This is a genomic window from Clostridium cuniculi, from assembly GCF_004353185.1.
GTDB lineage: Bacteria > Bacillota > Clostridia > Clostridiales > Clostridiaceae > Clostridium > Clostridium cuniculi.
In genome coordinates this window covers 1-52883 of the sequence record NZ_SMUS01000027.1, presented here as the reverse complement: position 1 = coordinate 52883, position 52883 = coordinate 1, and the positions used below count along the sequence as shown (strand labels likewise).

The 52883-nt window shown below is 27.8% G+C and carries 40 protein-coding genes, 1 riboswitch and 1 other annotated feature; of the genes, 3 read left to right on the top strand and 37 right to left on the bottom strand.

Translation table 11 applies throughout. From position 1 onward, the window contains the following. Nucleotides 1-249: 249 nt before the first annotated feature. The 7 genes from EJJ37_RS13465 to EJJ37_RS13435 form a co-directional block, all read right to left on the bottom strand. On the bottom strand, nt 250-1689 hold the full coding sequence (locus EJJ37_RS13465; protein ID WP_133016098.1) for a DEAD/DEAH box helicase: 1440 nt from the start codon (nt 1687-1689) through the stop codon (nt 250-252). A 183-nt stretch (nt 1690-1872) separates the two neighbouring features. After that, nucleotides 1873-2550 (bottom strand): nitrite/sulfite reductase domain-containing protein, encoded by a 678-nt coding sequence (locus EJJ37_RS13460; protein ID WP_133016097.1) that lies wholly within the window; start codon nt 2548-2550, stop codon nt 1873-1875. Between the two features lie 216 nt (nt 2551-2766). Further along, nucleotides 2767-3591: a hypothetical protein gene (locus EJJ37_RS13455; RefSeq protein ID WP_133016096.1), complete on the bottom strand. Its 825-nt coding sequence runs from the start codon at nt 3589-3591 to the stop codon at nt 2767-2769. A 75-nt stretch (nt 3592-3666) separates the two neighbouring features. Then, the gene (locus EJJ37_RS13450) at nt 3667-5328 is read right to left on the bottom strand and encodes a ribonuclease J (protein ID WP_166484766.1); all 1662 of its coding nucleotides are present in this window, start codon (nt 5326-5328) and stop codon (nt 3667-3669) included. 243 nt (nt 5329-5571) lie between these two features. Further along, nucleotides 5572-6891 carry a LysM peptidoglycan-binding domain-containing protein gene (locus tag EJJ37_RS13445; protein ID WP_133016094.1) on the bottom strand — a complete coding sequence of 440 codons (1320 nt, stop codon included), beginning with the start codon at nt 6889-6891 and terminating at the stop codon, nt 5572-5574. Nucleotides 6892-7044: 153 nt separating this feature from the next. Then, nucleotides 7045-8547 (bottom strand): DUF1846 domain-containing protein, encoded by a 1503-nt coding sequence (locus EJJ37_RS13440; RefSeq protein WP_133016093.1) that lies wholly within the window; start codon nt 8545-8547, stop codon nt 7045-7047. 361 nt (nt 8548-8908) lie between these two features. After that, complete coding sequence (locus EJJ37_RS13435; protein WP_133016092.1) at nt 8909-10888, bottom strand: glycosyltransferase; 1980 nt, start codon at nt 10886-10888, stop codon at nt 8909-8911. Nucleotides 10889-11088: 200 nt separating this feature from the next. Between EJJ37_RS13435 and EJJ37_RS13430 the strand changes: the two genes are divergently transcribed. Then, nucleotides 11089-11835 (top strand): hypothetical protein, encoded by a 747-nt coding sequence (locus tag EJJ37_RS13430; protein ID WP_133016091.1) that lies wholly within the window; start codon nt 11089-11091, stop codon nt 11833-11835. Nucleotides 11836-11917: 82 nt separating this feature from the next. Here the strand turns inward: EJJ37_RS13430 and EJJ37_RS13425 are convergent, their stop codons facing one another. From EJJ37_RS13425 to EJJ37_RS13405, 5 genes are all read right to left on the bottom strand, one after another. Continuing rightward, a complete protein-coding gene (locus EJJ37_RS13425; RefSeq protein WP_133016090.1) occupies nt 11918-13252 on the bottom strand; it encodes a CoA-disulfide reductase in 1335 nt (444 codons plus the stop codon). A gap of 256 nt (nt 13253-13508) precedes the next feature. Next, nucleotides 13509-14201: a radical SAM protein gene (locus EJJ37_RS13420; protein WP_133016089.1), complete on the bottom strand. Its 693-nt coding sequence runs from the start codon at nt 14199-14201 to the stop codon at nt 13509-13511. A gap of 55 nt (nt 14202-14256) precedes the next feature. Then, nucleotides 14257-14352, bottom strand: a riboswitch (guanidine-I (ykkC/yxkD leader). Between the two features lie 91 nt (nt 14353-14443). Further along, nucleotides 14444-14854, bottom strand: coding sequence for a hypothetical protein (locus EJJ37_RS13415; protein ID WP_133016088.1), 411 nt, complete (start codon nt 14852-14854; stop codon nt 14444-14446). Beyond that, entirely contained in the window at nt 14814-15152 is a 339-nt protein-coding gene (locus EJJ37_RS13410; protein WP_133016087.1) for a LiaF transmembrane domain-containing protein, read from the bottom strand. The genes EJJ37_RS13415 and EJJ37_RS13410 overlap by 41 nt, the downstream gene beginning before the upstream one ends. A gap of 82 nt (nt 15153-15234) precedes the next feature. Then, the gene (locus EJJ37_RS13405; protein ID WP_133016086.1) at nt 15235-15915 is read right to left on the bottom strand and encodes a DUF554 domain-containing protein; all 681 of its coding nucleotides are present in this window, start codon (nt 15913-15915) and stop codon (nt 15235-15237) included. 120 nt (nt 15916-16035) lie between these two features. On the opposite strand from EJJ37_RS13405, the gene zupT reads away from it, so the two are divergent. After that, nucleotides 16036-16815: a zinc transporter ZupT gene (gene zupT, locus EJJ37_RS13400; RefSeq protein ID WP_133016085.1), complete on the top strand. Its 780-nt coding sequence runs from the start codon at nt 16036-16038 to the stop codon at nt 16813-16815. Nucleotides 16816-17076: 261 nt separating this feature from the next. Here the strand turns inward: zupT and EJJ37_RS13395 are convergent, their stop codons facing one another. The 22 genes from EJJ37_RS13395 to EJJ37_RS13290 all read right to left on the bottom strand — a co-directional run bounded on the left by EJJ37_RS13395 (nt 17077) and on the right by EJJ37_RS13290 (nt 48975). Then, nucleotides 17077-18903, bottom strand: a complete 1827-nt coding sequence (locus EJJ37_RS13395) for a PTS mannitol transporter subunit IICBA (protein WP_133016084.1) — start codon at nt 18901-18903, stop codon at nt 17077-17079. Nucleotides 18904-19120: 217 nt separating this feature from the next. Further along, nucleotides 19121-20281, bottom strand: coding sequence for a mannitol-1-phosphate 5-dehydrogenase (locus EJJ37_RS13390; protein ID WP_133016083.1), 1161 nt, complete (start codon nt 20279-20281; stop codon nt 19121-19123). A gap of 17 nt (nt 20282-20298) precedes the next feature. Further along, nucleotides 20299-22146 (bottom strand): PTS mannitol transporter subunit IICBA, encoded by a 1848-nt coding sequence (locus EJJ37_RS13385; protein ID WP_133016082.1) that lies wholly within the window; start codon nt 22144-22146, stop codon nt 20299-20301. 7 nt (nt 22147-22153) lie between these two features. Continuing rightward, nucleotides 22154-24268 (bottom strand): BglG family transcription antiterminator, encoded by a 2115-nt coding sequence (locus tag EJJ37_RS13380; RefSeq protein WP_133016081.1) that lies wholly within the window; start codon nt 24266-24268, stop codon nt 22154-22156. A 279-nt stretch (nt 24269-24547) separates the two neighbouring features. Next, on the bottom strand, nt 24548-24820 hold the full coding sequence (locus tag EJJ37_RS13375; RefSeq protein WP_243124893.1) for a DUF4176 domain-containing protein: 273 nt from the start codon (nt 24818-24820) through the stop codon (nt 24548-24550). A 181-nt stretch (nt 24821-25001) separates the two neighbouring features. Further along, nucleotides 25002-26828 (bottom strand): glutamine--fructose-6-phosphate transaminase (isomerizing), encoded by a 1827-nt coding sequence (gene glmS, locus EJJ37_RS13370; RefSeq protein WP_133016080.1) that lies wholly within the window; start codon nt 26826-26828, stop codon nt 25002-25004. A gap of 561 nt (nt 26829-27389) precedes the next feature. Next, a complete protein-coding gene (locus tag EJJ37_RS13365; RefSeq protein ID WP_133016099.1) occupies nt 27390-28814 on the bottom strand; it encodes a glycoside hydrolase family 1 protein in 1425 nt (474 codons plus the stop codon). 192 nt (nt 28815-29006) lie between these two features. Next, a complete protein-coding gene (locus EJJ37_RS13360) occupies nt 29007-29867 on the bottom strand; it encodes a Cof-type HAD-IIB family hydrolase (protein WP_133016079.1) in 861 nt (286 codons plus the stop codon). A 228-nt stretch (nt 29868-30095) separates the two neighbouring features. Further along, entirely contained in the window at nt 30096-31535 is a 1440-nt protein-coding gene (locus tag EJJ37_RS13355; RefSeq protein WP_133016078.1) for a 6-phospho-beta-glucosidase, read from the bottom strand. Between the two features lie 112 nt (nt 31536-31647). Then, on the bottom strand, nt 31648-33516 hold the full coding sequence (locus EJJ37_RS13350) for a beta-glucoside-specific PTS transporter subunit IIABC (protein WP_133016077.1): 1869 nt from the start codon (nt 33514-33516) through the stop codon (nt 31648-31650). A 377-nt stretch (nt 33517-33893) separates the two neighbouring features. Next, on the bottom strand, nt 33894-34730 hold the full coding sequence (licT, locus tag EJJ37_RS13345; protein ID WP_133016076.1) for a BglG family transcription antiterminator LicT: 837 nt from the start codon (nt 34728-34730) through the stop codon (nt 33894-33896). 368 nt (nt 34731-35098) lie between these two features. Beyond that, nucleotides 35099-35809, bottom strand: coding sequence for a YczE/YyaS/YitT family protein (locus EJJ37_RS13340; protein WP_133016075.1), 711 nt, complete (start codon nt 35807-35809; stop codon nt 35099-35101). Nucleotides 35810-36036: 227 nt separating this feature from the next. Next, on the bottom strand, nt 36037-37407 hold the full coding sequence (locus tag EJJ37_RS13335; protein WP_166484765.1) for a DUF7948 domain-containing protein: 1371 nt from the start codon (nt 37405-37407) through the stop codon (nt 36037-36039). Between the two features lie 153 nt (nt 37408-37560). After that, the gene (locus EJJ37_RS13330; protein WP_133016073.1) at nt 37561-38010 is read right to left on the bottom strand and encodes a hypothetical protein; all 450 of its coding nucleotides are present in this window, start codon (nt 38008-38010) and stop codon (nt 37561-37563) included. 143 nt (nt 38011-38153) lie between these two features. Continuing rightward, a complete protein-coding gene (locus EJJ37_RS13325) occupies nt 38154-39923 on the bottom strand; it encodes an oleate hydratase (RefSeq protein ID WP_133016072.1) in 1770 nt (589 codons plus the stop codon). 197 nt (nt 39924-40120) lie between these two features. After that, a complete protein-coding gene (locus EJJ37_RS13320; protein WP_133016071.1) occupies nt 40121-40696 on the bottom strand; it encodes a TetR/AcrR family transcriptional regulator in 576 nt (191 codons plus the stop codon). Between the two features lie 206 nt (nt 40697-40902). Continuing rightward, nucleotides 40903-42807, bottom strand: coding sequence for a threonine--tRNA ligase (thrS, locus tag EJJ37_RS13315; protein WP_133016070.1), 1905 nt, complete (start codon nt 42805-42807; stop codon nt 40903-40905). A 56-nt stretch (nt 42808-42863) separates the two neighbouring features. Then, nucleotides 42864-43091: a binding site (T-box leader), on the bottom strand. 77 nt (nt 43092-43168) lie between these two features. Further along, entirely contained in the window at nt 43169-44296 is a 1128-nt protein-coding gene (locus EJJ37_RS13310) for a deaminase domain-containing protein (protein WP_133016069.1), read from the bottom strand. A gap of 235 nt (nt 44297-44531) precedes the next feature. Further along, the gene (glgB, locus tag EJJ37_RS13305; RefSeq protein WP_133016068.1) at nt 44532-46355 is read right to left on the bottom strand and encodes a 1,4-alpha-glucan branching protein GlgB; all 1824 of its coding nucleotides are present in this window, start codon (nt 46353-46355) and stop codon (nt 44532-44534) included. Nucleotides 46356-46540: 185 nt separating this feature from the next. Continuing rightward, nucleotides 46541-47038, bottom strand: coding sequence for a DUF1836 domain-containing protein (locus tag EJJ37_RS13300; RefSeq protein WP_133016067.1), 498 nt, complete (start codon nt 47036-47038; stop codon nt 46541-46543). Nucleotides 47039-47055: 17 nt separating this feature from the next. Further along, nucleotides 47056-47907, bottom strand: a complete 852-nt coding sequence (locus tag EJJ37_RS13295; protein ID WP_133016066.1) for a DegV family protein — start codon at nt 47905-47907, stop codon at nt 47056-47058. Between the two features lie 186 nt (nt 47908-48093). Next, on the bottom strand, nt 48094-48975 hold the full coding sequence (locus tag EJJ37_RS13290; RefSeq protein ID WP_133016065.1) for a LysR family transcriptional regulator: 882 nt from the start codon (nt 48973-48975) through the stop codon (nt 48094-48096). Nucleotides 48976-49082: 107 nt separating this feature from the next. On the opposite strand from EJJ37_RS13290, the gene EJJ37_RS13285 reads away from it, so the two are divergent. Continuing rightward, on the top strand, nt 49083-50273 hold the full coding sequence (locus EJJ37_RS13285; protein WP_133016064.1) for a coenzyme F420-0:L-glutamate ligase: 1191 nt from the start codon (nt 49083-49085) through the stop codon (nt 50271-50273). A gap of 53 nt (nt 50274-50326) precedes the next feature. Here the strand turns inward: EJJ37_RS13285 and EJJ37_RS13280 are convergent, their stop codons facing one another. The 3 genes from EJJ37_RS13280 to EJJ37_RS13270 all read right to left on the bottom strand — a co-directional run bounded on the left by EJJ37_RS13280 (nt 50327) and on the right by EJJ37_RS13270 (nt 52509). Next, on the bottom strand, nt 50327-50707 hold the full coding sequence (locus tag EJJ37_RS13280) for a VOC family protein (protein ID WP_133016063.1): 381 nt from the start codon (nt 50705-50707) through the stop codon (nt 50327-50329). 18 nt (nt 50708-50725) lie between these two features. Continuing rightward, nucleotides 50726-51829: a DEAD/DEAH box helicase gene (locus tag EJJ37_RS13275; RefSeq protein ID WP_133016062.1), complete on the bottom strand. Its 1104-nt coding sequence runs from the start codon at nt 51827-51829 to the stop codon at nt 50726-50728. Between the two features lie 173 nt (nt 51830-52002). Beyond that, a complete protein-coding gene (locus tag EJJ37_RS13270) occupies nt 52003-52509 on the bottom strand; it encodes a GNAT family N-acetyltransferase (RefSeq protein ID WP_133016061.1) in 507 nt (168 codons plus the stop codon). Nucleotides 52510-52883: the final 374 nt, after the last annotated feature.

Sequence of the window (52883 nt, the reverse complement as noted above, 5' to 3'; positions counted from 1 at the left end):
CTAGTGATAGAGAAAAATTAATGATATAACCGGAAGAAAGTATTATATAATAAGCTTTAGAATTTAATTATTATTGTAATAAAATTAGCGTTAAGAAGCTGAGGTAAGCGATAGCGAACTTCGAAGCTTTAGCTAATTTTATGTAAATAATAATATAAATTCTTAGCGAAATTATATGACTTAATGGAGGTTATATCATTAATTTTCGGCATCACGGCATTAACGCTTTAGTTCGCAATATTATTAAATTTATTTTCTAGCTTTTTCAACTCTAAGTTTTTTACCTTTTATAGTTGAGTTTTTAAGTCCTTCAATTACTTTATTACCTTTACCATTTAAAATATCAACATAAGAAACAGTATCCTGTACATCTATTATACCGATATCCTCTGCAGTTATTCCTTCTATTCTAGATATTGCTCCTACGAAGTCTCCTGCTCTTAATTTCTTCTTTTTACCACCATTAAAATATATCTTAGTTATATTTTTATTTATAACTTTAGCTTTTTCTTTTTTAACCTTTGGCTTTGATTTTAAAGCTTTTATTGCTTCATCTCTTTTTTCCTTGCTTACTTCAGCAATTTCTCCTACAACTGAAATTTTAAATCCTATGTACTCTTGTATCATATCTAACAGTCTATCTTCATACTGATTAACAAAAGAAATGGCTTTTCCCTTTGCTCCTGCTCTACCTGTTCTTCCTATACGATGAACATAAGCTTCTTTTTCAACTGGCAAATCATAATTAATTACATGAGTAATTCCTTCTACATCAATTCCTCTTGCTGCAACATCCGTAGCCACTAATATTTTAAAATTACCTTTTTTAAACTTATCCATAACTTCAAGTCTGTCTTTTTGAAGCATTCCACCATGAATTTTGCTTACAGAGTAGCCTTTTTTATTTAAATTTTCAAAAACTTTATCAACATTTTCTTTTGTTTTACAGAAAATAACTGCTGTTTCTGGAATTTCACTTATTAAAAGTTTACTTAAATTATCTAATTTATAAAATTCCTCAAATCTATATAATTCATGATTTATATTATCAGTTATTAATTTTTGTGCTTTAATTTCAACATTAACAGGATTATTCATGTACATTTTACATAACCCCATTATTTCCTCTGGAATAGTTGCTGAAAATAGCATTGTTTGTCTATTCTTATTTAAGGTATTTATTATATCTCTCACTTGATCTATAAATCCCATATTAAGCATTTCATCAGCTTCATCTATTACTAAATATTTTATATTCGAAATATCTAATGTTCCTCTATCAATATGATCAAATACTCTACCTGGAGTTCCAACTACAATATGAGTTTTTTGTTTTAACTCTCTTGCTTGATCAGAAAATGGTTGCTTTCCAAATACTGCAACAGCTCTTATTCTTTTAAATCTTCCTATATTAGTTAATTCCTCTTTAACTTGAATTGCAAGTTCTCTAGTTGGTGTTAAAATTAAAGTTTGTGGTTTACTATCCTCCCAAAGTGTTTTTTCACATAATGGTATTCCAAATGCTGCAGTCTTTCCACTTCCTGTTTGTGATTTAACTACAACATCTTTACCAGTTAATATTTCAGGTATAACCTTACTTTGAACATCAGAAGGTTTACTATAACCTATACCATCTAATGCTTTTATTATCTCATCACATAAATTATATTTCTTAAATGTATTATCCAATATATTTCCCTCATTTTTATTAAATTTATTATTGTTCATTTAATTAGTATAACCTATATTTATTTTAAGTAAATAATTTTTCACTATTAAAACTTTAAAGTTATTCATATAAAATAAAAAAGCAAAAGGATAAAATTAAATTATCATTAATAATTTAACTTGCCTTTTGCTTTTTTTAATTTTTTAAGCTTTTAAGAATTCTTCAATATTTAATAATTTCTTAAACTCATCTAATCCAATTCTATCTATATAGTTTCCTAATCTTTCTCTTCCTTGACCATTTTCAGCATAGATATCTATTACTTTTTCAACTACATCAAAAATTCTTTCATCTGGAATATTCATAGCGATTCTATCCCCTAATCTAGGAATAACTCCACCTCTTCCTCCAAGATAAAGAATCCATCCTTTTGGTCCACCTATTAAACCAATATCTCTAGTATGGCTATCAGCACAGCTATTTGGACATCCACTAACTCCTATTTTTAATTTGTTAGGAAGATTTCTTCCATGGAATGCTCCATCTAATTTTGATCCTATTGCTACTGAATCCTGTAAACCTCTCTTACAGAAAGTAGTTCCTGGACATATCTTTACACTTCTTACACATAGTCCTATAGCAGCTCCTGGCTTCATTCCTAAATCAGCCCATGCCTTATCAATATCTTCTTCCTTTATTCCAACAATAGCAATTCTTTGAGCTCCAGTTACCTTTACAGCTGATGCATTATACTTTTCTGCAACATCTGCAATATCCCTAAGTTGCTTCGGAGTTATAAGTCCCCCTGTTAAATGCGGCGCTATTGCATATGTTTCCATATCTCTTTGTACTACAGCTCCTTTATCTAATAAGTCTTTCATAGAAATTCTCCTCTCAAATAGTATACTTATATTTTTTTACTTTAAAGCTTTAATTATGTATCCTACATAACTATAAGCTTTTTTCTTTCTATTATTTTTATATCACCTATTTCATAATAAAGCTATATAAATTTTTATTATATAGCTATAAAACTTCTTTATATTAATAAAACTACCCATATTTTTTATTATGAGTAGTTTTATTAATTATTGTATTTATTTATATTCAAGCTTTACCATTTCATTTAATATATAAGCTAATTTACTGCTTTTTATTTCAATAATATTTTCTTTTATTTCGAATCTAACTGTTTCAATACTATCAATAATTGAATTAATTGCATTCCTAAATTCAATAATATTAAGTCCTATAGCTTCTTTTCTTCCATATCCAATATCATATTTATGAATATTCGCATCATCTTTTTGGGCAAAAATATTAAGTACACCACTTCTATCTGCTGCTAATATATTTTTACCATTATTATCTTTATCATCACTTTCAATTGCATATACAAGCTTTTTATGGAATTTCATCATGGTAAATAATACCATTAATTCATATTGATTCTTATCTAAAAAGTTTTCTTCTCCATTATTAACTAAATAAGTATTTAATAAATCATATGGTACCATAACCATAGTACATTTACCTTCATCTATAGAAAATTGATAAACTCCATTAAATATTCCAAACTTTATAACTTTGATTAAATCTTCACCTTGAAGTTTTATTATATATTCAGTTCCATCTTTTATAATTCCAAAATGTTTTACAAAATTTTGTGCAAACTCCTTTTCAGAGAAAAACCACATGCATGGTAATTTTTTATGGTTTAATGCACATAATGGTCTAGCTTTATTTTCATTAACTTCTTCAACTGTTGCACTTCTAGAAGCTATTACATAAACCTCATCTAAGTTTAAAAATTCATTTAAAACCTCTTCATATTTTTTTCTAAAACCTTTAACATTACTTCTTGGAGTTTTTAAAAATTCTTGCATCAAATCTTGATATCTTTTAGCTGTTACTGTATTCATATTTTTCCCCTTTTCTCCCCTTTTAAATGTTTACATATAAATTATACAACAACTATCTACTTATTTTCAATGCATTTATGTTTCCATAATAATTGGAATTATTGTAGGACGTCTTTTTGTAGTTTCATAAATATAATTTTCCACAGTCTTCTTAATATTTCCCTTTAATACATACCATTCAATAACTCCCATACTTAAACATCTTTCTAACTCATTTACAGATAATTCTTTTACCTTATTTATAAGGGCCTCTGACTCCTTAACATATACGAAACCTCTTGTTATTACATCAGGTCCAGAAACAATACTTAAAGTATCTCTTTCTATAGCAACAACAATAGTTAACATACCATCTTGAGCTAAATGTCTTCTATCACGTAATACAATATTTCCAACATCACCAACACCTAAACCATCAACAAATATTGCTCCTGTTCTAACTTTACCCTCTTTTTTACATCCATCCTTAGTAAGCTCTAAAACATTTCCTGTCTCTAATATAAATATATTGTTCTTTTTCATTCCTAAATTTTCTGCTAAATCACCATGATGTTTTAAATGTCTATATTCTCCATGAACAGGCATAAAATATTTAGGATGAACCAATGTATGTATAAGTTTTAACTCCTCCTGATAGGCATGACCTGATACATGTACATCCTCTAAATCCTCATATATTACATCTGCTCCTTTTCTAAATAACTGGTTTATAACCCTTGATATCAATTTATCATTTCCAGGTATTGGTGATGCAGAAATTATAAAGGTATCATTAGGCTCTATAGTTATTTTTCTATGATTTGAAAATGCTATTCTTGCCAATGACGCCATAGGCTCACCTTGGCTTCCAGTTGTTATTAATGTTATTTTATCATTTTCATAATTTTTTAAATCATCAATGCTAATAACCTCATTATTTGGTATATGTAGATATCCTAATTCCATAGCTACCTTAGAAATATTCTCCATACTTCTTCCATTAAAAACAACCTTTCTATTATTTTTAAAAGATGCATCAACTATTTGCTGCATTCTATGTATATTAGATGCAAAAGTAGCAACTATAACTCTTCCCTTTGCCTTACTAATAATCCTATCTAATGTGAATCCAATACTTTTTTCTGACAATGAATGACCTTGTCTCTCAACATTGGTACTGTCTGCCATTAATAAGACTACACCCTCTTTTCCTAGATTAGATATTCTTTGTAAGTCCATCTTTTGTCCATCTATAGGAGTATAATCAATTTTAAAGTCACCTGTATGAAGTATTATTCCCACTGGTGTAAATATAGCTAAACTACACGAATCTGCAATACTATGAGTATTTCTTATAAACTCTACTTTAAGCTTCCTAAATGAAACTACATCTCCCGGTTCAACATTATTTAATTTTACATCTGATAAAATATTATGTTCTTCAAGCTTTGTTTTAACAATACCAATAGTTAACTTGGTTCCATAAAGAGGTACATTAATTTCTTTTAATACATATGGCAATGCCCCTATATGATCCTCGTGTCCATGTGTCAAAAAAATACCCTTAATTTTTTCCACATTATTTTTTAAATAAGTAATATCAGGAATTATTAAATCAACACCATACATTTCTTCATCAGGAAATGCTACTCCACAATCAATAACAACAATTTCATCATCACATTCTATAGCAGTAATATTCTTTCCTATTTCCCCTAATCCACCAAGAGGTATTATTTTAACTCTCTCTTCACTCATCAAAACAAATTCCTTTCATAAATATCTACTGTATCTATATTTATTATTCCTAGAGATATTATTAGTTATTCTATAAATTCTAAGTAATACTATTATTAAATAATTGCTTTAACACTATTTATTTTAACTATAATTATTTTAAAAAATTAATTAAGGATAAAATAAGCTTACAACTTATTTTATCCTTCTTAATATTTACTTTATTAAACTTTAATTTCTTAATTTGTTTTTATTTCAGAATAACTAAACTTTTAAAACTTGCCCTGCATATATTAAATTAGGATTTGAAATATCATTTAATGCAACCAAATTAGAAACTGTAGTTCCAAACCTTGCTGCTATTCCACTTAAAGTATCACCAGATTTAACTACATAAGTTGTTGTAGAATTTCCTCTTTGTGCTGATACCCCAGATGCTCTAATTTTTAATATTTGTCCTACATATATTAAGTTCGGATTTACTATTCCGTTTATTCTAGCTAAATATTGTACTGTAGTTCCAAACCTTGCCGCTATTCCACTTAAAGTATCTCCCGATTGTACTACATAAGTTGTTTGATATTGCTTAGATGATGCTCCACTCTTAACTGAGTTAGAAACTGGAAGTTTTAATACTTCTCCAACATATATCAAATTAGGATTTGATATATCATTTAATTGTGTTAACTCTTGTACAGTTGTACCAAATCTTGTTGCTATTCCACTTAAAGTATCTCCTGATTGTACAACATAGGTAGTACTGAAATTATTATTTCCTCTTTGAACTTTGTTATCTCCATATATCTTTAAAACTTCTCCTACATAGATTGAATTAGGATTTGTTATATTATTTAATTGAGATAATGCCTGAACTGTAGTTCCAAACTTTGCTGCTATTCCACTCAATGTATTCCCCGCTTGAACTACATAATATTTTATAGCCCCATTTTCTGACTCTTGATTTCTATTTCCAGAGATAGTCACTTTACTATCTAGTAATACCTCACTATTAAAGGTATCTAAATCTGTATTTCCATTTACACCTGGTGTATATCCAGTATCTGAATATTGCCATCCTGCATAACTACTTCCCCATATTGAATTACTTTCTGGATAACTAGTTCCATACTCTGCTATCCACAAAGGATATTTCTCTAATCCATATCCAGGTTCAATATTATTATTTGCAAAGCTTGCATAAGTGTATAAAGCAACTTTTAATCCACTATTTGCTTCAACCGCTTCCAAAAACTCATTTGCAATACTAGATAATTCTGCAGCTCCATAACCACCTGATTCTTCTAAATCTAATACTAATCTACAGTCACTTGTCATTCCACTTATAGCGTTAGTAAAATATCTTGCTTGTTCTGATGCAGAAACTGATGGACTAAAAAAATGATAAAATCCTATCAATAATCCATTATTAGATGCTCCATCATAAAATTCTTGAAGGTATGGATCTGTATAAAAATTTCCTTCTGTTGCTTTAATATAAACTATTTCTACTCCACTATTCTTTACTTCTGAGAAATTTACGCTTCCTTGCCAATTACTAATATCTATACCTTTATAAGTTGTCATCCATATTTACTCCTTTTCATAATATTTTCATATACTTTATTACTATTCATATATAAAAAGAATAGTGAGTACTTTTTATTAATCATAAAATTACATAAAAATAAGAGATTATTACATTCACTATTGTAATAATCTCTTTACTTTATCTATTTATTAATTATTGTAGAAAAGGCTTTCTGAAGCATATTCTGCATCACATGTTACATCTATTCCAAGCTTTCTTAATGTTTGTTCATCACTTGTTGGTAAGATTGTAGTTGAATGAGCTTGACAATTCTTAAGCATTGATAATTTTTCCATTGCAACTTGAGCTGTTGGGTTAGTTGCAGCTGAAATACTTAATGCAATTAAAACTTCTTCACAATTTAATGATACTTTTTGATTTGCTAATGTTTTAGTTTTTAAATCTAAAATAGGCTCTAAAATCACCGGTAAAATTAAATGCATATCATCAGCTATATTAGCTAAGTATTTTATTGAATTTAGTAATGCTGCCGCTGATGCATCTAAAAGTTCTGAACCTTTTCCTGTAAGTATAGTTCCATCATTTAACTCAATGGCAACAGCTGTACAAATACTACTGTTTTCTTCTTTTAATTTTGCTGCACGCTCTCTTGCTGGAAGCACAACTTTTCTATCTTCCTCTTTTAAATTAACCTGATCCATTATAAGTTTAGAATGTTCAAAAGTATCTTTATCTACATACCCTTTTTTATATTCGCAACCTGTTTTAAAATATCTTCTTATTATTTCTTGTTTTGAAGCTTCTTTAACAACCTCATCATCAACTATACCAAATCCAACTCTATTAACACCCATATCTGTTGGTGACTTATAAACTGATTCTTTTCCTGTAATCTTTTCTATAATTCTCTTAAGTACTGGGAATGTTTCTAAATCTCTATTATAGTTAACAGCAGTTTCTCCATAAGCTTCTAAATGGAAGTAATCTATCATATTAACATCTTTTAAATCAACTGTTGCTGCTTCATAAGCTATATTTAATGGATGTTTTAGTGGAACATTCCATACTGGGAATGTTTCAAACTTAGAATATCCTGCAATATTTCCTCTTTTATTTTCATGATATAATTGACTTAAGCATGTAGCTAACTTACCACTTCCTGGTCCTGGTGCAGTAACAACTACTATTGGTTTACTTGTTTCGATATATGGATTTTTTCCATATCCTTCTTCACTAACTATAGTATCAACATCTGTTGGATATCCTTTAGTAGCTCTATGCTTATAAACTTTTATTCCACGTCTTTCTAATTTATTTATGAAAACAGTCGTTGAAGGTTGATCATCATATCTAGTTATTACAACTGAATTAACTTCTAGATCATAGCTTCTTAAATCATCAATAAGTCTTAAAACGTCCATATCGTAAGTAATTCCGAAGTCGCCTCTTATCTTATTTCTTTCTATATCTCCTGCATAAACACATATAACTACTTCTACATTTTCTTTTAATTTATGTAATAATTTAATTTTTGCATTTTCATCAAATCCTGGTAAAACTCTTTTTGCATGTAAATCAAATAAAAGTTTTCCACCAAATTCTAAATATAATTTATCGTAGTTATTAACTCTTTCTAATATATATTTTGATTGCTCCTCTAAATATTTTTCATGATCAAATCCTATTTTCATATTTCCACTCCTAATTTTATAGTTTTTTTTTAGCATGGACCTTTTCTTCTGTTGAAAATATCCATACTATTGCAACTACTAATAATAAATTTTAAACTTACTATTATTTAGGCACAAAATCTATAATATTATTACACAAAATTTTGATAAAGTAAATCATAAAATACGAAATTAATTTTATTTGACTTACTTATAATTCGTAATTAACATAGTTTGTCTCTTTATTTATAGCATTATTAAAAATATTTCTATAAATAAAGAGACTGCATAATTTTTATTTATCCCTAGCTTAGCTGTATTAAATTCAATTTCAATATTTCGTAATAAATAAAAAGCCTTAGTAGTAAAAGCTACATAGACTTTAATTTTTATCTAATATTTTATATAAAAAATTAATCGCATCATCATAGCTTAATCCATTATGCCCTTTTTCCTTTTCATAATGCAATATAACTTCAATATCATTATATTCTGAAATATTATCGCTTTTTTCCATCCTATCTAAAAATGGGATTAATTGAGTTGAATTATCTGCTAAAGAGCATAAATTTACATGCAGATAAATTTTGGGAACATAATTATTTTTTTCAAATGCATCTACAATACTAAATCTTTCTCTATACTTTAGAGAATCACTAATATTGTCAAAACAAAAGGTTATTACGCTATCTAATGCTTCTTTAAAAATCCACCTTGTAGTATCTAATTGAGCATTATCCGCAACAACTTTTGCCCCTTTTAAATATATTCCCATAATAATTGATAGGTAACCACCTGCTGAAGTACCATAAATAACGGTATTATCAAGACTAATATTCATTTTTTCTATTATTTTTTTTAATATTAAACTACTATTTTCAAGATAATAATTCTCATTCTTTCCAATTCCCCATCCAAGCTGTAAATAATTATTTATATATATGGTAGGATCCATACAAAAAACAGCTGATGTTTTTATCTGCTTAGCCCAACTATGCCTTTGAAATACAGGTACATTTACATTCCCACCAGCAATCGCACCATTGTTAAAAACTATTAATTTATCATTATTACTTTTTCGATTAATCAAATATTCGTAAGGAACATTGTCTTTTAAAACTCTTAGTACATACATAGTATCGCTTTGTATGCTGATATTGTTAAGATCATAATAATTTATTGTATACTCTGGATAAGGAAGCTTCTTAAATTTCAAATCCATACTTGCCTTTCCTAATACTTTTTCAATAATAGCTATAGTTTTATCAATTTCTGTTTTAAGTTCATACTCATCGTCTATATTAAAAGTTTCTTTATATCCATCATATCTATTTAAATATTTAAGCAATACTTGTGCTAATTCCTTTTCATCATAGTCAATAATTGTTCCACAATTATAATTTTCAATCAATTCTCTTGCCACCCCTACATCAGTTGAAATTATAGGTGTATTAAGCATAACACTTTCAACCAGAGCAAGGCTAAACCCCTCACTTAATGAAGTTAAAACAGTTGCAATACTACTTTTGACATAAGGATATGGATTTTCAACAAACCCAATAATTTTAACATTCTCATTGAGTCTGTTATCTTTTATATATTCCTCTAGCTTTGTACGATAATCTCCATCTCCTAAAATATAAATCATAAAGTCATTACGTTGCTTTTTTAATTCTTTAGCTGCCTTTAAAAGTAAAATTTGATTTTTATTATAATCAATCCTTCCCAATGTTGTAAAAATCTTTTTTTCTGGTATGTCAACTGCCTCCTTACTTAAAAGTTTTATCTTATCACTATCAACTGAATTTGAAATTTTAACTACATTTTTTGTTATCCCAAATAGCTTTTTAAGAGTATCTTGTGTTACTTTAGAAATAACTACAATCTCATCAAATGCTTTCAATACATTTGCTTGCATTTCATGTTCTTGCTTTACCAATTTATATTCTTTTGTATTTTTATCAAGTACAGTATAATCAAGTTCACTCATATCTCCCCTAATCCAAATAATTTTTTTGCCTCCAACTATATAAGAAGCAAAATATGAAGGAGCATTATGATTGCAAGCTATAATACAATCATATTTTTCTCGTATCCACTTATTAAAAAGAAGTGGATTTGCAAGCAAACTGTAATAATTTTTTAGTTCTTCAGCTTTATCTAACTCAGAGTTTGTATAATCAATGATTGGGTCTAATATCTTAATATTACAATTAAATATTGAATTATTTGAATACTTAAATAAAGGCAAAATACTTATATCATATTTTGAATCATCAAATTTATTTAAAACTGCTGCTAATGATTTTTCAGTTCCATATCCATAAGATACACTCCAAGTTATGAATAATAATTTTTGCATAATATCACCTCAATCCATAATATGGTTTATGTTGAGTTTTTGTGTAATTTTCTTGAAACTTTTCTCCCTTTTATTTAATATAAGTTAAATAATCTTAAGATATAAAATATGTAGGATTACTTCTACTCCTAAAAGTTTATTGATGAGAAAATCTAAAAATGTTATAATTATCTAATTAGTATTTTTATATAGGGGGAAACATGCAAATTCTTAATAAATTCATAAAGATATTTTGTGGAATACTTATATTAATTTTAGTATGCATTTTAGGATTTTATATAGCTCAAAGAATCAGAGTTTTTGGTACTACCTCTACAGAATTAATAAATCCACAAACTCAAAGTTTTGATGAAATGATTGATAATTCAACTGAAATTACAATAGAAAAAAAGATTTTTTCTTTTAGAAAACATTATTATATCCTTAGTGATGGAGTATTAATAGGTGAAGTTACAGGAAAACTATTTCCTATATTCGGAGATACCTTAAAATTAAAAGATATTCATGGTAATCTTATAAAAAAAGAAAGTCAAATTAAAAGACTAGGTTTAACTCAAGTAAAATTATTTAATATATCTATTAATCGTCTCGCCCTGATTGAGGATTCTGAAGGAAATACTACAGGTTATATTGGCGAACAAAAACTTAAAGATTTCTGGAGATTAAAAAGAGTTCAATATTTTTATGATAAAGATCATAATAATTTAGGAAAGGCCATTCCTAATGCCATACTTTTCTGCAGAGATTATAAAATTTTTGATAATAATGATAATGTAGATTATATTATTGATGGTAATATCTTTAGTCCAACTCACAAATATACAATTACTATTAAAGATAGTAATGATATAGCTGTTGAGGATGCTATTTTTTATACTATAATTGAAAATTCTATAGCAAATAGTAAACTTAAGGAATCTAACTCTACATCAAGTAAGAGTAAATAACAAGCATGCTACTTGTTACTGAAATAAAACACCTCCGGGTCATTCCAAATATTGGATTGACCCCGGAGGTCCTTACATTTTTTTACTTTGATACATTACCTGCAACATTTAATACATCCCAAGTTCTTGAGAATGGTGGTGAATAACAAAGATCTAACATTCCTAATTGATCTGTTGTCATCTTTGCATAAATACATGCTGCTAAAACATTACATCTTTGAACAGCATCCTTATATCCAGCCACTTGTCCACCTAAAATAACTTTAGTGTGTGCATCATAGATAAGTTTAACATAAATTCTTTCTCTACCTGGATAATAGCTAGTTTGATTCATATCAGTTATGAATTTAGTCTTATAATCAAATCCTAACTCCTTAACTTCCTTTTCTGATAATCCAGTTCTAGCTGCTTCCATATTCATAACCTTAATACAACTTGATGCCATAGAGCCTTGGAATGAATTATTTTGTCCTGCTAAATTTTCCCCAACTATTCTTCCAAGCTTATTAGCTCCAGTTGCAAGTGGAACATATGCTTCTTTGCCTGTAATTAAGTTATTTATAGTAGCACAATCTCCAGCTGAGTACACATCCTCTACTGATGTTCTTCCATAGCTGTCAACTACTATTGCTCCATTTCTAAGCATCCTTATTTCATCTGCTTTTAAGAAATCAGTATTTGGTTTTACACCTGTTGCAAGTATAACTATATCTGCATCGATTTCTCTTTTATCAGTTTTAACTTTAGAAACTTTTCCATCTCCTATAAGTTCAACTACAGTTTCTGATAATAAAAGATTAACTCCACTTTCTCTTAACTCTTCTTCTAAAAGATCTGTTATATCCTTATCAAAAACTTCTTGAAGAACTCTATCTTGAAGTTGAATAACAGTAACTTCTTTACCTCTATGCTTAGCAGCTTCAACAGCTTCAAGTCCTATAAAACCAGCACCTATAATAGCAACTTTTTTATACTCATCATTTGCCATTAATTCTCTTAACTTATTACCGTCATCCATTGATTTTAATGTAACTACATTTTCTAAATCAATATTCTTAATTGGTGGGATTATTGCTCTTGCACCACTAGCTATCATTAACTTATCATAGCTTTCTTCTAATATTTCATCTGTAGTAAGATTTTTAACCTTTATTTTTTTACTAGAAAAATCTACATCTGTAACTTCATGTTTAGTATGTATTTCTACTCCAGACTCTCTAAACTGTTCAGGAGTTCTTGCTATCATTTCTCTTGAATCTTCAAAAAACCCTCCAACATAATATGGCAGTCCACAAGCACCAAAAGATACAATATCACCCTTTTCATATACTACAACGTCATCTTTGGGTGAAAGTCTCTTAAACTTAGCTGCAGCACTCATTCCAGCTGCTACACCACCGATGATTATAACTTTCATCTAAAACACCATCCTCTTCTATAATTGAAATATCAATTATTTATACTTTATTACTTATCTTATGTTTATATAAAAATAAAGCATTTGTTAAATAATATTTATTCTTATTATAAATGAAATTTCAAAAAAATAATAATATAATTTTATATCTTTAAATAAATTTATTTTTATAAAATTTAAAAATATAACATTGATAATAATATTACTACATTTAATATTTGTTAAACTACTAAAGAGTTTAGTTATCATTGAAAATTTAATTATAACTTAATAGTTCTTTTGATATTTTTTGTAATTCTTCATCAGATATACCAAGCTTCTTCTTAAATATTTCCTCTTCTATTCTTGAAACAATAACTTTATCAGGATTTATTTTAGTAATAATATCTTTTAATTCATTAATTGACTTTTCATCATCGTTATATCCCTTAATAATAGTAATTTCAAATATAAATTTTCCATTGTACTGTTTATTAAATAAAGCCATATTACTAATATACTTATCTAGGGTATATCCTTCTATTGGTCTTTGAATCTTTTGAAAATGTTCCTCTGTAATAACCTTGATTTCACCAATTACCTCATCACAATCATTAGCAATCTTTTTATATTCATCCTTACCTAATAAATATCCATTAGATAATAACCTTACTATTAATCCCTTATTTTTTATAAATCTAATTATTTTATCAATTTTATTATTAATTAACGCCTCTCCCTTTGAGTTAATAAATATTAAATCTGCTTTTGTTTCTTCCATTTTATTTTCAAGTTCATTTAAATCAACATCAATTTCATTAAATGATATCTGACTATCAACTTTATTTTTTGATCTTCCTATAGGACAAAATATACAATCAAAATTACAGTATTTATCTGGAAGTATATTAACCTCTAAAATCCTTTTACCTTCTTCAATATAAACATTCTTATAACTAAAATTACTCATTATACATCCTCCTATTAATAAAAAAACAAAAAAGCCTAAGAGATATTATAAAAATATCTCCCAGGCTTTTATCCTTCCGTGTCCACAGCAAACTGTGTGTTTCCTCTCGGACCAGCCAGTTTTAAACTGCGGAACCCTAGAAAACTAAACTATATTCTAATTACAAATTTTATTTGCATTAGGATTTTATCATAAGACTAAAATTATATCAATAATATTTTATATTTATCATTATAATAATACTATTTAATTTCTATTCCACCTAATACTGCTGTATACTTAATTCTAACTTTTGGCCCTGAAGTAACGTTTCTATTTATTTTATGTTCAAATCCACCTAATATAGGAACCCCTGATATTATTTCGACTCTTACATTATCAGGAATAAATACATCTATTCCTCCTAGCACTGCAGTAAGCTCTAAAACTATATCTTCAGTTATTTTTGCCTCTCTTAAGTCTATTTCTAATCCACCTAATATAGCTTCTGCAACTAATCCTTTTAAATCCTCAGTACTATTTTTATAATTTCCACCACCTAAAATAGCAGTATATCTAGGATATTGAGTTGAATCATACTTATATGATTTACTTTTACTATACTCATCACATTCAGTGTTTTTTTTTTGTTCCTCTTCTAAAAAATGATGCAATTATAGAAATACCTATAGCAACTAAAAGTAATGGGAATATTAACCTCCATATAGCGCCATCATCTATTATATCTAATTCATCGAATAATAACACCAATCCTATTATTACTAGTATACCAGATCCCCAGTTAAATCCATATCTAACCATTGATATTAGTCCAGGTATAATTAAAAATAAAGTCCACCATCCTGGAAAAAATATATCTATATCCCATATATTAAGCGCATTTCCCCCAAAAATAATTCCTAGAACAACAAATATCAGTCCCCAAATAAGTGACGAATAATCTTTTTTCATTATTTACCTCCTGAAAATATATAATTACAAATACATTATAACATTTTATTTCATTTTTAACTATTTTTTCTATATGATTAAGTTAAAATATTTGAAAAATTATAGGCAAAAATATTGCTGGAAGTAGATTTGCAATTTTTATCTTTGTTATCCCAAGCATATTTAAACCAAGTCCAATTATAAGTAATCCTCCAACAGCACTCATATTTGTAATTACAGAATTACTTAATACTCCAGACAAAAGTCCAGCTCCTAATGTTATACTTCCTTGATATATAAATACAGTTACTGCAGAGAATATTACACCAATTCCCAAAGAAGATGTAAAAATAATAGATGATATTCCATCTAAAATAGACTTGGTAAATAAAGTATCATAACTTCCTTTTAATCCACTTTCTAATGCTCCTACTATAGACATTGCTCCAACACAAAATAAAAGACTAGAAGTTATAAAACCTTCTGCTATAGATATACTACTATCTTTATCACTCTTAAACTTACTTTCTAAATAGTATCCTAATCTATTTAGCCACTTATCAATATCTATAAATTCTCCAATTAATGCACCAATAGCTATTGATATTATCATTATTAACGTATCTCCACCATCTAACGCTCCTGATATTCCTATGTATAAAACACATAATGCAATTCCATTCATTATTGTAGTACTTATTTTTTCTGTTAATCTTCCTTTTACTATAAGTCCAACTAAACATCCAATTATTACTGTTATTGAATTTACTATTGTTCCTAACATATTTCACTCTCCCACCCTATCATTACTTTCCAATTATACCATTTTTCTAAAAATTTATATTCTTTTTATTTACTATTAGTCATAAAATAATTATGTAACAATACTATAGAGAGGTTGAAAATGATTGATAAAGCTTCATTATTTCCTTTATTACTTTCCACAATAGCAGGATTATCAACTGTTTTAGGCGCAGTTATTATTTTCTTTAGTAAAACTAGAAATGAAAAATTTCTTACCTTTTCCTTAGGTTTTTCTGCTGGTGTTATGATTACAGTATCCTTTACAGATTTATTTCCTACAGCTCAAGAAGCAATTTCTAAATATCATGGAAAAGTTAATGGTATCCTATGGTCAATTTTATTTTTGCTAATAGGAGCATTAATGGCTTATTTAATTGATATATTTATTCCTGAAGAGGAAAAAGGAACTGTTCCTAAATGTAACAATAATTTTGATATTTTTAGAGTTGGTTTAGTATCAACTATAGCTCTTATGATACATAACTTCCCTGAAGGTATTGCAACTTTTGTCTCTGGATATCAAGATGCTTCATTAGGAATTGCTGTAACTTTAGCTATAGCTCTTCATAACATTCCTGAAGGTATTGCTATTGCTATGCCAATTTACTTTGCAACAAAAAGCAGATTTAAAGCTATTAAATATTCTTTTCTTTCTGGAATGGCAGAACCCTTAGGTGCATTAATCGCTTTCTTATGTTTAAAGCCATTTATTAATGAACTTATACTAGGAATAATTTTTGCTGTAGTTTGTGGAATAATGATTTATATATCATTAGATGAGCTTATCCCTTCATCTAGAAAATATGGATATACACGACTTTCTGTTGCATCTATATTTTTAGGAATTAGCATAATGCCTATAACTCATTTATTTGTTTAAAATCTTATATTTAACATAAAATTCACGTATATTTTTTTATTTTTTAATTACCATATTAATATATATTATTTTATTGGAGTGATGATATGATCTTATTACCAGCTATAACTTTAATTGGGATTGTATATACCATAATTGAAATTACTTATAATTTTATAAATGACATAACAATTCCCTAAACTCTAAAGAGAGCTAATGCATTAAATGCATTAGCTCTCTTTTAAATTATTGACTTTGTTATTTTTATAAAAATTTAATGATTTAAATATTAAATGCCCTTAATATTTCTTGTGAATCAGTAGTAGTTTTCAATGACTCTAATAGTTCAATATTGCCTAACGAAGAAGCTATATTAGATAATATTTCTAAATGATCATTTCCTTTAGCCGCTACTGCTATTATTAAATATGCAATTTGCCCCTGAAAATTTATTCCATTTGGATATTGAAGAATTACCACACCAGATTCTTTCACTTCATTTTTACCACTCTCTGTTCCATGTGGAATTGCTATTCCCATACCTATATATGTAGATATTCTATTTTCTCTTTCAATCATGGAATCAATATATTCACAATTTACATATCCTTTTTCAAACAATAATTCACCTGCTCGTGCTATTGCTTCTTCTTTAGATTCACTTTCTAATCCTAATATTATATTATTTTCATCTAATATAGGCTTTTTTTCTTTATGATTAAAATCTTCTATTTCTATATCTTTACTTTCCCTCTTAAACTGGTCACATATTTTTTCGTATAGTCCATCTAATTTTTTATCATCTAGAAAATTTTCTATAAATATAAATTGATGCTTATTAAGTTTATCCTTTACACTAGATAATAAACCCTCATGAGTAATTACTATATCTGCATCATCCGGTATTTTTTCTATTGCTGAATTGTCCACATCAATATTTAAGTTTAACTCTTTAATTTTATTTCTAAATTTTGTAGCTCCCATTGCACTTGATCCCATTCCTACATCACATGCAAACACTATCTTTTTAATATTCTCCAAATTTACATCTATATTTACTTCTTTTATATCTTCATTTTTATTATCTTTTTCATTTATTTTTACTCTCTCTCTTTTAAAAAATAATGATGAAACAATAAATGAAACTATTCCCCCAACTAATACCCCCAATAAGTTTCCAATAATATCATCTTTTGAGGATAACATTATTATGGAGAATATACTCCCCGGAGAAGCTGTGGCTACTAATCCTGAATTAAATGTAAGAAACACCATAATAGATGCCATACTCCCAACAATAGGTGCAATTATTAGAATTGGATTTATCAATATATATGGAAAATATATCTCATGTATCCCCCCCAGAAATTGAATAATAGCTGCGCTAGGTGCTGATTCTTTCATAGCCCCCTTACTGTATACCCAATATGCTAATATCACACCTAATCCTGGACCTGGATTTGCTTCTAATAAATATAATATAGACTCTCCAACTTCATTTACTTGATCTAATGCAATAATATCTATTATTCCATGATTTATCACATTATTTAAAAATAATACCTTTGCTGGCTCTATGAAAATTGCTAAAATCGGTAATAATGATTTATTTATAAAAAATTTCACTCCTTCATTTATTGCATGTGAAACTATTACAATAAATGGTCCTACTATAAATAATCCTATAATTGCTAATATTAACCCTATAATTGCAACTGAAAAATTATTCACTAACATTTCAAATCCTACTGGAATCTTATCTTTTACTCTTTTATCAAATCTTTTTATTATATATCCAGAAATTGGTCCTATAAACATCGCTCCTATAAGCATTGGAATATTAGCACCTGCTATTACTCCCATTGTTGCTATTGATGCTACTACTCCACCTCTTAAGCCTCCAACAACCTTTCCACCTGTATAACCTACTAATATAGGTAATAAATATTTTATTATTTGATCTATTAATTCTGCTATTTTTTCATTAGGATACCATCCTGTTGGAATAAATATAGCAGTGGCAAATCCCCAAGCTATAAAAATTCCTATATTAGGTATAATCATACTACTAAAAAATTTTCCTAATGTCTGTAATCTCTCTTTAAGCACTAACCCTTCCCCCACTCTAATATCTTTTGCTACTTATATGATAATTTTATTATTATAATTATACTACATCAATTATTTTGGAATTATATATATTATTTATTCTTATTTTTAAATTATTGCATAATAATAGCACCAAAAGTATTCTTTTTATCAATTTACTTTTGGTGCTATTAATTTAGAGATTAAATTTTAAGTTTTAAATATTTATATAGAAATATTATGCTCCTATTAATTTCTTAACTTCATCATAATATTTTTCTATCTTATCAAGCACATCTGTATCCTCTGATATTTTTGATATCTCTGCTATAGAGCCTCTGATACCTTTTTCTTGAATTAAGCTTTGTAACTCCCTACTTTGAGCGTCTTCTTTATTATCATAATGAAGTGCAGCTCCTACTCCTAATAATAAACTATCTGTTTTTATATTGAAGCCTCTTGCTGTTATTAAAGGTTTAATTAATCTATCATTTTCATTTAATTTTCTTAAAGGCTCTCTACCAACTCTAGCTACATCATCTTTTAAATATGGATTTTTAAATCTACCTATTATCTTATCAATATATTTAAGATGTGCTTCTTCATCAAAGTTATATTTAGCTATTAATCCTTGTCCACTTTCTATCATAGCCTTCTTAACAAAATCATATATAACTTCATCTTTTATACTTTCATCTATTGTGTTATATCCCTTTAAATATCCAAAGTATGCTGTTATCGCATGTCCAGTATTTAATGTAAATAGCTTTCTTTCTATATAAGCCATTAAATTATCAGCTAAATTCATACCTTCAATTTGTGGTATTGAACCCTTAAATGCCTTTTCTTCAACATTCCATTCATAAAATCTTTCAACAACTACATCTAGAATATTTTCACTTTTAACTGGTGGTACAATTCTATCAACTGAACAATTAGGGAAACCTACAAACTCTTCTAAGTATTCCACTTCTTCTTCATTTAAATATTTCTTAACTTCTTCTTCTAACTGTGAACTAGCTTTTATAGCATTTTCACAAGCTATTATATTTAAGAATGATTTTAATCCTGCTTCTTTTCTTAATTGTATTCCTTTTGCTATTGTTGGTGCTATTCTTGGTAATACTACTGGTCCTACTGCTGTTGTTATTATTTCAGCTTCAACAATTTCTTTTAATATATCATCACTAGTTGATATAACTCCACTTATGTTTTCTATTTTTTCTTCTGTACATTCTACATCCATAACATGTATAGTATAGAACTTGTCCTCGTTTATCTTTTCTATTATTTCTTTATTTACATCTGCAAATACTACATGATATCCAGCCTTTGAAAGTAATGCTCCTATAAAACCTCTACCTATGTTTCCAGCTCCAAATTGAATTGCCTTTTTCATATTTAATTCCCCCTATACTATTTATTAAATGTACTTAATATATCAGATTTATTTTTTGTATTTTTAAGTTTTTCAACTAAACTTTCATCTTCTAATGATGTTGCTATGTTAGATAAAATTTCAAGATGATCGTCTCCAACTCCAGCTATACCTATTACTAAGTAAGCTAACTCATCACCAAACATAACTCCATTTGGATATTGAAGAACTACTATTCCTGACTCTTTAACTTCCTTCTTAGCTTCTCCAACTCCATGAGGAATAGCTATTCCCATTCCTATATAAGTAGATACAATTTTTTCTCTTTCAAGCATTGCATCAACATATTTATTATTTACATAACCTTCCTTAGCTAAAAGCTTTCCTGCTTTAGTTATAGCCTCTTCTTTAGTAACACTTTCTAATCCTAAAACTATATTACTTTCTTTTAATATTGAGCTTTCTTTTACTTCTACAGTTTCTGTGGCAGATACTTCTTCAAGTGTTATAGCTTCTTCTTTTGCTTCAACTCCATTAACTCTTTCTTTTAAACTCTTATATAATTCGTCTAGCTTTGGATCTTGTAAGAAGTTTTCTATAAATATATGGTCAGCTTGTGGTGAATTTTTCTTAGCTCTTTCAACTAACTTAACATGGCTAACAACTATATCTGCATCATTTGGAATAGTATCTACTGATGAATTTGCTACAGTTATATTTAATCCTAAATTCTTTATTCTATTTCTAAACTTTGTTGCTCCCATTGCACTTGAGCCCATACCAGCATCACATGCAAATATAATCTTACTTATAGTGTTTCTTTCAACTACTGATAAATTTACTTCAACACTTTCATCATTTTCAGCTTCATCCTTCATTCCTTTAGCAGCTTTTCTAACTAACGGAGCTGCAACTACAAATGAAACTACTGTTGAAACTACAATCCCTAATAATACTGGTAATAATCCACCCTTTGGTGCTAATGCTAAAATTGCAAATACACTTCCTGGTGATGGTGTTGCTACTAATCCTGCCTTAAATATTGAGAATACTAATATTCCTGCTGCACTACCAACGATTGGTGCTAATATTAATACTGGATTCATTAGTATATATGGGAAGTAAATTTCATGAATACCACCTAATGCATGGATTATAGCTGCACCTGGAGCTGATTGTTTCATTGCTCCTTTACTATACATACAATATGCTAATAATACCCCTAGTCCTGGTCCTGGGTTAGCTTCTAATAAATACATTATAGATTTACCCATTTCTTGAGTTTGTTCTATTCCTATTGGCCCTATTATTCCATGATTAATTGCATTATTTAAGAATAATACTTTTGCTGGTTCTATAAATATTGATACTAAAGGAAGTAATCCTTTACTTATAATTATTTCAACACCTGATTTAAGAGTTAAAGTTACAACAACAACTACTGGTCCAATTGCATAAAATCCAAAAATCGCAAGTAACATTCCTAAAATTCCTACTGAGAAATTGTTAACTAACATCTCAAATCCAGCTGGAATTTTTCCTTCAATTGCTTGGTCAAACTTTTTAATAACATATCCAGCTAGTGGACCCATTATCATAGCACCAATGAACATTGGAATATCTGCTCCAACTATAACCCCTGTTGTAGCAACTGCAGCTATAACACCACCTCTTGCTCCACCAACAACTCTACCTCCAGTAAAACCTACTAATAAAGGTAATAAATATTTAAGCATTGGGTCTACCATTGATCCTAACTGTTCATTAGGGAACCAGCCTGCTGGTATAAATAATGCTGTTATAAAGCCCCATGCTATAAATGCTCCTATATTTGGCATTACCATTCCACTTAAGAATTTACCAAACTTTTGTATTTTCTCCTTCATAATATATCTATCCCTCCATTATTTGTTTTAATTGCCTTCTATAAAATTCACTTAAAACACTTTCTAAACTCTTTTTTAAATTACTTTCATTATCTTCTTTAATTATCTTTCTAAAGCTTTCTTTTTCTATTATTTCACTACTAATATGTCCCATAATATCTATTTGCATTTGAGTATTATTTTCTGGAATTAACGACACTATTGCATAATCTATATTCTTTTCTTCCTCTATAAAAGTATTATTTAATCTTAATACCCCAAATTTACAATCGAAAACATTTTCATTCTTACAATGTAAAAACATCATATTAAAAGAACTTATATAAGTACTTGAAATAGCTTCTCTTGCTATTAAAGACTTTTCAATACTTTCTGCTTGCTCATGATTTTCAGCGAAAATCTTACTAGCTTCTTTTATAATAGACTTAGTAGAATCTATTGATTCTAATTCTTTTACCTTAACATTTTCTAATATTTTTATAATATCTGCTCCTAAGCTAGTAATTGATTCTATCTTTTCTTTATCGCATCTTGACTCTTTATTTTTCAACGCCTTATATACTCTATCCTTTGATAATCTATGTATAAAATCTTTAAGTATAATCTTATCTCTATCTAAAAATATTGGGTTTACACATACATATTTATAATCTACTTCTAAATCAATAGTTGTTATTATGAAATCAATTCCTTGTCTTTTTAAATTATCAATATCTATGTTTATAGCAGATATAGTTCCTTTTATATCTAGATTATCAAATTCTTTTTTTACATTTGCAGCTAAAAGTCTTGATGTTCCTATTCCAGTTGGACACGCTATTACTACTGAAAATCTTTCATTTTTTATATTTTCTTCTAAAGCAGCTGCAATATGAATTGCAACATATGCCACCTCTGATTCAGGAATCTTATCTACATTAGTTATTTTCTTTAAAATCTCACAAGCTTTTTCACAAGATTTATATACATCGCTATATTGTTCCTTTATCTTATCTAATAACGGATTTCTTATATTAAGCTTCATAGTAAGTCTACTTACTGCTGGTACTAAATGATTTAATAAATCTGTACTTAATTTTTTACGATTTTTTATTTGAATATCGAAATCTTTTTCAACCTCTGATATTATATAGTTAACAATTTGTTTAATATCTAAGTTATCTAAATCAATATCATTTTCAACTTTACTTAATCTAAGTTTTGCTCCCTTTAAATGCATTGTTATATAACCTATTTCATCTTTTGGAATTTGTATATCAAAACTCTTCTCTAAATCTCTTGATATTTTTTCTCCTAAAGAAAATTCTGGTAAAAACTGCAATTCATTAAGTGAATCCTTATCCATTACTATTTTTTCATTATTTTTTATTCTTTGAACTGCTAAAGATAGATGTACAACTAGTCCTATATAAGCACTATCTGACATTTTAAATTCATATTTATTTTCTAAGTCAGAAAGTATATTTTCTATATCTTTAATTATTGATTTATCAATAAACTTTAACAGCCTATTTTCTATAGATAGCTCTATGATATCTTTATTTCTATTATTTTCTAATGAGTCTTTCAATAAGTTAATCATTTCTTTTTCTTCTAAAGTATCATATAAAATATTTGATAATGCTTTTCTATAGTCTTTCTCTTCACCTTCTAGATAAACTCCTAACCCCTGCTTTCTAATAAGTTTTATATTGAAGCTTTTAAGCCATTCTTCTATACTATCTAAATCATTACTTAATGTTCCTTCTGATACTTTTAACAGAGAAGTGAAGTAAAATAATTTTAATGGTTCTTTATTTATTAATAACTCTACTAGGATTATTCTTTGTCTTTCTTCTTTGCTATAATCTTTTTCCACATTTTCAATCTCTAGAAGCTCTAATATTAATTGTTGATTTTCTAGGTTTTCATCTATTATTAATCCAACACCTGGCTTCTTAATAAAATTAAAACCATTTTCATCTAACCATTTCTCTATTTTAGGTATTTCTCTTAATACCGTTCTTGAGCTTATATTTAACTTTTCAGCTATTGCTGAAACAGTTATGGGATTTTTAATAGTTGATTTAGTTAAAATTTGTATTATTTCTTTTTGCCTAGACATTAATTTACTTTTTCTCATAACCATCCCCCATTAGTGACATTTTTAAATATTAACTACTTACAAGTTTATTTTATATTTTTTATTCGTTTACATCAATTGAATCATATACTACAAATGTCTTCAATACTTAGTGACAAATTTAAATAGTTAGTGACACACCTATAAATTTATGTGCTTATCTCAATGTTTATTTTCTAACCTTTTTATACTTTCTATGTAATTAATATAAAAAAATACAAGCTACCTTTGGGTAATACCCTCCAAATGATAACTTGTATTCTACTAATGTATTCCTCATTATTTTTGTAATTTTTTTAGAGCAACTTTAAATGCTTCATCTTCTAAATCAGTATAGCCTTCAAAAACTACTTCTTCTATATCTTCATTATTAAATAAAAATGTATAACCTTCTCCTAAGTATCCTTCTGGATATAATATACCTAAATAATCCCACAACTTCTCTTCTTTCCCTTGTAATTGCATTCTTCCAATAATCATAAGCTTTTTATATCCATCTTTTAAAACCACAATAGTTCCTATAGGTAAAAGAACTCCTTCATTATTGATCACTTATATACCTCCTATAACTCAACACATTATATATATCGCTATTTTATTATACATACTTATTTAAATTTATAGTAGATATTTTTAAAATAATTTAAACTAGGCCATGTATAAATATACTCTTAATCATTTATACACAGCCTAGTTTATTATTTTTTATTATAATTCGTTTTTATTATACTTATTATTCAACAGTTACTGATTTTGCAAGATTTCTTGGCTTATCTATATCACAGCCTCTTTCCTTAGCTACATAGTATGCTAATAACTGTAATACAACAGCTCCCAATACTGGTGCTATTCTAGTAGAAATTTGAGGTATTCTTATGATTTCATCAAAAATAGATGAATCTAATTCTTGTCCTTCATAAGCTATACCAATGATTTCAGCCCCTCTAGACTTAACTTCTCTAATATTACTGATCATTTTATCTTTTAAATTAGTTTGAGTCAATAATGCTATTATTTTAGTTCCTGGCTCTATTAATGCTATAGTTCCATGTTTAAGTTCTCCTCCAGCATATGCTTCTGAATGGATATATGCTATTTCTTTTATTTTAAGAGCACCTTCTATTGCTAATGCATAGTCAACATCTCTTCCTAAATAAAATAAATCTTTCTCTTGAGCTATAATTTTAGCAATCTCTGCAATCTGTGGCTTTTTCTCTAATACATCTTCTATCTTATTAGGTAATTCTAATAAAGCCTTCTTAATTTCAATTTCATCTTCAGATTTTAACATTCCTTTTAAATCAGCTAAATACATACCTAATAAATTCATAACAACTGTTTGAGTTGTATAAGCCTTAGTTGATGCAACTGCAATTTCTGGACCAGCCATAGTATATATTACATTGTCTGCTTCTCTAGAAATACTACTTCCAACAACATTTGTTATAGCTAATGTTTTAGCTCCTATTTTTTTTGCATCTCTAAGAACTGCTAATGTATCAGCTGTTTCTCCTGATTGACTTAGCGTTACTATAAGAGTTTTCTTTGTTACTATTGGATTTCTATATCTAAACTCAGAAGCAATTGCTACTTCAACTGGTATTCTGGCTAAATCTTCAATTGCTACTTTTCCAATTAAACCTGCATTATATGCTGTTCCACATGCAATAATATAAATTCTATCTATTTCTTCTAACTCTTCTGCTGTAAGTTTAAAATCACCTAAATTAATCTTTTCATTTAAAGATACTCTTCCTGACATTGTATCTTTAATAGCCTTTGGTTGCTCATGAATTTCCTTTAACATGAATGAATCATAACCGCCTTTTTCCGCTGCATCCTCATTCCAAGTTACTTTATATATCTCTTTATTTATTCTTTCACCATTTGCTTTAAATATTTTTGCACCTTCATTAGTTAATACTACAAACTCATTATCTTCTAAAAGATAAATATCTCTAGTATAATTCAATACTGCTGGTATATCTGATGCTATGAATGATTCACCATTGCCTATTCCAACTATTAATGGACTATCTTTTCTAACAGCTACTATTTTATCTGGTTCTTGTCCACAAACTACTCCTAAAGCATAGCTTCCTTCTAACTTTTCAGTAGCCTTTACTACAGCTTCAAAAAGATCTCCCTTATAATAATAGTGAATTAAATTAGGTATTACTTCTGTATCTGTTGCTGATTTAAATTCATATCCTTCACTCTTTAACCATTTTGTAAGTTCATTATAATTTTCAATAATCCCATTATGAACTACAGTAATATCACCTTTTGATGTTTGATGTGGATGTGAATTTATATCTGAAGGCTCTCCATGAGTTGCCCATCTTGTATGACCAATTCCTATGGTTCCATCTGCTGAATTATTCTTTAACTCTTCAACAAGATTTGATAAACGACCTTTATGCTTTCTTATTTCAACAGATCCATTATTAATAACAGCTATTCCTGCTGAATCATATCCTCTATACTCTAATTTTGATAATCCTTCTATTAAAAAATTACTAGCTTTCTTATTTCCTATATAACCAACTATTCCGCACATATAAAATCTTCCTTCCATATTTCAATTTTTTCTACTTTTATAAATTTTCTTGTGCTAATTTAATGCAAACATTAAAAAAGTATAAACTAATGCTCGGACATCAAAAAACACAATGAAGGTTTTAACACCAGACTAGATTTGTCCTACAAATCACTTCATAGTTTTACTAGTCGCTAACGGTAGTGCGATACCGTGGGGCACCCGCCGAAGTATTCGATACTCCCCATCCTCGTCAACTCACAAGAGTCCTGGCGCTTTAAATTTAATTTTTAATTAAAAACTCTATTTTTTTAAACCCTCCTTTATTCTTAATTTAATGAAACTGATATTATACTTACATAAAACAACTTAATTCAACATCATTTTTTGTTTTTGTAACTATAATTAATTTTATTTTACCTTTATAAAATTCTAACTTCAATTAATAGATACTATATAAATGTCACTAAGTAATTAATGACAAATTTAAATATCAATAAAAAAATAAAATGCAATGATAAGCTCTAAAATTAACTTTAAACTTAACATCGCATTTATATCTAATTAAGAAACATTATTATATTAAAGTTCTTCACCATTAGTTTTAATTACATTCTTATACCAATAATAACTATCTTTTTTATAACGATTCATTGAAGCTCCTTCTTCCTCTTCTCTATCTACATATACAAATCCATATCTCTTTTGATATCCATTTAACCAGCTTAATAAATCAGTAAATGACCATGTACAATATGCTATTACATCGCACCCTTCTTCTATAGCTATTTTCATTTCTTCAATATGAGCTTTTAAAAATTCTATTCTATAAGGATCATGTATTGAATTATCTTCTTCCTTTTTATCAAATGCACCTAATCCATTTTCTGATATTACTATTGGAAGATTATATCTACTTGTAATTTCTCTTAGTGCATATCTTAACCCCATTGGATCTATAGTCCAATCCCAATCTGTTGTCTTTAAATATGGATTTGATGGATTTTTAAACAATCCTGGTTGTCCTGTAACTTGTCCTGAACCCTTAACTCCTGTGGTATTAAATGTTCCATATGGAGTTACTCCATCAATAGGATTATATTCACATACAGCAGTTTGATAATAATTTACACCCATAAAATCAATTTTTTCTGCTGCCTCTTTTAAAATATCTTCATCTCCATCTTCAAATTTAGGTTCAATCCCTCTATTCTTTAAATAAATAAAAGTTGATTTAGGATAACGTCCATACGCGTACATATCCATCCACCAAAAGTTTTTCATATTATCATAATCCATTTTTGACATTGCATTAATTGGATTACAATCAATAGCATAACTTGGGCTATATGCAAAACTAGCGCCGATTTTCCCCTTAGGAACTAATTTCTTAAATTCTAATACTGATTTTGCATGTGCCATAAATGCATGATGATTAACTTGATAGAATGTCTTTACATCATCAAATTTACCTGGTGGATGCATTGCTGTAAGCCACCCTAATGAAGTAAATATATTTTGCTCATTTAAAGTAATCCAATACTTAACTTTAGAGCCAAAACGTTTAAATAAAATTGTTGCATACCTAACAAAATCATCAACTATTCTTCTACTTTCAAATCCACCATATTGCTCTACTAAAGCTTGTGGTAAATCCCAATGGAATATTGTAACCATAGGCTCTATATTATACTTTAAACATTCATCAATAAGCTCTTCATAAAATTTAAGTCCTTTTTCATTTATCTCTCCATTTCCATCTGGAATTATTCTTGCCCATGAAATTGAAAATCGATAAGTCTTAAGCCCCATTTCTGCCATTAACTTAACATCTTCTTTAAATCTATGATAATGATCTACCGCTACATCCCCTGTAGTATTTTTAAATGTTTTACCTTCAATTCTTACAAACTTGTCCCAGTTTGTAATACCTTTTCCATCTTCTAAATAAGCTCCCTCTACTTGATATGCAGCTGAAGCACTTCCCCATAAAAAACCTTCTGGCATCTTAAAGTTTCCCACAAATTCTCACACTCTCTTTCTAAAACTGTATAATTATACTTTATTCTAGCAAAGGGATAATTTAATTTCCATAATAATATTTCTACTATTTTTATAGTAATAATTAGACATTATTAAAGTTATCTAGTATAAAAAAATAACAAGTTTCTTATACAAACTTGTTATTAAATACTTTCTTTATACTTCTAATGCCTTGTAAATAGCTTTCGCTACTCCATCATTATTATTAGTATCAGTAATATACTTTGCAATTTTCTTAATTTCTGGAATTGCGTTTTCCATAGCATAAGAATTTTCAAATTCCGTAAACATAGAATAGTCATTAAAGCTATCCCCAAGTACTATTACTTCACCTTTATCTATCCCCATCTTTTTAATAGTTTTAGCTAATATTAATCCCTTTTGAGCTTCAATATCGCTTATTTCAATATCATTAGAAAAAGTAGATGCTACAGCTAAATCTGATGTACTTTCTCTTAATTTATCTTTTAATCTAGCTATTAATTTTTCATCATTATCGAAAGTAACTATTTTTAATATTTCTACATTACTTTCTAATATTTCATAGATATTATCTATCTCCTTCATTCCTCTTTCTTTATGGAAATTTTCAACAAACTTCTTTACCTCTTCTTCAGTCATTTTAGGATTAAATAACTTAAATCTATCAATAATAGCCTTTTTATCGCTTTCTTTATTTGTTATATAAGAACCTTTGTTAGTCATTAATTGTATACATAAACCAGCTTCATTTAACATATCAAATACTATTTTTACACTTTCCTTATTCATATATACGCTTTCAATTACATTTCCATTTACATCTCTATACTCTGCACCATTACTTAAAATACATTCACATTTTAAATTACATTCCTCTAAATATGACTTTACCGCTCCATAATCTCTTCCAGTTACAATTGTAAAATGTCTTCCCATTTCTTGGGCTTTTCTTATAGCTTTTAAATTTTCTTCTGATATCATATGGTCATCATTCAATAAAGTTCCATCCATATCACTTGCTATTAGTTTTATCATAACTTAATCCCCTCTTCCTTCTTCTATTGTATTCATATTTATTATATCAAAGTTTTATTATATTTATCTAAATATTACTATTTTAAATTTCATTTTATAATAAACATAAAAATCTCCTTAGTAATATTAATACTTAGGAGATTTTATTGCTTAATTATAGCATTTTATTATATTGATTATAACTTTCAGTGATGTTCCAGTAACCAAATCTTAGATTTGTTCTCTCACTTACACTTCTTCACCATTAGTTTCTATAACTTTTTTATACCAATAGAAACTCTTTTTCTTACTTCTATTTAAAGTACCGTTTCCTTCATTATCTTTATCTACATAAATGAAACCATATCTTTTCTTCATTTCTCCTGTTGATGCAGATACTAAATCAATGCATCCCCATGGAGTATATCCTATTAAATCAACTCCATCAGCAATTGCTTCTTTCATTGCTTTAACATGTTCACTTAAATATTCTATTCTATAATCATCATTAATAGTTCCATCTTCTTCTGGAGTATCTACAGCACCAAGTCCATTTTCAACTATGAATAATGGTTTTTGATATCTATCATATAACTGATTTGCTGTTATTCTTAACCCAAGTGGATCTATTTGCCATCCCCATTCAGATACCTTTAAATATGGATTTCTTACAGTTTTAAATACATTTCCTGCTGTTTTTCCATTAACTACTTCTGGATTAACACTTGCACATCTACTTGAATAATAGCTAAATCCAATGAAATCTACAGTATTATTCTTTAATATTTCTTCATCATTCTCACCAAATACAATTTCAATTCCATTTTCTCTTAGGAATCTCTTTGCATAACCTGGATATTCTCCTCTTGATTGAACATCTATAAAGAATAAATTTTCTCTTTCCTTATCCATAGCTTTTTGTACATCTTCAGGATTACAACTATATGCATAAGTTACTCCTGCTGCAAGCATACATCCAACCATAGAACCTGGAATTATTTCATGAGCCATTTTAGTAGCTAAAGCACTTGCTATAAGTTCATGATGAGCTGATTGATATTTAATTTGAAGCTCATTATCTCCCTCATCAAATCTAACTCCAGCTCCCATAAATGGAAGATGTAATATCATATTAATTTCATTAAATGTCATCCAGTACTTAACTTTATTCTTGTATCTTGTAAATATAGCCTTACAATAGTTTAAATAAAAATCTACAAACTTACGATTTTTCCATCCACCAAACTTTTCAATAATTCCTATTGGAGTATCAAAGTGACATATTGTAACTACTGGTTCTATTCCATGTTTAATCATTTCATCAAACATTTCATCATAAAACTTTAATCCTTCCTCATTTGGAGCTTCTTCATCTCCATTTGGGAATATTCTTGACCATGCAATTGAAATTCTTAAACATTTAAATCCCATTTCAGCAAATAAAGCTATGTCTTCTCTAAATCTATGATAAAAATCTATAGATTCATGTGATGGATAATACTCTCCATCAACAGGTTTTAATATATCAATTTTACCTTCCATAACTTTTCTTCTATTTTCACCAGCTGGACAAAGATCAACAGTTGTTAATCCCTTTCCACCTTCTTTATATCCACCTTCACATTGGTTTGCAGCTAAAGCCCCTCCCCATAAAAAGTTTTCTGGAAATTTATTAAAATTGTTATTCATAACAATACCTCCACACTTAATTAATAACTAAAAGTTAAGAGCTAAGAGTTTATATTAATAATTTCTCACACTTAAGTATCTCTTGGCTCTTATCTTTTTATATTTTTATCTACTATAAAATAGTGATTATATCCTCTCCTGTATTAACTGATTCAATTTCTTTTGGTACTATTTCTAAATAATCCATAGTATTTGTGATAATAACAGGTGTAACTAATTCATAACCTTCTTTTTTAATAGCATCCATATCAAATTCAACTAAAGTATCTCCAACCTTAACCTTATCTCCATCTTTAACATGTGCAGTAAAGTGTTTACCATCTAATTGAACTGTATCCATACCAATGTGAATTAAAATTTCTGCTCCATCTTCTGATTTTAATCCAATTGCATGTTTAGTTTTAAATATCATTTGAACTGTACCATTTATTGGTGAAACTACTTTTCCTTCTGTAGGATTTATAGCAATACCTTTTCCCATCATTTCTGATGCAAATGTTTCATCTTTAACGTCTATTAAAGGAACTATTTCACCCTTTAATGGACTTGCAATAGTTATCTTATTCATTAATGGTGCCTTATCTACAGCAACTTCTTCTGAATTTTCATCTTCTATAGCTTCTACTTTATCCTTATATAATATTAAACCAGCAACAAATGCTACTACTACACTTATTACAGCCCCTATACATGCATATACAAAATTCATCATAGATTCTCCACCAATATAACTTGGTAAAGTTAAAAATCCTGGTGATCCACCTGAATAATTAGAAACTCTAAATAATCCTAGGAATAACCCACCTGCTGCCCCACCAATCATTGATGCATATAATGGAGTTTTAAATCTTAAATTAACACCATATAAAGCTGGTTCTGTAATACCACAAACTGCTGTAATACCTGCTGAAGATGCTAATTGTTTAATTTCTTTATTTTTGCTCTTTATTGCTACTGCTAAAGCCGCTCCACCTTGAGATACATTTGAAGCTAACATACCTGGATATATTATAGTATCATATCCCATAGTCATACGATTATTTATTCCAATTGGTATAAGTCCATAGTGTGTACCTGTCATAACTAATAATGGAGTTAATCCTCCTAATAAAGTAGGTACTAACCAGCTAGCATAAGATTCTAAAGTTTTTATTCCTAATCCAACTTTATCACTTACTATATATCCAATAGGTCCAATTACAACTAAAATTACTATTCCTGAAACAACTGCTGTAATTAATGGTTTTGTGAAGAATTTAATAGCCTTCGGTGATATCTTATCTGCAATTGGTTCAACATATGACATGAACCAAACACCAAGTATTATTGGTAAAACACTTGAACTATATGAAGCTAAAGTAATTGGTAATCCAAAAATGGCTAGTGATTCACCAGTTTCCTTAGCTGTATTAACCATTGTTACAAATGTTGGATGAAGTAATATTCCTCCAAGCATCATAGCTAAATATGGATTACATTTAAATTTCTTAGCTGCTGAGTTTGCTAAAAATATTGGTAAGAAATAAAATGCTGCATCTGCCATAAAGTTAAATATTTGATAACTTTGAGAATCAGTAGAAATTAATTTAAAAGCCGTTAATAATGCAAGTACAGCTTTCATCATACCTGCTGCTGTAATGGCTGGTAATATTGGAGTAAATATACCTGTAATAGTATCTATAACCTTTGCCACAGTCTTACGGTCATCTACCTCTTTAGATTCGCTATTACCTTCAATATTAGCAATTTTCATTATTTCTTTGTAAACATGATTTACATCATTACCTATAATAACTTGATATTGTCCACCTTTGTCTACGACACCCATAACTCCTTTAGTTTTCTTTATTGTTTCTGTATTAGCCTTTGATACATCTTTAAGATTAAATCTTAATCTTGTTGCGCAGTGTGTTAAATTTGATACATTTTCTTGTCCGCCGACATTTTTTAATATTTCTTTTGCTAAATTTTCATAATTCATAGCTTAATTCCTCGCTTTCAATATTTTAATTTTTTCAAATTTAAAATTTTGAAGAATTAAGGTTTTGCCTAGCCTAACCTAGTAACAATCCTATGAAACTTCTAAGGTTATATTAATTTTCCTGCTAATCACCTCCTTAAATTAATTATCAGTTATATATAAAAAACCTAAATTAATTCTTAAAATTTAAGCTAATTTATTTTAATATAAACTTATTTTCTTAAAATTAAGTTCACATTTAAAACACTAAACTTTTATGTTTATTAATTAAAATAAACATTAATAAATTCTTTAGCTTAACTTTAATTATTAATTTAGGTTTTGCCTGATCGAATCAGTTACAATCCTAACGGAAATTATTAAAGTAGTATTTAGTTTTAACAATTTTCATGTACTACTCTAGCTGTATGTATTATTAAATATAACATTTCTTCTTTGGTTAACTGGGTATTATATTTTTGTTTTACAAACCCTTCAATTCTCTTTGTACAGTCATAAGATTTTGGATACTTAAGTTTAATCATATCAAATAAATCATTGTCATTATCTTCATAATATCTTCCACTAGATAATCTTTGAGTGAAGAATTTTAAATGTGTTACAAAGCGATAGTAATTAATTGAATCTTCATCAAATTCAATATTAAAATGATATTTTACCATCTTTAATATTTCCTCAATTAATTTAATCATATCCACTATTTCTGGCATTTCTTGATCAAGCTCACCATTTAAAATATGCATTGCTATTGATGCTGCTTCATCTTCTGGTAACTCAACATTTAAATTTTCTTTAATTACTCTTAATGCATGGATTCCAACATCAAATTCATCTTTATGCAGTCTTTTAATATCCCAAAGCATTGCATTTTTTATTTCTAGATTCTTTTCAGCTCTGCTAATTGCAAAACTAATATGATCTGTAAGAGTTAGATAAATATTTTCATTTAACTTTGTACTTAATTTATTTTCTGCATATTTTATTATATCTTCTGCAATTTCTAAATACTTTGCTGGAATATCATTTACTAATGTAAGCAGTTTTTCATTTATACTTTTATTTTCTAAGACGAATATTTTTTCTATTTTACTCTCATCAATCTCATCGCCTTTTTTCTTTTGAAAAGCTAAACCCCTTCCCATAACAACTGCTTCTTCACCGTTTTCACTTATAATTGTCACAACATTGTTATTTAACACTTTATTTATGATCATATCAGTATAATCCCCTTATTTTATATTTCTTAATTTAAGATATAAATCTTAATTAAGATTATACAAAAAAACCTAAATCAATATCAAATAATGGATATAATTACTCCTATAAAAAAATAATTATACACATATATTTGGTATCAATTTAGGTTTTGCCTGCTTACCCAGTAACAATCCCAAAATGGATTCCACTTATTAACTTGTCTTCATTTTATCAAGTAATGTAAACATTGTCAATATATTTTTTTATTTAATTTTTATATAGCTTTTCCGATAGATATGATCATAAAAAAGCAATAGATAGTATGAATTAATTATTTATCATACTATCTATTTATTATCATTTATTCTTAAAATTATCAATTTAATTATGCAATAACAGTAGATTCACTCTCTTCTTTACTATTAACAATAAAATCAACAACTTTTTTACCATATGGTAAAAGTAATTGAATGAATGGCCCTGTTGCTAACATTGCAATAATAGTTCCTACTCCAATTGTTCCTCCAAAAATGAATCCAATAATTAAAAATGTTGCATCAAAACCTATTCTAACCCATCTATATTGAAAATTTAGTTTATCCTTAATTATAAATGGAACAATATCATTTGGTGCTACACCAATATCACTTGCTGAAATTATTGAAAATCCTACTGCAATTATAAAGCATCCTAATAATACTAATAACATTTTTATAAATATATTAGCTGAATCTATTGGGAAATATGAAACTGCTTTTACCCCTAAATCTATTATTGGTCCTACTCCAACAACACAAATTAATGTACCTATTTTTATTCTTTTCATATCAACTATTAATATACCAATAAATAATACTATTAATATTATCATATTAGCTACACCTGGAGTAACTTCAGCTCTTCCCGCAATCATCTGTACTATTGAAAAATCTTTTAATGCTGTTTTATCTAGAACCGTTGCCAATCCTTCCGTGAAAACAGTAAATGGATCTGATCCAATGCTTGTCTTTAGGAATAATGCCACTCCAAATTGAATTATACTCATCCCTATAAAGAATAATATTAATCGTTTAATTAAATTAATTACTTTATTCAATTTTTTCACCCTTTGCTACTATATTTTTTTACTTCATCTTAACACTACATCTTTTATAACATTTACATTAATTTAAAATCACCTTACCATTTTATCTAAAAATAGTCATTTTGTCAAAATTTTATTATTATGATAAATACTACTATATATTCACAAGTAAACATATCTAAAAAGAAACCCTAAAGTTATATTTTAGACCACTTTAGGTTTATATTTAAATTAAATATCTACAAGTTATATCCATTGTCTCCAAAATATAAATTATTTAATAATGCTAATTTTCCCCTCTTGGTTATATCCATCTTAAGTAAAAAAGAATAAAACTCTTCATTTGAAACAATATCTTTATAATTATAATTCTCTATAGGTAAATTTTTAGAACTTGTAAATCCACTTATATAAACATAATTATTACTATCAATCTTTATGTCTGAACATACATCAATACCATTTCCCCCTAAATATGTTCCATATACTAAGCTAGCTATTCCTATCTCTTTTGTATCTACTTTTACTAAAAACCCCGATATTTCACCACCTGGATAACTAGATAAATATGACTTTCCTGAAATGGGAAATCCTGCTGTAGAATTTGTTATTCCTGCAATATATGCTATTCCACTGTCATCCACAGCTACAGTAGTTCCTTCATCAACTCCATTTCCACCAAGGTACGCTGCATATTCTAAAGCTAATTGTCCACTTTTTCCTGTATTTATTTTTATTATATAAGAGCTATAATCTTTTCCTGAATAAATACTCTTGTACACTCTCTTTTCTGGAAATTTTTGAATACTTGTAATACCAGTAATATAAATACAATTCTTATTATCCATAGTAATAGAGTTTCTTCTATCTATTACTTTAGTTAACTTAAAGACTTCAAATAAGAACTGCATATTTATTTTTAATACTTCATTTAAGTCATAATTAGCTACATTAAATTTAATCTTAAAATTATCTTCTATTTCAAATTTACACTCTATCTTTTCTTCACTAACCCCTTGAATTGCTTCTAAATTTAATATCTTTACTGCTTTATCATCAAAACTAATTATTAAATTTTCCTCTTCATCTATTTCTATTTTATCTGCACCTTCAAAGTTTAACCTGATACAATCAATACTTTTATTAGGTTGTACAATAAATTCTAGTTTCATATTAGTTTGCTTTCCATAATACAATAAATCTATTCCTGGATAAACTTCCTTATATAATAACTTTTCATATATTGGTATACAGCTTTTCCATTCTGATTTATTATCTCCCTTAAAATAATTTATCTTACAATTAAATTCATTCTTACCTATTATTTGAGGAATTTTATTAGAATCTTCAAAGTTAATTCTTAATACATTTACCTTATATTCACTTAAATTATTTATTAATGAATTTACTATTAATTTACTATCTATCTCTTTTTCTTTTTCATTTTTTTCATTACTTCTAAATGCCAAAACTAATTCTGTATCTGTAAAAAATGTTGTACATTCCTTTTTATTCAAAATAAATTGTACTTTTTCATCATGTTGACCTATATTTCTTTCAAAAATTAATGGTAGGCTATTTAAAACCTTTGATACTTTTAACTCTTCCAACTCTATCATCCCTTTAATACTATTTTTAATATATATTAAAGTATGTTTATATCAATTGAATTATCACTATATTGAATATAATAAGTAAGAGGAGTCTAATTTCAAATTATCCTCCTCTTACTTATTTTTATTTACTATAAAAATATATTTATTTTAGCATTCACAACTACTATCTTCTTCATGAACACATTCAACATATTTTTGGAAAGCTTTATCTAATTTATTTTGTAAACATTGGGCATTTTCAAGAGCCTTTATTGCTCTATTAAGGTCATTTAATGATTCCAATAATTCTCTTGTAATTTCCTTTAATATTTTTTCTACATTTCTATTTAATCTTTCACATTCACAACTTTCAGCATTAGGAGCATAACAATTTGCATTTTTATCTATCCACTCCTTTATTTCTACATAACTTTCTAGAGTGCTTTGTTGCTCCTTTACTGTGCATTTTAAATTGCAAAATACTTCAATTAATTCTTCTAAGTTCTCATCTAAACTATCACTAACATCCTCATTATTTTCTAAGAAATCTCTTACTAAGCAGTGAAGCTCTCTTAACCTTCTATTAACATTATTGGATCTACTATTTCTACATCCCATACTCTTTTCCTCCGTATAATATATATTTCCTATTGTCATATAAGACATTCTTAATATATACTATGAAATCAAGCTTGAGTTAGTTACTTAATATTTCTTATAATATAGTATCTTTTTCACCTTCTAGAGAATAAAGATTACTTTTATATCAATTTGTATCTTTGTAATAATTCTTCAATTACTGTTCCTTGAATTTCCTTAAATAGCTTCTTTTCAACCATTTTAGCTTTCAAAGGAAGTTTTATATCTGTAATTTTCTTACCATCCATCATCTTAGAAGTAGAATCTAATAATACTCTTATATCATAACAAGAATTAAACACTTCTGGAACTCCACGATCAACATCTAATAATGTGTATACTGCCTCCATAGCTGTTCTTACAGAATATTCAGTTGTAAATACTGTATCACGAACTGTATCTGCAAATTGTCCTAAAAATGCAAAGTTAACACAGCCTTCTGGTACAACCTTAGGTCTATCACCAGCTGTTCTTGGCATAAAGAATGCAGTTATATATGGCATCATACAAGGTATAGCTCTTGCAGAATTCTTAGCCATTTCTGGTATTTCATCTACTGGAACCCCTAAGTGATATAGCCATTCTTGAGTAATTTCATATCCTGTACATTCTTTCATAGGCTTCTTAATAAAATCGCCAGGTACGTCAGTAAATAATCCATAAACCCATACAACTAATTGATCTCCAGGTTGTGATTTGAAATGTGGTTGACGATTTAATGTATAGCTCATTAACCATGAAGAATCCTTTACTGTTATTATTCCTCCTGTAACTACCTTTCCACTAAATGGATCACGTTTGCACACTTTTTCAATATATGGTGGTATTCTGTCATCTAAAGTTGTAACTGTGGCTGATTCCCAATTAGTAGCCTTTATATTTGTACAGAACTTATCTGGATGTCCAAAGTCTGGATCTTGTTCCGCTATGTTTCTCCACAACCTCCAGCATCCACCTTCCTCAGTATTTAATACTGGAGCTGTATCATGATCACCTAATGTAGCATTTTCTGTACAACTACCATTTGTAACAAATACTAAATCATCTTCTACTAAATCAATTTTTTCTTCTTTTCCATTATGAATACAAACAATTTGTTTTGCTATTTTTTTATTTCCTTCTTTTTCAAATATTACATTAGTAACTTGAGTATTATATTGGAAGTTAACCCCATGTGATTCTAAATACTTAACCATTGGTAATATTAAAGATTCATATTGATTATATTTAGTAAACTTTAACGCTGAGAAATCTGGAAGTCCCCCAATGTGATGAATAAACCTTTGAATATAAAGCTTCATTTCTAATGCGCTATGCCACTCTTCAAAAGCAAACATAGTTCTCCAATATAACCAGAAATTTGATTTATAAAAGTCCTCAGTAAATACATCTTGAATTGTTTTATCATATAAATCTTCATCCTTAGTGAAGAATAGTTTTACTATCTCCATAGCAGCTTTATCTGATAATCCAAATTTACCATCTGTATGAGCATCTTCTCCCCTATTTACTGTAGCTCTCATTAAAGAATAGTTTGGATCTTTTTTATTTAACCAATAATATTCATCTAATACAGATACACCTTCTGTTTCTAATGATGGAATAGACCTAAATAAATCCCATAAACATTCAAAATGATTTTCCATTTCACGTCCACCTCGAATTACAAATCCTTTTGTTGGATCATTAATTCCATCACAAGCTCCACCTGCAATATTCATTTCTTCTAATATATGAATATGCTCACCTTTCATTTGTCCATCACGAACTAAAAAGCATGCTGCCGCTAAAGATGCAAGTCCTGCCCCTACTAAGTATGCTGACTTTCTATCTACATCTACAGGTTTTTCTGGACGAGCAAATGCTTCATAATTTCCGTTACTATAATACATATAAATTCCTCCCTTTTATATAAAAACAATTTATTTTTTAGTTAAAACTTATTGCTTAAATTTATATATTTATACTATTACTTTCTAATAATGCTTTCTATAGACAAAATCCTAGATATGTCCTATTTTTAAACACCTCTATAAAACTGTAAAAAAATAAGACAAACGCTTAAGTTTGTCCAAATTTCATATCTTTTTTACTCTTTAATATTATGTTTATCAGTTCTATATCTTTCTAGCGCCATTTCAATATTCCCTGAAATCAAAGTATTTAACCTTTGAATTATATCTTTTGGCTCTTCTCTCATTCCTTTTCTTATCCAATCAATAACTAATCCTACAAAGGAAAATTTATAAAAATCTGCAATAAATGCTTTATCCTTATCCCTAACAGACATACCCTTTGACTTTTCTTCAACTACACCTAAAAGTAAATAGTAAGCTTCATTATATAAATATCTTTCTAAATATTCTCTACTTACAGAATTATAAGTATTTATAACAAAACTCTTATTTTCTAAGATATATTCAAAAATTTCATAAAATCCTTCTTGCCAAGTGTCATATGTCTTTTTATCACCTAAAACTCTTGTTGCTTCATTTGTATAAACCCATTCTAATAAATCATATATGTCTTTAAAATGATAATAAAATGTTTGACGATTAACTTCACAATCATTTGTTATATCTGAAATTTTTATTTTATCTAATGGCTTTTGTGATAATAACTTTTTTAAAGATGCAGCAAATGCCTTTTTAGTTGTTTGTGCCATATAACTTCACCCCTTAATTATATATCATATACTTGCTTCTATTTTAACTAAGCTTATTTATGTTATTAGTCATTATATCATCTACATATTTCCTTATCTAGGAAAATTAAAAATAATAAAATTAAATTTACAATTGCTTAAATTTTATATAAATATAAAAAGAAAAGAGCATGCTAGTTATAAAAAACCAAATGCCCTCTTCTTATTTAATTTCTATTCTTTATTTCAGCCATAATTCTATCAATAAAGCTATTTAAATCTACAGCTCCTTCATCACCATTATCTCTACTTCTTACTGAAATAGTTTTGTCATTTTCCTCTTTTTCACCTACTACAATCATATAAGGAACTCTTTCATTTCTAGCTTCTCTTATCTTGTAACCTATTTTTTCAGCACGTAAGTCCACTTCAACTCTTACTCCTTTAGATTCAAGATTTTCTTTAACTTCATTAGCATACTCAACAAACTTATCAGAAATAGGTAAAATCTTAACTTGAACTGGTGCAAGCCATGTTGGGAACTTACCTGCAAAATGCTCAATTAATATTCCAATAAATCTTTCAATACTTCCAAAAATAACTCTATGAATAACTATTGGTCTATGCTTTTCACCATCACTTCCAATATAGTCTAATTCAAATCTTTGTGGTAGTTGGAAATCTAATTGAATAGTTCCACATTGCCATGTTCTACCTAAACTATCTTCAAGATGGAAATCTATCTTTGGTCCATAAAATGCTCCATCACCGTCATTAATTTTATATGGTAAGTTCATTTCTTCAAGAGCAGCCCTTAATGAATCCTCGGCCATATTCCAATCCTCATCACTTCCCATTGAATTTTCTGGCCTTGTAGATAGTTCAACACTATATTTAAACCCAAATTTTGAATAAACTATATCAATTAAGGAAACTACACCCTTAATTTCTGATTTTATTTGATCTGGTAACATAAATATATGAGCATCATCTTGAGTAAATGCTCTTACTCTCATAAGACCATGTAAAGCCCCTGAAAGCTCATGTCTATGAACTCTTCCAAGCTCTCCAACCCTCATCGGAAAATCTCTATAAGAATGTGTTTCTGTTTTATAAATAATCATTCCACCTGGACAATTCATAGGTTTTAATGCAAACTCTTCATCATCAATCATTGAAGTGTACATATTTTCCTTATAATGATCCCAATGTCCTGAAGTTTCCCATAACTTTTTATTTAGCATTATTGGTGTTTCAACTTCAACATATCCAGCCTTTTGATGTAATTCTCTCCAATAATTAATTAAATTATTTTTTAGAATAACTCCTTTAGGTAAGAAAAATGGGAATCCTGGGCCCTCATCAACAAAAGTAAATAACTTTAATTCCTTACCTAATTTTCTATGATCTCTTTTTTTTGCTTCCTCTATATTATTTAAATAAGTCTTTAAAATTTCTTTATTAGCAAATGCTACTCCATAAATTCTTTGTAGCATTTTATTTTTTTCATTACCTCTCCAATAAGCTCCTGCAACACTAGTTAATTTAAAATCTTTTATTCCTTTAGTAGATAAAAGATGTGGTCCTCTACAAAGATCTATAAAATCCCCTTGCTTATAAAGAGAAATTGTTTCTCCCTCTGGAAGATCTTTTATAAGTTCTACCTTATAAACTTCGCCTCTTTCTTCCATTAATTTTAAAGCCTCTTCTCTACTTACTTCCACTCTTTCTAATGAAATATCTTCTTTTATAATTTTGTTCATTTCTTCTTCTATTTTAACTAAATCCTCATTATTAAATGGTGTTTCAATATCAAAATCATAATAAAAGCCATTTTCTACTGTTGGTCCTATAGCTAATTTTACATCTTTATAAAGTCTCTTTACAGCTTGAGCCATTACATGTGAGGTAGTGTGTCTCATAACCTCAATTCCAGCTTCATCATCATAGGTTACTATATTCACCTCATCATTATCTTTAAGCTTATACTCTAAATCAACTAAGGTTCCATTAACTTCACCTACAACTGCAGATTTTCCAAGCTTTTTACTAATTAATTTAGCTAAATCTAATACACTTGAATTTTCTTCAATTTCTCTTATTGATCCATCTTTTAATTTTACATTAATCATTACACATCTACCTCCTTCGTAGTTATTTTTGATATAAAAAAAACATCCATCCCTAAGCTTGGGACGAATGCTATATCCGTGGTTCCACCCAAATTGAATTTAAAAATTCAATTCATCTTTAAAAGTATTATCGATCTTCACCGATGGTATTTCTCATTATCTTGATACTAAACCATAACTCCAGGGTAGTTTTCTTATAGGCATATTTAAAAGTGCTTTCAGCCTATGACACCTTCTCTCTTAAAACTGTATTCTATAATACTTTTCCCCTTCAACGTATATCAATATTAATCATATTTACTACTATATGAAATTTTCATTAAAATAATACTAACATTTTTATATTTATTTGTAAATACTTTTATTTTTCACCATATTCTTTATAATACATAACTTTTAAATTTATCTTAGGATATTTTTTAATAAATTGACTAATAACATAATAACAACTAGGACATGGTTCCCACTTACTATACAAAATAAGTTCTCCTTCATCAATTAAACTTCCATCCTCTATAAGCCTATGTATTTTTTCAAGTATCTTCTTTTCACTATCATTAATCCTATTATATCCTATTCCCAATTTACCTAGTTTATTAACTTTACAGCTTTCAAAATACTCTTGTCCTGGTGGTATTAATGTACAACTATTTTCAATATCATTTTTCCCACTAACAGCTCTAAACTCTTTTCCATTATATATTACTATTGCCATATTTACAGAATCCTGAATTGCAATACTTTGATTAATTTTATATGTATTATTATATTCCATAATATATTTATCTAAATTTTTAATTAATCTCTTCATTCTAGGAATATAACTTTTTATATGTTGATAATATTCAACTGTACCTTTCTCTGCTTTTACATAATCAAAGCTAATCTTTTGTGGTATTTCAATAAATAAAGTTTTAGTTTGGCTATTTTCATCATACTTTTCTTTAACATTTTTATTATTGCAAAGTATCATTCTTTTTAACAGTTCAATATCTTTTGCATAAACATAATCTCTATTAATTTCATCTTCTAAAGATTCTAGTTTTATTTTTCCCTCTTCATTGATTTTTCCTGATATAGATTTTTTAGTTTCTTCTATTATTTTTAAAATATGCTCTACGTCATCTTGAGTAGTTAATATTCTTTCATATTCTACTCTATCTATAATTAAAGTTTTTATCTTATTTATTTTTTCACATAATTTATTATGCTCATCTTCAAAAATAATGACACTTTCTATATAATCTATAAAACCTTTAACCCCATTTACTTTATAAGTAATATTGCCGTTGGTAAGAGTTCTATACATTTCTTCACATATCTTATTATTAACATTAAACCTATTAATAATTTCTTCTTTAAACTCTTCTTTAGTTATCACACTAAAATTATAATCCTCATTCTTTAATATTTTATTAAAATCTTTTATAGTTCTAATTTTAATTCTATCTTTTTTTATACTCTTTACTTTATTATTTCTTTCAATCATATTTACCTCTTTTATCTTAGAGTTGATATTTTTTCACGATAAATATTATAATCTAAATATTTAATATTTAATATTTAATATTTAATATTAAAATATTCTTATCTACTACTCCTAATGCTACAAGCCTATCAATCCCTCCATAATTAAATTAAAAAAGAAGCTGATATAGATAACACTAAATATCTAATATCAACTTCTAAATATCATTATTATATTACTTTTGAAAACTTACTATTTATTTTTCTACTAAATAATATCTTGCAGAAAATGCTGGTATATCTATTAATATAGTATTCTCAATTTCTTCTTCACTCTCATTCTCTTTAACCTTATCACTTTTGTTATTTGCCCTAACTATATAGATAACTTCATTAGCTTCTAAATCATCACTATTACTATCAATAATTAATCTCATCTTCTTAATTGAATCAACTTTTAATTCGTAATCTTTGTGATACTCATTAGAGAAATTAAATATAGCTATAACTCTTTGCTCCTTGCAAACTCTTTCAAAAACATATATACATTTATCTTCTTGATGACAATCTATCCATCTAAATCCACTATATTCATAATCATTTTTATATAATGCTGGATATTCTAAGTATATATTATTTAATTTTTTCATAAACTTATAAAAATTATTATGAATTGGATAATCTAAAATATTCCAATCTTGCTCTCTTTTCTCATCCCATTCTCTAAATTGTGCTATTTCATTTCCCATAAAGTTAAGTTTTTTACCTGGGTGAGCATACATATACATATATAAAGTTCTTACTTGTTTAAATTTATCTCCGTATTCTCCATGCATCTTTTGAATTATAGTTGCTTTTCCATGAACCACTTCATCATGTGATAATGGCATCAGAAAATTTTCACTATAAAAATACATCATTGAAAAAGTTAGCTTGTGATAGGCTCTCTTTCTATCATAGGGATGCATTTTAAAATACTCTAAAGTATCATTCATCCATCCCATATCCCACTTATAGTCAAAACCTAAACCACCGTCTTCTACTTTTTCTGTAACTTTAGGATATGCTGTTGAATCTTCTGCTGCCAAAATTGCTGTTGGATGTAATTCTTTTAACCCTTTATTCATACCTTTAATAAATTCTATAGCACCTTTATTTTCACCTCTATCAGAATTTCCTTGCCAATAAATAATATTACTTAATGCATCTACCCTTAATCCATCAAAATGATATTCCTCAATCCAGTAATTTGCTGCCGATTGTAAAAAACTTCTTACCTCTCCTCTTGAATGAATAAAATTTTTACTTCCCCATTGGCTCATTTCAATATCTTCATATGGATATTCATATAATGAAGTTCCATCATAATTAGCTAATGCAAATTCATCAATAGCAAAATGTACAGGTACAAAATCCATTATTACTCCTATATTATTTTCATGACACTTATCTATAAAATACATCAAATCTATAGCTGTGCCATATCTAGATGTGGGACTAAAAAAACCTGTATTTTGATATCCCCAAGATTCATCACATGGATGCTCACTTAATGGCATTATCTCAATATAGTTATATCCATATTCTTTTACATATGGAATTAATAAATGGGCTACTTCCTTATATGTATACCAAGTATCATCACTTTTTTTTCTCCATGATCCTAAATGTACTTCATAAATATTTAAAGGTTTATCTTTGCAGTCATTTCTTCTTTTTATCCACTCATCATCATTAAACTTATATTCATCTAAATCTCTTATAATAGATGCTGTATTGGGTCTAACTTCCATCCCAAAACCATATGGATCACAATGATCTACACATCTACCATTTTTATCATAAATTTTATACTTATATAACATTCCTGGTTTAGCATTTTCTATGGTACATTCAAAGAAATTATCATCATCAGCTCTCTTCATTTCTATTCCATTCCAGTCATTAAATTCACCAATTAACTCTATTTTTTTAGCATTGGGTGCAAATGTTCTAAAAGTAACTTCATTTTCTTTTACATGAGCCCCTAAATATTTATACGCATCAAAAACTTTTCCTGAGTAAAATCCATACATATCCATACTGCTATCCCCTTTAATTGTAATGTAGTGATTTTATCACCCAGATATATTTTACATTATTTGGAATATAAAGACTATAATAAGTTTCTATAAATTTTAATTACAGTGAAATTTATTATAAAAAAATACTGATAGATATAAAATTTTGCTTTATATCTATCAGTATTTTAACTTTTTCTTTATAATTAGCTAGGTTTCTTTTCCTTTAATTTACTCTTAATAAATATTCTATTTGCAACTGCCATAACTGTTGATCTCAACATTTCACTTTCATTAGTTGTAGTTCCCGTAGCAGTAGGATATGAAAAATCCCTTGTAGAAAATACTGCCTTTATAGCTTGTTCTACTTCTGAACAAAAATAATCATAAGCTACTTCTATTGGGCAACTTTCAATTTGAATATTAATAAGTTCACATATTTCTTGTAAAGTGAATACTTGTTTTAATAAACAAACAACAATTAAATAAGCTAAGTGCTTTTCGTTATATTTCTTATCTTTTGGTGGTGAAACAACTTTTTGCTTAACATAATTATTAAGCATTGTAGGCGTTAATAGTTTTTCATCACTTTCAATATTTATTGATTTAACCACATTCTCTAAATAAGTAATTACCTGATCTTTATAAAGAGGAACTCTTGGCAGTTCATTAAATCTTGGTATATGAAATTCTAAACTTTCCATTAATACCCCCTAATATTCTATTTTAATAATTCATGCTTTCTTATATATTGTATTGATACACAACCTGGTCCACCTTGAGTTGTAAATACAGGACTTAATAAATTAATTTCTATATCAGCATTTTCTATATTACTTAGTATAATATTTTTTGCCTCTTCTGCCAAATCTTCTATACAAGCATGTGAAATATAAATTTTACAGTTTGAATCAACACCACATTCTATCATTTCTTCAACTATTTTAGCTATTGCCTTTTTAAAAGTACGCTTAGTTGTAAATTTAACTAAAGACTGTTTATCCTCAGCCAATGTCATAACAGGCACTAATTTTATAGCACTTCCTATTTTACCTACAAGAGATGAAATTCTTCCACCTCTAACTAAGAAATCAAAATCATGTGGAATTAAATATGATTTTGTATCTTCTAATGCTTTATTTATCTCATCTACTATTTCTTGCTTTGTTTTACCTTGTTTTACAAGCTCTACAGCTAAATTAACTAAATATCTATGGGGTCCACATAATGTTTTTGAGTTTATAACCTCTATACGCTCTGGATTAGCTGCCATTCCTTTCGCAACACAAGCTGAATTATATGTCCCTGATAATCCATCAGCCATTGAAATATTAATTATTTCATCATCTGGATATTTATCATATATATCTAATACTTCCCCTATTGATGGTTGTGATGAAGCTGGGATATGACCTTCATTTATTATATCTATGAATTCCTTTGTTCTTATATCTTCAAATTCCTTATAGGTGTTTCCATTAATTGTTACTGCAAGTGGTGCAATGATAATTCCTTTTTCTTCTCCCTCACTTTTTGAATAAAGTGTCGATGAATCTGCCACTATTTTAATCATAACTTCTCTCCTCTTAATTTAAAGTAATATTCTAAATAATCTCGATTAATATTCTAAACTATGTAGTTTTAAAAACTATTTGTTTTAGATTATCACCCTAAACTAATTTTGTCAATAATATTCATCTATTATTCATATATTCTCCTTTTTTAGCCAATAAATAATAAGATAAGGAATACTCCCTATTTAACTCTCTAATATCTCAACAAATTTTGTAGAAGCTAATGAAAGCGGAACACTCTTTAAATAACAAACACCAATACTTCTATTAGGTATTTCTTCTAAAACATTAACCTCATACAATAATCCTTGTTCTAAATAACTCTTGGAGAACTCCTTTACTACACAAGCAATACCTAAATTTATCCTTGCAAACTCCAATAATAAATCAAATGATCCAAGTTCAAATTCTGGAGAAATTTTTATTCCCTTAGATATCATGAATTTCTCTACATACTTTCTTGAATTTGAATTAGGTTCTAAAAATATTAAGGGATATTTAACTATTTCTTCTAATGAAACTTTTTCTTTTGATAATTCCTTATACTTTTCCCCACAGACAAAAATATCTCTAACCTCTTTACATGGTCTTATTTCTAAGGAAGGATCATCAATTGGTAAATTACAGATTGCAATATCAATTTCTCCTGATTTAATTAAATTGCAAAGTTCTAATGTCATACCATTTATAATTTTAAACTTAAGATTTGGATATCTATTATGAAAGTCTTCTAAATATGGAAGTAGAAAATATTTAGATATTGTATCTCCAACCCCAATTTTTAATTCTCCTACAGTTAAATCTTTAAATTCTAATATTTTCTCCTCCCCTACATTAATTAAATTAATTGCTGAATTTATATATTCAAATAAAATATTTCCCTCATTAGTCAAAGATACTCCTTTTGGTGTTCTATTAAAAAGTCTAATATCTAATTCTCCTTCTAGTTGCATTATAGCTTGGCTTACAGCTGGCTGCGTCATATAAAGCTCCTTTGCAGCCTTTGAAAAACTTTTACTCTTTCCTACTTGGCAAAACACCTTATATAAATCTAATTTAGTAATCATATAAGTACTCCTTATACCCTGTATTTGTTATATTTATTTTACTTATATCATTTATTGTTGTATATTACAATAGTGTTAAATATTTGAAAATGTTAGGAGAGATTGTTTTGGAAAGAGTTGTTGGTACAGTTGTTAGAGGACTTCGTTGCCCAATTATTAAAGAGGGAGATAAAATCGAAGATATTGTTGTAGAAAGTGTACTTAAAGCTTCAGAATCTGAAGGCTTCACTATAAATGATAAGGATATAGTTACTGTAACAGAATCAGTAGTTGCACGTGCTCAAGGAAATTATGCTTCTATAGATAATATAGCTACAGATGTTAAATCTAAGTTTGGTGACGATACTATTGGTGTAATATTCCCTATATTAAGTCGTAATCGTTTTGCAATCTGCCTTCGTGGTATAGCAAAAGCTGCTAAAAAAATAGTATTAATGTTAAGCTATCCATCTGATGAAGTTGGAAATCACCTAGTTGATTTAGATATGTTAGATGATAAGGGTGTTAATCCTTGGACAGATGTTCTAACAGAACAAGACTTCCGTAATCTATTTGGATACAATAAACATCCTTTTACAGGCGTTGATTACATTGATTATTATAAATCTTTAATTCAAGAATATGGTGTTGAATGTGAAGTAATATTCTCAAACAACCCTAAAACTATTTTAAATTATACAAAGAGCGTTCTTACTTGTGATATTCATACAAGATTTAGAACTAAGAAAATTTTAAAAGCAAATGGTGGAGAAAAGATTTATAGCCTTGATAATATATTATGTGAGTCTATTAATGGAAGCGGATATAATGAATCTTTTGGATTATTAGGTTCTAATAAATCAACAGAAGAAACTGTTAAGCTTTTCCCTCGTAATTGCCAACCTGTGGTTGATAATATACAAGCTATTCTTAAAGAGAAAACAGGAAAAAATGTTGAAGTTATGATTTATGGAGATGGAGCTTTCAAAGATCCAGTAGGTAAGATTTGGGAACTTGCTGATCCAGTTGTTTCACCAGCTTATACATCAGGTTTAAATGGTACTCCAAATGAAATAAAATTAAAATATCTTGCTGATAATAACTTTGCTGATTTAAAAGGTGAAGAACTTAAGAAAGCAATATCAGAATATATTAAAAATAAAGAGTCAGATTTAGTTGGATCTATGGAGTCACAAGGTACTACTCCAAGAAGGCTTACTGATCTTATAGGATCATTATCTGACTTAACATCTGGAAGCGGAGATAAGGGAACTCCTATTATCTTCATCCAAGGTTACTTCGATAACTATACAAAATAATATTCTTAAACTAAAAATGCCACACAGGATAAAGCTGTGTGGCATTAAATTTTTTACTTATCTTCTCTCACTAAATAATTATTACCATCTTGATCTTTAAATTTAAACATACTTCCATATGGCATATTCATTATTTCACTTACTTCTACTCCGTTTGCTTTCATTTCGTTATAAGTTTCTTTTATATCAGTAGTACTTAATATTATATTAGGATGTAGTACATTAGCTTGTGGATTTTGAGCTAGCATTGCACTTTTTTCATATATTATAAAACTAGTAAAAGCTTCTTTGCTTGGTCCAACTTCTAACCATTTCATATTCGGTCCCATTGGTTGCTCTAGCTTAACTACAAACTTCATTTTATTAACCCAAAACTCTTTTCCTTCTTCTTGATTATTTACGTATATTGTTATTTTTCCTATTTTATTTATCATCAGTTTATCCTCCTACTTTTATATACTTCTTCTTGGAATTGAAAATTTTATTTTATTTTCTATATCAGCTAAAATTTTTGAATCCTTTGGATCTATAAATAAACATGTATAACCTTTTTCTCCTGCTCTTCCAGTTCTACCAATACGATGAATATAAGTTTCTACTTTTTCTGGAATATCATAATTATATATATTATCTACTCCACTTATATCTAATCCTCTTGAAGCAACATCTGTAGCAATTAAATATTGAATATCTGCATTTCTAAAAGACTTCATAATTCTTTCTCTCTTATTTTGAGGTATATCACTATGAATAACCTTACAGTTATATCCTCTTCTATGCATTACTACTTCTAACTCATCAGCTCTTCTTTTTGTTCTACAGAATATAATTGCCATAAAAGGATTATCTTCATCTAAAACAGTGCATAATGCTTCTCTTTTTAGTCTATCTGTAGTTTCTACAACTTCTTGTCTAATATTTTCTAAAGTTACTTCCTCTTTTTTAACAGAAATAACTAGCGGCTCTTTCATATATCTATATGCTAATTTTTTAACTGCTGAATCCATAGTTGCTGAAAAACATAAAGTTTGTACCTTCTTTGGTCTTTCTTTCATTATTGTATCTATTTCATTTCTAAATCCCATAAGTAGCATTTGATCTGCTTCATCAATAATTATAGTTTTTAACTTCTTTAAATCAACAGTTTTTCTTTTAATATGATCTAACAATCTTCCTGGAGTAGCAATAATAAGTTGAATATTTCCTTTTAATTTATTTAATTGGGAACCAATATCCTTGCCACCATACATTGATAAAATCCCTATCTCTTTACCAGCTTTTAATTTTTCAGCTTCTTCAGTAATTTGTATAGCCAATTCTCTTGTTGGCGTAATTATTAAACATTCAATAGTTTTAGATGTTGGATTTATATTTTCAAAGACAGGTAATAAAAAAGCTAATGTCTTTCCTGTACCAGTTTGTGCCTCTGCAATAATATCTTTACCGTTTAATATATCCTTGATGCTTTTTTCCTGAATTTCTGTTGGAGTTTTTATTCCATTATTTCTTAATATTTTACTTATATCTTCGCTAATTCCTAGCTCTTTAAATGTCATTTATTTTACCTCTTTTGTTATACTTTAATTAATTATAACATATTTATAGTATTGTCTTTTAGTTTATCAAAATAATATTTAATCCTTTAATATATTTCATCCTCATTATCAACAAAACAAAAACTCTAGATATTACATTTCTGTATTATCTAGAGTTTTATAATAAAATATAATTACAAAGCAATTTTCCAAAAATCATCCTTTGTAATTTGATATTCAATTTCCTTTTCTAATTCTTTAACTTCTATAAATCCAATTCCCTCAAATAAATTTCTTGATCTATTATTAGCTTTTTTAATTTTTGCAACTACTTTCTCAGTTCTTAAATCAAAAAATGCTTTTTTTAGTCCTTCAAGTACAGCATTGTGACCTATTCCTCTACCCCATAAGTCCTTTTCTCCAACTGCAATTACTATTTCAACTCCACCATTTTTAGGAATCAATCTTAAAAATCCCACTGTTTCATATATATTTTTAATAGTAAAAAAACTACAATTATTATTAAATAAGTGTGTTAAAATAGGCATATTTATTCTATTTATAACACTAATCAGATTCTCTGTCACATTAGAATCCTCATTTAAATTACTTACTATTTCGTTATCGCTAAGCCAATTAACCATTTTCTCTGCATCAGATCTGTATACTTCTTGACTTAGCTTAATACTGCTCGTTTCCACTAGTTACACTCCTTAATCTATTATATTTATCTTAAATATAGACTAGTCTTAATATCCATATTACCAGTATTACTTATATAAGTAAAAATCTATATCTTTAATTACTTAAGTTTACCTTATTTTTTAAGTATTTATCTTAACTTTTTACTCTTTTACTACTAAGTTTATATTTTCCATTTTTAGTTTTTAATTTCCATTTAAAGTTATTAAAAGTATTTTTATTACATTTTTATTTATATAAAATAGTAAGGAGCTGTCGCAATAGCGGGTAAAAAAATCCGCTAGCAATAGCTCTTTTTCTATATTTTCAAAAAAATAATTGTACATTTTCGATTAAAATCAAATTGAATATAAAAATAGACGCACTTAAATAA

Coding starts and splice junctions, on each gene's coding strand:
- EJJ37_RS13460 (WP_133016097.1), bottom strand. CDS start 2,550: ATGAAAGACTTATTAGATAAAGGAGCTGTAGTACAAAGAGATATGGAA.
- EJJ37_RS13455 (WP_133016096.1), bottom strand. CDS start 3,591: ATGAATACAGTAACAGCTAAAAGATATCAAGATTTGATGCAAGAATTT.
- EJJ37_RS13450 (WP_166484766.1), bottom strand. CDS start 5,328: ATGAGTGAAGAGAGAGTTAAAATAATACCTCTTGGTGGATTAGGGGAA.
- EJJ37_RS13445 (WP_133016094.1), bottom strand. CDS start 6,891: ATGACAACTTATAAAGGTATAGATATTAGTAATTGGCAAGGAAGCGTA.
- EJJ37_RS13440 (WP_133016093.1), bottom strand. CDS start 8,547: ATGAAAATAGGATTTGATCATGAAAAATATTTAGAGGAGCAATCAAAA.
- EJJ37_RS13435 (WP_133016092.1), bottom strand. CDS start 10,888: ATGCAAAAATTATTATTCATAACTTGGAGTGTATCTTATGGATATGGA.
- EJJ37_RS13430 (WP_133016091.1), top strand. CDS start 11,089: ATGCAAATTCTTAATAAATTCATAAAGATATTTTGTGGAATACTTATA.
- EJJ37_RS13425 (WP_133016090.1), bottom strand. CDS start 13,252: ATGAAAGTTATAATCATCGGTGGTGTAGCAGCTGGAATGAGTGCTGCA.
- EJJ37_RS13420 (WP_133016089.1), bottom strand. CDS start 14,201: ATGAGTAATTTTAGTTATAAGAATGTTTATATTGAAGAAGGTAAAAGG.
- EJJ37_RS13410 (WP_133016087.1), bottom strand. CDS start 15,152: ATGAAAAAAGATTATTCGTCACTTATTTGGGGACTGATATTTGTTGTT.
- EJJ37_RS13405 (WP_133016086.1), bottom strand. CDS start 15,915: ATGTTAGGAACAATAGTAAATTCAATAACAGTAATAATTGGATGTTTA.
- zupT (WP_133016085.1), top strand. CDS start 16,036: ATGATTGATAAAGCTTCATTATTTCCTTTATTACTTTCCACAATAGCA.
- EJJ37_RS13390 (WP_133016083.1), bottom strand. CDS start 20,281: ATGAAAAAGGCAATTCAATTTGGAGCTGGAAACATAGGTAGAGGTTTT.
- EJJ37_RS13385 (WP_133016082.1), bottom strand. CDS start 22,146: ATGAAGGAGAAAATACAAAAGTTTGGTAAATTCTTAAGTGGAATGGTA.
- EJJ37_RS13380 (WP_133016081.1), bottom strand. CDS start 24,268: ATGAGAAAAAGTAAATTAATGTCTAGGCAAAAAGAAATAATACAAATT.
- glmS (WP_133016080.1), bottom strand. CDS start 26,828: ATGTGCGGAATAGTTGGTTATATAGGAAATAAGAAAGCTAGTAATTTT.
- EJJ37_RS13365 (WP_133016099.1), bottom strand. CDS start 28,814: ATGCCAGAAGGTTTTTTATGGGGAAGTGCTTCAGCTGCATATCAAGTA.
- EJJ37_RS13360 (WP_133016079.1), bottom strand. CDS start 29,867: ATGATAAAACTAATAGCAAGTGATATGGATGGAACTTTATTGAATGAT.
- EJJ37_RS13355 (WP_133016078.1), bottom strand. CDS start 31,535: ATGAATAACAATTTTAATAAATTTCCAGAAAACTTTTTATGGGGAGGG.
- EJJ37_RS13350 (WP_133016077.1), bottom strand. CDS start 33,516: ATGAATTATGAAAATTTAGCAAAAGAAATATTAAAAAATGTCGGCGGA.
- licT (WP_133016076.1), bottom strand. CDS start 34,730: ATGATCATAAATAAAGTGTTAAATAACAATGTTGTGACAATTATAAGT.
- EJJ37_RS13330 (WP_133016073.1), bottom strand. CDS start 38,010: ATGGGATGTAGAAATAGTAGATCCAATAATGTTAATAGAAGGTTAAGA.
- EJJ37_RS13325 (WP_133016072.1), bottom strand. CDS start 39,923: ATGTATTATAGTAACGGAAATTATGAAGCATTTGCTCGTCCAGAAAAA.
- EJJ37_RS13320 (WP_133016071.1), bottom strand. CDS start 40,696: ATGGCACAAACAACTAAAAAGGCATTTGCTGCATCTTTAAAAAAGTTA.
- thrS (WP_133016070.1), bottom strand. CDS start 42,807: ATGATTAATGTAAAATTAAAAGATGGATCAATAAGAGAAATTGAAGAA.
- EJJ37_RS13310 (WP_133016069.1), bottom strand. CDS start 44,296: ATGATTGAAAGAAATAATAAAGTAAAGAGTATAAAAAAAGATAGAATT.
- glgB (WP_133016068.1), bottom strand. CDS start 46,355: ATGGATATGTATGGATTTTACTCAGGAAAAGTTTTTGATGCGTATAAA.
- EJJ37_RS13300 (WP_133016067.1), bottom strand. CDS start 47,038: ATGGAAAGTTTAGAATTTCATATACCAAGATTTAATGAACTGCCAAGA.
- EJJ37_RS13295 (WP_133016066.1), bottom strand. CDS start 47,907: ATGATTAAAATAGTGGCAGATTCATCGACACTTTATTCAAAAAGTGAG.
- EJJ37_RS13290 (WP_133016065.1), bottom strand. CDS start 48,975: ATGATTACTAAATTAGATTTATATAAGGTGTTTTGCCAAGTAGGAAAG.
- EJJ37_RS13280 (WP_133016063.1), bottom strand. CDS start 50,707: ATGATAAATAAAATAGGAAAAATAACAATATACGTAAATAATCAAGAA.
- EJJ37_RS13275 (WP_133016062.1), bottom strand. CDS start 51,829: ATGACATTTAAAGAGCTAGGAATTAGCGAAGATATAAGTAAAATATTA.